This window comes from Yersinia frederiksenii ATCC 33641, from assembly GCF_000754805.1.
GTDB classification, from domain to species: Bacteria; Pseudomonadota; Gammaproteobacteria; order Enterobacterales; family Enterobacteriaceae; genus Yersinia; species Yersinia frederiksenii.
Genome location: NZ_KN150731.1, coordinates 1,771,230 through 1,828,900 on the forward strand (window position 1 = coordinate 1,771,230; position 57,671 = coordinate 1,828,900).

A 57,671-nucleotide genomic window follows, 5' to 3' on the forward strand; every position below is an offset into this window, starting at 1 on the left:
ATCTGGCCTACCATTTTCCCCAAGACCCAGTTTTGACGAGCTGGGTTAAAGTGACAGTGACAGAGATTCCTACCGGGTATAAATATGATCAGATTGCAGCAGCACGCATTAACTCATCGGTTTATCTGCCATTAGTGGTGTTTGGCTTTGACCAAAAACAAGCAGTGGCTTACCAAAGCCCGGAATATAAGCAGACAACATTAAAGGGCGTGATCTCTTTTAGTGATCAAACGGAATTGGTTGATACTGGGGTAGGAATTGATTCTAACGGTAAGCTCTGGGTATGGGGATATCGTGATCACGGGTTACAAGGCAATGGAGCAAACGGTATTTCAGGTAATGCGGATACAGCCAAACCGGCAATGGTGATTATCCCACCAGGAGAGCCGAACTCTTTATTACGTATCAGTAAAATTGCCGGCGGTATTTATCATCTGGTTGCTTTAGATGAAAATGGAGATGTTTGGAGCTGGGGGCAAGACCTCTATGGTGAGGCTGGCTCGACGGTGTGTAATGGTAGCAAGGTGCTATATAACCCGACCCCCTGCAAAGTATTGAGCGGTGTGGTTGATATCGCTGCTGGTGAATACACCACGTTGATGCAAAAAGCCGATGGCACTTTATGGTTTCTTGGCGAGTGCCGTTACAACCAGTGCGGTAATAATCGTTATGCGACAACCGCGCCGGAAGCGGATTTAACTCGAGTAACGCCGACCCAAATTGTCTTAGGAGGAGAAAAAGTCACATTAATGGGGGCGGCTTATGAAGGCAGCTTTGCTGTTACCGTTAATGACAGTAACGAATATTCAGTTTGGGGCTTTGGTGATAATGAAGGTTGTGGTTTGGGTTTTACTCAATATGTGCACGGCGGAACGGGCCCGATAGCCACACGTAATGATGTTCGGGGCGGCCAGTCACAATGCCATTATGGCTATCAGGATTATAAAGGTTTATCCGCCTTACCGCGGAAGATCAGCGGCCTGAAAAATTATGCCGATAAAATAGTCTATATTTCTGGGGGCAATGGCTGGGGCACGGCATTGCTGGACGATGGTGCGGTGATTGGCTGGGGCACTCATTTCCACTTAGGGCAGAATTACCCCAGTTATCAATATGAATCAGCAGCATTGACCAATTTGGAAGTTTCATCACCGATTGTCATTATGCAAAACGTGAAAACGTTACAGTCCCGCTATATTGGGAGCGCAGCTCTGACACAAGATAATCGCCTGTACACTTGGGGCGGTCATGAATTGTATCAAGTCTATGGTTCCGGTGTGAGCTTCCGTGCCGCTGATGTTAAAGAGTTTGCTGTGGGCAAAGAACATATGTTCTACACCAATATGGATGGACAAACTTTTGGTGTGGGTTATCTAGGTGCCAGTGGTGATAAATTCCTGCTAGGGAACTTTACTAAGTACTTATCCCATCCACTGAATGGTGTGAATTATGGTTTGGGTGATGTTTATACGGTTAACTGGCCGGGAATAGAATTGGATTTTACTAAGTATGGCATTGATCTTGGTAGCAGTGGTTATCCTGAGCCTACGCCGGATTAGCTATATTGCCAATGTTTACCCGTAGCGGGAAATAGGCTATTACTGTTCATCCTAATGGTACAGACGTCACACGAAAATGAATATTGAGAAGCTGGAAAAACATCCTCATCTAGTCCCTGAAATTGCCGAAATGCTGCAAGCACAATGGTCTGATTTGACCCGCTGGTCTTCCGCCAGCGAAATTGCCGAACGATTAGCACGGCGCAATTCTGGGCTGAATAAAGAATTTACATTATTAATATTGGCTGATGATGGACGAGTTTCCGGGACTGTCAGTGTCATGTTATATGAACTGAATGATATTCAGGAACGCCAGTATTGGTTAGGTGAAGTGTTCACGCCACTCGCCTATCGTGGACGGGGTATTGCCACCCAATTGATCAAGGCAGGCATTGAGCAGTGTCGGCAATTTGGTATTAGCCATCTTTATCTCTATACCCCAGACCAGCAAGCCCTCTATCGTAAATTGGGATGGCACGAGATCGAGCAGAGGCAGGTGTCTGGTGAACAGGTTTCGGTGATGCAATTGACCCTGCACCCTTGACGCCGCAATGTTGTTGGAATAGCCACATATTTGCATTGCGAATATGTGGCTGATGAAATTAACGTGGAGTGATGGTGACAGTATTGCCATGAGTTGCAATTGTGACTCGTTGACCGGCATGGAATTGTGTCACCCCTTGGGCTTGAACAACCAGGAAAGTCGTGCCGTTATCTCGGCGAACTTCTAATTCAACACCACTACTGCGGTTCAGCATACTTTGAACTTGTTGGCCTACAACACCACCAGCAACCGCACCTGCAGCAGTACCAAGACGACGACCGGTACCGCCACCGATAGTATTACCCAGGAAGCCACCCACTACAGCGCCGCCGACTGTACCAGCAATGTTATTTCCATCACCACCCTGAATAGTCACAGGACGTACAGAAACCAGAGTGCCGTAAGTTACTGTTTGGGCTTGCCCGGCTTGAGAACTGCTGAAAGTATCGCCCGAAAGGGTATTATTATTAGCGCAGCCACTGAGTGTGGCAACGGCGATAGCAACAACAATGAATGGTTTGATCATAAGAAACCCCTTTTAGCGCATAACCGGTTGAATATTGACCGGTAAATTTATCATAGCACGACTCATTTACTAGTAAATTGATTCATATATAAAATATGCAATTAACTACGCTATCACGGCCATTTGGCCCATTGCGAAGGGGTGTAGCGGTCACTAAACCCCTCGCGTTGGTGCATGCATTATACTGTTAAAGCTCAAATTTTAACCAAGAATACCCTTGGTGAGGGACGCCAAGACTCGATATTATCCTGAGCAGATCTATTTTGTAACAATCATATCCAGCATCAAAAATAGCAAAATAGTACGTTGAAATATCCAATTGTTAATAAAATCACTCACAATCTGAGAGCTGGAAATTCATATTTTTTACCCGGAATAAATTAAAAGCTAATCACGTTTTGTGATTTATCTATTTCAAATAGAACCTGTTTTATTTTTTATCAAATGATAATGGAAGATTGAATGATTAATCGACTCAGGGAGCAAGAGAGGTAAGTGTTAAAATAATCAGTTTTAGTAAATTATTGACATAATTGGGAATTTTTCATGCTTGCTTTTCTGCCGATTTTTATCGATCATTGAGAGGTTCAGAAAGGACACTCTACATCAGTATTGGCGCGGGTCAGAAGAGTTTTTTAAATTGCAATTTCCCCATGTTTTCAATGCTAAATTATGCTTTTCTTATCAATTAGATTTACTTAATTGGGCTAAGAGACTCATTTCATCTTTAAGCCAGATAGAACTTTCATTTTCAGTTAAATAACTAAAGTAAGTAATATGTAATTAAAGTTATATCATTAATTGGCTGTGCTCGGTTAATGATATTCAATTCCATTTGTATCCTCTGCATTACGACTTGACAGATTTTCTATCTTCTGGCAAATGAAATGTTTTGCTGAAACGGTTTTAGTTCACAGATATTTCCCTCGTATTAACTCAATCAATTATCCATTGATAAAGATCAACTTAATTTAATTTCAAAGGTTACAAACTATTAACACAAAATCATGTTTTATCTAAGGGTATACCCGTCATCTTTCAAGTCGCAGGTGCGCTTGCTGTTTTCCTGAATCTTGGAATTTAGTGGGTATAAGTAGAATAATAAAAAATAGGGGAAAAAACATGCTTTCCCAGCATGGCGTTAACCGTCGTGATTTTATGAAACTTTGTGCAGCATTAGCTGCCACCATGGGTCTTAGCAGCAAGGCTGCCGCTGAAATCGCGAGTACAGTGAGTTCACCCCAACGTCCGCCGGTCATCTGGATTGGTGCGCAGGAGTGTACCGGTTGTACCGAATCACTGTTACGTTCAACTCATCCAACCATTGAGAATCTGCTGCTGAGTGTTATCTCAATGGAGTACCATGAAGTTCTATCTGCCGCATTTGGTGACCAAGCGGAAGAGAACAAGCACCACGCAATTGAAAAGTACAAAGGGAAATATGTACTGGTGGTGGATGGTTCTATCCCACTGAAAGACGGTGGGATTTACTGCATGGTTGCCGGTAAACCTATTGTTGAGCATATCCGTGAAGCTGCAGAGCATGCCGCAGCCATTATTGCTATTGGTTCGTGTTCTGCCTGGGGTGGCGTGCCTGCCACTGGCGGTAACCCGACAGGCGCGGTTAGTTTGCAAGAGGTGCTGCCGGGCAAAACCGTTATTAATATTCCTGGCTGCCCGCCTAATCCGCACAACTTTCTGGCGACAGTGGCCCATATCATTACCTTCCAGCGACCACCCGCGCTGGATGCTAAAAATCGCCCAACCTTTGCCTATGGCCGCCTGATCCACGAAAACTGCGAGCGGCGTCCGCACTTTGATGCTGGCCGCTTTGCCCGTCAATTTGGTGATGAAGGTCACCGGCAAGGTTGGTGTCTTTATCATTTAGGCTGTAAAGGGCCGGAAACCTATGGCAACTGCCCAACATTGGAGTTCTGCGATGTAGGGGGAGGGATCTGGCCAGTCGGTATTGGGCATCCTTGCTACGGTTGTAATGAGGAAGGTGTTGGTTTCACCAAGGGGATTGCGCAATTATCCAGTGTTGAACATCCGACACCGCGTGCCGAGCTACCTCTGATCCATAACCCGGAAGGTGGCAAGGTTTCGACCACCGCCACGGCGTTACTTGGCGGGGTTGTGGGATTGGTTGCCGGTGTTAGTCTGATGACGGTGCGTGAACTGGGGCGGCAACAGAAACAGCGCCGCAAAGATGACGATCACTCATCGCGGGAGGAGTAGCCGTGAATCGACGTCACTTTTTCAAATTAGCCTCTGGCGGTGTGCTGTTGGCGGGGTTGTCGCCCAGCACTAAAGCTGAGGTACAAAATCGGCCACCGATCCCCGGTTCGTTGGGGATGTTGTATGACTCCACATTATGTGTTGGCTGCCAAGCTTGTGTGAGCAAATGTCAGCAGATCAATCATAGTGAAATATACGCCAGTGGCGAGGCCGTCTGGTCAGAGAACGACAAACTCAGCCCCTTTACCAACAATATTATTCAGGTATGGACTAGCGGCACGGGGGTGAATAAAGATCAATTGGAAGATGGCTATGCCTATATCAAAAAGCAGTGCATGCACTGCGTTGATCCCAATTGTGTCTCCGTCTGCCCAGTGAGTGCCCTGCGTAAAGATGCCAAAACCGGCATTGTTCATTATGACCCCGATGTCTGTACCGGTTGCCGTTATTGCATGGTCGGTTGTCCGTTCAATGTGCCGAAATATGATTACGACAACCCCTTTGGCAAGATTCATAAATGTGAATTATGCAACCAGAAAGGGGTCGAGCGTTTGGATAAAGGCGGGTTACCCGGCTGTGTTGAAGTCTGTCCAACCGGCGCGGTGATATTTGGTACTCGCGAGGAACTGCTGTCAGAAGCTCAACGGCGGTTGACTCTGACACCGGGCGAAAACTACCGTTTCCCACGCCAAACTCTCAGTGCCAACGACACCTACGAGCATCCGGTTCCTCACTATGATAAGCACGTTTATGGTGAGAAAGAAGGCGGCGGTACCCAGGTTCTGGTACTGGCGGGCATTCCGGCCGAGAAGCTTGATTTACCACCATTGGCAGAATTGGCGACGGGCGCGCGCTCTGAGCATGTCCAGCACACACTGTACAAAGGCATGATTCTGCCGCTGGCAGTATTGGCCGGGGTGACTGCATTGGTGCACAGAAATACGCGTGCTGAGCGCAAAGACGCTGATCATGATGAAGATAAAAAGCATCATGACGAGTCGGACAGGCAGGATAAAAAGGAAGGTCCAGATGACGATGCATAAATCCAGCCCACTGGGTGGGCGGCTGGTCAGTTGGCCAGTCATGCTGTTAGCGCCTTTTGTCGTGTTATGTGCGCTATTGATTGTCAAACGTTTAGTGCTGGGGCTGGGGTCGGTCAGTGATTTAAATGGCGGCTTCCCGTGGGGCATCTGGATTGCCTTTGACTTGCTGGTTGGTACCGGTTTGGCTTGCGGTGGCTGGGCATTGGCTTGGGCGGTTTATGTGTTTAACCGTGGGGAATATCACCCACTGGTACGCCCAGCCCTGCTCGCCAGTTTGTTTGGTTATGCCCTCGGTGGCCTATCAATAACCATCGACGTAGGTCGTTACTGGAATCTGCCTTACTTCTTTATCCCTGGGCACTTCAACGTTAACTCGGTACTGTTCGAAACCGCGGTCTGTATGACGATTTACATCGGTATTATGGCGGTGGAATTTGCCCCAGCACTGTTTGAACGCCTGGGCTGGAAAGTGTCGCTTAAACGCCTCAACAAAGTGATGTTTTTTGTCATTGCATTGGGCGCATTGCTGCCAACCATGCACCAATCCTCAATGGGGTCGTTGATGATTGCCGCTGGTGCCAAGATCCATCCACTGTGGCAAAGCTATGAAATGTTGCCGCTGTTCTCCTTGCTGACGGCGGCTATTCTCGGCTTCTCCATTGTCATTTTCGAAGGCTCCTTGGTTCAGGCCGGATTGCGTGGGCGAGGGGCTAACGAAGCGCCGCTATTCGCGCGATTGACCACCATCATTGATGTATTCCTGCTGCTGTTTATTGCGCTGCGCCTTGGTGAAGTGATCGTGCGCCATAAAACTGACTATTTGTGGTTGTTTGACCGCTATTCCATTGCTTTCTGGGCTGAAATTATCCTGATGGCCTTGCCGTTGCTGATTTTCCGCATTCCGAAAGCCAGACAAGATAGCCGGCTACTGTTTATTGGTGCGCTCTGCATGATTGGTGGCGGAGCCTTATGGCGGCTGAATTACTCGCTACTGGCCTTCAATCCCGGCGGCGGCTACAACTATTTCCCAACCACCAGTGAAATCCTGATCTCTATCGGCTTTGTCGCCATTGAGGTCTGTGCCTACATTTTATTGATTCGACTGTTGCCGGTGCTTCCTGCTCACGGGCAGTTACATAAGAATAATCAGACAGAGGTAAAGCATGAGCCAACGCATCACCATTGATCCCGTCACCCGAATTGAGGGACACCTGCGGATCGACTGCGAAATTGAGGACGGCAAAGTTATTAAGGCTTGGTCCTCCGGCACCATGTGGCGTGGCATGGAAGAAATTCTACAAGGTAATGATCCGCGCGATGCCTGGATGATTGTGCAACGCATTTGCGGCGTCTGCACCACCATCCACGCCATTGCTTCGGTGCGCGCAGTAGAAAATTCCTTAGGAATGGAAGTGCCGGTCAATGCTCAGCATATCCGCAACCTGATTCTGGCCGCACACAGCATTCATGACCATATCGTCCACTTCTATCAACTGTCGGCGTTAGACTGGGTGGATATCACCTCGGCGCTGCAAGCTTCCCCACGCAAAGCAGCAGAGATGCTAAGAGGGTTGTCCAGTTGGTCGCTTAATAGTGAGCAAGAGTTTGCCCGCGTACAGCAGAAAATCAAGGATTTGGTCGCCAGCGGCCAGTTAGGTATTTTTGCCAACGGTTATTGGGGCCATCCAGCAATGGCATTGCCGCCGGAAGTGAATCTGATTGCCGTGGCGCATTACCTGCAAGCGCTGGAGTGTCAACGCGATGCCAACCGCATTGTGGCGGTACTGGGCGGCAAAACGCCGCATATTCAGAATCTGGCGGTAGGCGGGGTTGCCAACCCGATTAATCTGGATATGCCGAGTGTGCTGAATCTGGAACGCCTGATGCTGGTGAAATCCTTTATCGATCGCTTGGGTAGCTTTATCGAGCAAGTCTACAAGGTGGATACCGCCGTGATCGCCGCCCATTATCCGGACTGGCTCAATCTGGGCAAAGGGGCTGATTACTACCTGAGCGTGCCGGAGCTGCCAATCGATCGCAAAGGGGAAACCTTCCTGCTGCCAGGCGGTTATCTGGAAAATGGCACCTTCCGCCCGATTGTTAATCACAACGATCCTTACTTGATCAAAGGGATTGCTGAGAGCGGCAAACATGCCTGGTACAAGGACGATGAGCCGCTGGCACCTTGGGAAGGGAAAACCAACCCGAATTACACCGGCTGGCAGGAAGATGGCAAATATTCTTGGGTAAAAGCGCCGACATTTTATGGCAAAACCGTGGAAGTCGGGCCGCTGGCCTGGTTGATGTGTGGTATCGCGGCAGACCATGGGCCAACCAAGCAGCACTTTAATGACATCGGCGCGGCTTACCACACATTAAGTGGGCAGAGCATTCGCGCTGAACAATTGCCATCAACACTGGGCCGCATTATTGGTCGTGCGGTGCATTGTTGTGTACTGCATGAAACATTGGCCCAGCAATGGACGGCACTGGTCACCAATATTGGTACTGGTGATGTTGAAACCTTTATCAAGCCTGACATTCCTCTGACGGGTGAAATCCGTGGCGTGGGCTTTGAAGAAGCACCGCGCGGCATGCTGTCGCACTGGGTGGTTATCAAGGATGGCAAAATCGCCAATTATCAGGCGGTAGTGCCATCAACCTGGAATGCCGGACCGCGTAACTATAACGACGAACCGGGACCTTACGAGCAAGCACTAGTGGGGACACCGGTTGCCGACCCTGCCAAACCACTGGAGGTGGTGCGGACCATTCACTCATTCGACCCGTGCATGTCCTGTGCTGTACATATTGTTGATACAACGGGCAACGAAGTGACCAAAGTCAAGGTGCTGTGATGGGGATTTTGGTATTAGGTATAGGTAACTTATTACTCAGTGATGAGGCTGTCGGAGTGCGAATTGTCGAAGCGCTGGAACAGCGCTTTCACATTCCACCGGGAGTGGAAGTGCTGGATGGCGGCACTGCCGGTTTGGAGTTGATGGAAGCGATGGCAAATCGCGAGCATCTGATTGTTGCTGATGCGGTATTGACCGGGCAGTCACCGGGTAGTGTGGTGGTGCTGCGGGATAAAGAGATTCCGGCAATGTTTAGTCGCAAAGTATCACCGCATCAGTTGGGGCTCTGCGATGTGTTGATGGCGCTGCAATTGACCGACGAATTCCCGCGCCAGCTCACTTTAGTGGGTGTGGTGCCCGAATCGCTGGCACCAAAGATTGGCCTGACGCAGACGGTCACACAAGCCATCGAACCGGCGCTGGAACAGATTGTCGCGGCACTCCACGCCAGCGGAGTCACGCTCAAAGCACGGGAAGAAAGCCATGTCTGATGTCATTGCCGGCCACACACAAAATCCGGCAGAATTGTTGGAACAGGTGTTTAGCCAGATAGCAGCCGATGAAATGTGCAAATTGCCATTTTACCGCGACCACATTCCACTACGGGCCTGTGGATTTCAGCTATTTGAGCAGCAGTGGATTGGCGCGTTATTGACTCCATGGATGCTGAGTCTGGTGGTATTACCGGGGCCACAGCAAAGCTGGCAACGTCGTACCGTAGGAGAGCGCCTGATGCTGGCGCTACCTTGCGGTACCATCGGTTTTACCGTTAGCGAGATTGCTGGTTGCGGCCAGTATCTGAGCCGCTCGCTGATGTCGCCATTGGATACTGCGCTCGGTGCAGAACAGGCAGTGCAACTGGCAGAACAGAGCGCGCGCATGGCGCTCTCACTGCCGGTGGTGGATGCTGATGCTCCCGCTAATCCACGGCGACGAGCCTTATTTAGTAAGGTTACTCAAATGACGAATCCGCATGCATGAAATCAGTTTATGCCTCAGCACATTGGAGCTGATTGAGAAACAGGCACAATTGCACGGCGCCAAACGGATAACGGCAGTATGGCTGGAAATTGGTGCGCTATCTTGTATTGAAGAGAGCGCTTTGCGTTTTAGTTTTGATGCCGCCAGCCGCCAAACACTGGCAGAGGGGTGCCAATTGCACCTTAGCTACCAGCCAGCCAAAGCCTGGTGCTGGGAGTGCTGCACCAGTGTTGCTATTGAACGGCATGATGCCGGGTGCCCGCATTGCGGCAGCCATGCTCTGCAAGTAGAGAGTGGCAGCAATTTGCAGGTAAAACAGATAGAAGTGGAATAATTCTGAAGGAGTGAATTCCTATGTGTACGACTTGTGGTTGCGCCAGCGGCGAGAGAAAGATCGAGGGCGACGACAATCATCATCATGATGAGCACCACCACCATGATCATCACGACCACCATCATCAGCACGATGTCGGCCACCACGATCATCATCATGATCATCACGACAGCGCTGCCCAGCCGCAAAAAATTCAGCATAAACATAAAAATAAATATGTCGCTAAAGGCACGCAGCCAGTCATTGTTCACCACCACTATTATTACCATCAAGGTGATGTTCATCATCATTATCATGGCAAAGCGCCGGAACCGATGGCGGGTACCGAACCTGAGGATACCGACGCCCCGGCAGCAGAGCCTTTTGCTCCACAAGTTCATGCCGATAAACTTGGGCTGCATTATGGTCAGGGTGAGGCCGGTAGCCATGCGCCGGGCATGGGGCAGCGCCGTTTATTGCAAATTGAGCAAGATGTACTGAGCAAGAATAATCATTTAGCCAGCCATAACCGTGAGCATTTTGTCGAACAACATATTTTGGCGCTGAATTTGGTTTCTAGCCCCGGTTCCGGCAAAACCACTTTGTTGACCACGACCTTGCAGTCGCTGGCCGGGCAAGTGCCTTGTGCGGTGATTGAAGGTGATCAGCAAACCACCCATGATGCCGAGCGCATTCGCGCAACCGGCGTACCAGCGATTCAGGTTAACACTGGCAAAGGCTGTCATCTGGATGCGCAGATGGTGCATGATGCTGCGCACCGTCTGGGGCTCGCCAATGATAGCCTGTTGTTTATCGAAAACGTCGGTAACTTGGTCTGCCCGGCCAGCTTTGATCTGGGTGAACGCCACAAAGTAGCAGTACTCTCGGTCACTGAGGGTGAAGATAAACCGTTGAAATATCCTCATATGTTCGCTGCATCCACCCTGATGATTATCAATAAAATCGATCTGTTGCCGTATCTGGATTTTGATATTGAGCAGTGCATCAATTATGCCCGTCAGGTGAACCCCGATATTCAGGTTATTGCTCTTTCAGCCAGTAGCGGCGAGGGAGTGGACTTGTGGCTGGAATGGCTGGAGGCGCAGCGATGTGCTTAGGCGTACCCGGTAAGATTGTGGCGGTAGGTGAAGATATCCACCAATTGGCATGGGTGGAAGTGAACGGCGTGAAACGCGAAATCAATATTGCGCTAGTGTGCGATGAAAGTCCGGCGGCCTTGTTGGGCCAATGGGTTTTGGTGCATGTCGGGTTTGCCATGAGTCTGCTTGATGAAGAAGAAGCTCAGCAAACACTGGCGGCGTTAGCGCATATGCAAGCTGTTGGGCTGGATCTGGATGATGTCGCAAGTGGGGCCAGCGATGCGCTACGTTGATGAGTTTCGTGATCCAGCATTAGTGGCAGCATTGCTGGGCCGTATTGAAAACTTACTGCCACAGATCCCGAATCAGCAGCGTTTGCCGCTGCAGATCATGGAGGTGTGCGGTGGTCATACTCATGCGATCTTTAAATTTGGTCTTGATCAACTGCTACCTGATGGGCTGGAGTTTGTTCATGGGCCGGGCTGCCCGGTCTGTGTACTGCCGATGGGGCGTATCGACAGTTGTTTGGAGATTGCTGCTCATCCGGAGGTGATTTTCTGCACTTACGGCGATGCCATGCGAGTGCCGGGCCGCAATGGTTCAATGCTGGATGCCAAGCGGCGCGGAGCAGATATTAGAGTGGTTTACTCACCACTGGATGCCCTGACGCTGGCACAGAATAACCCTTCCCGCGAGGTGGTATTTTTCGGACTGGGTTTTGAAACGACCATGCCCGCCAGTGCCTTAACGCTACAACAAGCCAAGCGGCTTGGGCTGACCAATTTTAGTCTGTTCTGCCAGCACATTACTATTATTCCGACTTTGCGCAGCCTGCTACAGCAGCCAGATGTGCGGATCGACGGTTTTCTGGCTCCTGGCCATGTCAGCATGGTGATCGGCACCACGCCATACCACTTTATCTGTGACCAATTTAATAAGCCGCTGGTGGTCACCGGCTTTGAGCCACTGGATATTTTACAAGGGCTGGTGATGTTGCTGGAGCAGATGGTCAGTGGGCGCTGTGCCGTGGAAAACCAGTATCGGCGCATCGTGCCCGACAGTGGCAACCTATTAGCACAGCAAGCACTGGATGAAGTGTTTATAGTTAAAGCTAGCAGCGAGTGGCGTGGGTTGGGCGAAATTGCCGATTCCGGTGTGCAACTTAGCCCGGCATATCAGGCTTTTGATGCTGAACTACGTTTCAAGCCACAGCAGCAAAGAGTGGCAGATGATCCACGATCCCGCTGTGGTGATGTGCTGACTGGGCGCTGTAAGCCGAGCCAATGCCCACTATTCGGTGGCGAGTGCACGCCAGATAATGCATTTGGGGCGCTGATGGTTTCCTCTGAGGGAGCTTGCTCCGCTTACTACCAATATAAATAAATCAGGCAAGAATAAATGAATAACCAAGAGATCACCCTGGCCCACGGCAGTGGTGGGCGGGCCATGCAAAGCTTGATTGAATCACTGTTTTTGGCGGCATTTTCTAACCCCGCGCTGAATGAGCGGGAGGATCAGGCGCGTATTGCGTTGGCGGATCTTACTGCACTCGGTGATCGGTTGGCAGTATCGACAGACAGCTATGTTATCGATCCAATCTTTTTCCCCGGTGGCGATATTGGCAAATTGGCAGTGTGCGGCACGGCCAATGATGTGGCGGTCAGTGGTGCGATACCGCGCTATCTTTCGTGCGGCTTTATTCTGGAAGAAGGTCTGCCGATCGCCTCACTTGAACGTATTGTGCAGTCGATGGCAGCTACCGCGCAGCAGGCAGGTATGCAGATAGTCACTGGCGATACTAAAGTGGTTCAGCGTGGTGCGGCGGATAAGATTTTTATTAATACCACCGGTATTGGGGTGATCCCGGCAGATATCCAGTGGGGAACGGCGATGATCCGTGCCGGTGATCGGATCATTGTCAGTGGCACTTTGGGGGATCATGGCGCGACTATCCTGAATCTGCGTGAAGGTTTGGGATTGGAGGCTGAGCTAAGCAGTGATTGTGCACTGCTGGCACCACTGATTGCACCACTGCGCCACATTGCGGGGGTGCGGGCGTTACGTGATGCCACGCGGGGCGGAGTCACTGCTATCCTGCATGAGTTCGCTGCCGCCAGTGGGTGTGGCATGGAAATCAATGAAACCGATTTACCGTTGAAACCGGCGGTACGCGGGATTTGCGAATTACTGGGATTGGATGCGCTCAACTTTGCCAACGAAGGTAAGCTAGTACTGGTGGTTTCCCCTGAGGCACAACAGGCCGTTTTGGCTGAGTTGCATCGTCATCCATTAGGTCAGGACGCCGCTGTTATCGGGCAGGTCACCGAGAGCAAGCAAGTGCGTTTATGTGGCGCATTTGGTGTTTCACGTCGGCTGGATTTACCACTGGATGAGCCATTACCGCGAATTTGCTAATCCCCCTGCGTCCTTGACACCGCAGTGGTGTTTACTTGCTCACGCCCATGACTTTGGGATGGATAACACTGCTGCTGTACTTAAGACTTGGGGCTAGGAGTTTTTTGTGGATGAAAACGGTCTTCGCCTGCGGGTAAAGGGCAAGGTACAAGGGGTCGGTTTTCGCCCCTATATCTGGCAACTTGCCCATCGTTTTGGTCTGTGTGGTGATGTCAGTAACGACAGTGCAGGAGTGACCATTCATTTGTGGCAATCGCCAGCAGTGGCTGGTTTTCTCCAGGCATTGCCGCTAGATTGCCCACCGCTGGCACAGATTGATAGTATCGTCAGCGCGCCTTATCACTGGGCGCAACCGCCGCTGGGTTTTGTGATTCATCATAGTGGCGCCGGGCAGATGGACACCCAAATCGTGCCCGATGCCGCAACCTGCAATGCTTGCCTGCATGAAATGAATGACCCCGCCAACCGCCGCTATCGTTACCCTTTTATCAACTGCACCCACTGTGGCCCGCGTTTTACCATTATCCGCCGCATGCCCTATGACCGGCCCTATACCGCCATGGGCAAGTTTCCGCTGTGTGCGGCCTGTCAGGCCGAATATGATCACCCGGCTGACCGCCGTTTTCACGCTCAACCCAATGCTTGCGCGCATTGTGGTCCACAATTGTGGCTCAGTGATGCAAACGGCCAGACAGTGGCTCAGGACTTTGCAGCAGTGCAGCAGGCGGCCATGGCGCTATTGGCCGGAGAGATTGTTGCTGTCAAAGGTGTGGGAGGCTTTCATCTAGCGGTCGATGCCACCAATAGTACCGCAGTAGCCCGCTTACGTGCGCGTAAGCACCGGCCTTCCAAGCCGCTGGCGGTTATGTTGCCGGATGCCAGTTGGCTGAAAACCTGTGTGCAGAGCACCGATAATGACGCCTTGCTCCGATTATTACGCAGCCCGGCGGCCCCGATAGTTTTAGTCGCTAAGCAACCGAACAGCCCACTGAGTGCCGCAGTTGCGCCAAAGTTACCGGAAATTGGCGTGATGTTGCCTGCTAATCCGCTGCAACATTTGTTGTTGCAACAAGTCGCGCGCCCACTGGTCATGACCTCCGGCAATGGTAGCGGCAAACCCCCAGCACTTAGTAATGAGCAAGCTCTGAGTGCTCTAACTGATATAGCCGACCATTGGCTATTGCACGATAGGGACATTGTGCAGCGGGCTGATGATTCTCTGGTGCGTTTCACTGACAGTGGCGCTGAAATGCTGCGCCGAGCCAGAGGTTATGTGCCTGATGCTTTCGAGTTACCACCGGGGTTTAGCCAGCAACCGGCAATTCTTGCGCTGGGGGCTGACATGAAAAATACCTTTTGTCTGTTGCGTGACAGCAATGCGGTGCTGAGCCAGCACTTAGGGGATCTGGCTGATAACGATATTGCACAGCAACAGCAGCAGTTATTAGCGCTATTTTGCGATATTTATCATTTCACACCACAGACGGTGGTAGTGGATGCGCACCCCGGTTATGTCAGCCATCAGTTTGGCAAAGCTTGGGCCGCTCAACAGAATATTCCTTGCGTGGAGGTGCTGCATCATCACGCCCATCTGGCGGCTTGTCTGGCAGAACATGGCTGGCCGCGTGAGGGCGGCGCAGTGATTGGGCTAGCGCTGGATGGGTTGGGATACGGTGCAGAGGGTCAGCTGTGGGGAGGCGAATGCTTACGTGTAGATTATGTGAATTGTGAACATATTGGTGGCTTGCCAGCAGTGGCATTACCCGGCGGGGATTTAGCTTCTCGTCAACCATGGCGCAATTTTCTGGCGCAGTTACAGCGCTTTGTTCCGCGAGGGCACAACTTACCTGAAGCCGCTGCCATTCCGCAACCGCAAGGCGAGATCCTCGCGCGTGCCATTGTGCGTGGCATCAATGCGCCACTGGCTTCATCGACGGGGCGACTATTTGATGCGGTAGCGGCAGCGCTCAATATCGTGCCGCATACCATCAGTTGGGAGGGTGAGGCAGCTTGCCAGTTGGAGGCGTTGGCATGGCAAAGTACCAGAACTGTTCCTCCCGTTACGCTACCGTTGCATGGTAATCAACTAGATTTAGCCACATTCTGGCAGCAGTGGCTGGCGTATGATGCTGAACCCGCAGAGCGGGCTTATGCTTTCCATTTCGCGCTGGCACACGGCTTTGCCACGTTAGCCCGTCAAGCGGCACACGACTTTGGCATGGATACCATTGCCTTTTCCGGGGGGGTGTTGCATAACCAACTGCTGCGTGAGTTACTGTGCGATCAATTGCATGACTTCCGGCTATTGATGCCACAGCGCCTTCCGGCGGGTGATGGTGGTCTAGCGCTGGGGCAGGCACTGATTGCGGCAGCTCGTGGGATAACATAAGGTTGCTTATCATCTCTGTTTTATTGATCGGTGGGAGATCACATGCATACCCTTCACCCAGACCATCCGAGTACACCAGATTTATTCCCTGATGCATTGGCCGCAGTTTGTTTACAGCAATTTTATACCACGCCGCCGCTGGTTCACTGCTTAACTAATGACGTCGTACAGTCCTTCACCGCCAATGTATTACTGGCGCTGGGAGCTTTCCCTGCGATGGTCGTGGAACCTGAAGAGGCAGCGCAATTTAGCGCCATGGCTGACAGTTTGCTGATCAATATTGGCACCTTGCATCGAACACAAGCGGAATCCATGTTGGCGGCAATTGCTGCGGCTAACCAAGCGGCCACTCCTTGGGTACTTGACCCGGTTGCCGTCGGTGGGCTGACGTATCGCACCGATTTTTCCCGCCATTTATTGACGCTTAAACCGGCCGCTATACGCGGTAATGCATCGGAGATTATGGCGCTGAGTGGTATGGCAACGATGGGCCGAGGTGTCGATAGCCTTGATACATCATTGGCCGCACTGCCTGCAGCTCGTCAATTAGCACAGCAGGTTAAGACGGTGGTTGCGGTGACGGGTGAGGTGGATTACATCACTGATGGTCTGCGTGATTTCGCCGTGCCCGGTGGTGACCCACTGATGACGCGGGTGGTTGGCACCGGTTGTGCGCTGTCTGCGGTTGTGGCGGCGTTCTGTGCACTTGAAGGGGATCGTTTACATCATGTCGCGACAGCTTGCCGAATTATGTCGCAGGTGGGCGGAGTGGTCTCACAGCAAGTTGCCGGGCCGGGAAGTTTTATTCCGGCTTTTCTTGATGGCCTTTATCAATTGAAAACTATTGGTATTTAGTTTCGCCCTGATTTAATTAAGTTCCCGCTCAGACTTTACACTCAAATTAAAATTAATTAATAGCCTCTACGGAGGCTTAAATTATATCCAGCAAATAATTTGCCATAGCTTAGAATTTAGATGGTGAGCATTCACATTGTTTTGTCTTCCCGGTCTTTTTCAGCATTCCTGTTTTTTAGTTCTCTAATAAACATATAGGAAAATACAATGGCTATATTAAAAGGTTATAAAATAGCGGCGCTGTTTGCCGTCGGGATATTAGTGGCAGGATGCGCCTCGAAGGTCACAACCAGTGCACAATTCTCTGGTTTTCTAGCTGACTACAGTAAATTACAAGAAACAGAATCAGCCAGCGGTCAGAAAATCCTGCGTTGGGTTTCACCTGATTTTAATATGTCCAAATATACTGGCGTTTATTATACGCCGCTGGTCTTTTACCCTCGTTCAACACCGACTCAGCGAGTAAGCCAGAAAACATTAGATAACATCTTGGACTATGCTAATAAACGACTCAAAGAGGCTGTTAGCCGTCAATTACCGTTAGCCAGTTCACCGAAAAAACCAAATACATTAATTGTCCGTGCGGCAATTACCGCAGTGGCAGCTGAAGATAAAGATATTCAAGTGTATGAAATGATACCAATATCTGCAGTGATTGCCGGAACAATGGCAGTAACCGGTAATCGAACCCAAAATACGGCACTCTTCTTGGAAGTACAGGTTATTGACTCCAATACGGGTAAACCTGTGATAGTGGTAGTGCGTAAAGCCTACGGTAAGACGGTCAATAACAGTAGTACAGAGATTACCGCAGATGATGTGAAGAGCACGATAGATAATTTGGTTTACGACGTAGTTAATTTTAGGGCAAGCAGCCACTGAAACCCTTAAAGCTCTTAACCGCTCAGCCTCTGGTCGTGTTTGACTCAGAGGCTGAATACCACTCTATTCGCCATAATGTGCATTACGGATAAGTACAGATAAATCATTTAATTTCATTGGTTTGCCTAACAAGTAACCTTGTACTTCATCACACATTAGGGTTTGCAGATACTCAAGCTGCTCTGCGGTTTCTACCCCTTCTGCGGTCACGGTCATCGACAGAGCATGGCCGAGGTTAATGATGCCCTCAACAATTGACTGCCCCTCATGTGATTGCGCCAGTTCATCAATAAAACTCTTATCAATCTTTAGCCCATCGAACGGGAAGCGGCGCAGATAATTAAGTGATGAATATCCAGTACCAAAATCGTCCATCGATAAACGCACTCCGAGGGTTTTCAATGCCATCATGGTTTTAAATGCCCCGTCAGCATCTTCAATCATTATTCGCTCGGTTATCTCTAGCTCTAGTCGATGGCTGGGGAGCCCTGTCAGTAGCAGAACTTGTCGTACTCGCTCGATCAGGCGCTGGCTTCTGAATTCAATGGCAGAAATATTGACCGAAATAATCAGCGATGGAGGCCATGTGGATGCATCTTGGCAGGCCTGCAACATGGTCCAATCGCTAATGGCGGTGATAAGCCCGGTTTCTTCTGCCAGAGCAATAAACTGATCCGGCATTAACAACCCCAACACCGGATGATTCCAGCGAACTAAAGCTTCAGCTCCGGTGAGTTGTGTCCCTTCAATACGATAGCGCGGTTGATAATAAAGGCTGAATTCATTGTGTTTGACCGCCTGACGTAAGAATCGCTCCAGTTCGCTGCGTTGCATCAGGCGTTCATTCATTTCACTGGAGTAGAAGCTCCACTGGTTACGGCCGCTATTTTTAGCTTCATACATGGCGATATCAGCGAACCGCAACAGCTCCTCGGCATGCATTGAGTCCTGTGGTGCCAAAGCAATACCGATGCTGGCGCCGATATAAATATCTTGGCCATTGATGACATAAGGGCTTTCGATACGGGCGATAACACGGGCGCAGAGCTGCTCAATTTCTTTGATTGAAGCCAGGCCGGTAATAATCAGAATAAATTCATCGCCCCCCTGGCGGGCCACTAAGTCTTGATCACGCAAACAGCTTCTTAGGCGCTCAGATACCTGATGCAGCACCAGATCACCGGTAACGTGACCATAGGTATCATTGACTGGCTTGAATTTGTCCAAATCGACATTGAGGATCACCAGCGGGTGTGGCGCGGCGGCCAGGTTTCGCAGTTTATTTTCCAGAAACTCTTTCATTCGCAGACGGTTGGGTAAGCCGGTTAGCGCATCGTGCAGAGAAAGGTGTTGAATACGCTCCTGCGCCTCTATCTCTCGGGTGATATCTGAAGCTGTGCCACGAAAACCGATAGTGTTGGTATCTTTGATAATAGGTTTGGCATAAATCCGACAAATGCGTTTATCGCCCTTGGCAGAGAAATAAGTACATTGCAGTTCATTACGAGACTCAGTCAGATGTGTGTATTGCAGCCAGGAGCGCAGCGGAATAATGTCACAATTTAACAGTGAATCAAGATTACGGCCTAACCAGTGCTCCACACTTAGACCGGTAATAGTTAAAAATCGCTGTGACAGATAGGTAATTCGCAAGTCAGCATCGGTTTCCCATAACCAGTCGGTTGCGGCCTCTGCAACATGACGAAAACGCTCTTCGCTGGCAATTAAGGCGGCTTTGTTTTCATCAGCAATTCGCGCCTCTGACATGGCACGTCGTAGAACCAACCAGCCACTTAATCCAAGAATCAGGGCAACCAGCGCCAGTAATGGGAGCAATATATTGAGCAACTGCCCTCCCGGCATATTCTGGTTCCAGTGCAAAGTCAGGCTACTGTTATCATTGGAAGCTAACACCACAGAAGGGCTGGAAGAGAAATCTTTTTTGTCACGAGGGGTGCGTAATTGATGAATGCCGAAATCTTCACCCAAAGCATTAAGCTCGGCTTGTGTCAGAGAATTAACGAATACCAAAACAGAAGGTGCACCTGGCTCCAGCTTAACTCGTGGATCGCTGCCAGGAGTTAATGCTGCTGCAGCAATAATCACCGGCTGCCCTGCCACTTCAATTGTTTCCGTCGCAATATAATCTGTTGCTGTTCGCGCTCGGGCAGTGTCAATTAACGGTGTAATGCTTGCATTGAGCCAATCCGGTAATGTCGTATGTGCCAATTGCCCATTAATAACGGAATAACGGGTTTTTCCCTGACCATCAATGACGAATACGCCTTCATAATTAAAGTCATTATAAAGTGATGGCCCCAGATTTTGACTGATAAACGCCCATTCAGGGTCTACTTTTACATGCAAATGCTCATAGGCATCGCCCCAAAAAGCATTATCTTTTATTCTGGCCTTGATCTCATTTTGGCGCATCTCCCATGCTTTATTGACTAAAAAGCGGCTTTGAGATATCGCTTGTTCATTTAATTGTGAGGCAATGTAGATAATGCCCACCGCAGCAATAATGATAGTCGCCCCAACGAGCAGGGCCATGGCCTGTAAAGTCTGTTTCGCAAAGAAAACATTTTCCCCTCTTGCCCGTGATTCTTGCGGGGTGGAGTTTGTCATAGTGAATTCCCTTAGCACTTACAAAGTTCGGGCTGATACTAAGTATTAGAGAAAAACCTGTTTAATCAGCAGGAAGTGAAGACTCTGAGGCAATCTAAACTAACATAACTCCGCCTAATTATAATTTTAGCTTAGAGTAATTTAATGCTTTTCCGCTGTTTTTTCGTTGAATATAAAAGAATAGGAATAAATTTAACCAATGCCTACTCTGTTATGACCAATATGTGACGAGCCTATTCTTGTGATAAAACTGAAATAAGGAGTTAACTAGGGAAATGATAGCAGGGAATGATAGTCAGCCATGACTCTGATGGAGCAAGGTAGGCGGGAGTGTTAGATAATCAATGGCATCTATGGGCGGTTTACCACACTCCCTCTAATTTCTCAGCCAAACTGAGAGTCTGTATTGAATTCTATTCCAGTGCCTTTCAGCGAGTCTCCTTTTAAATAAACTTAGCGTACAGACATCAGACTGTAATAGGAATTTTTGTCGCAAGACGTTAAAGTGACATCAAAATATGACTAATCCCGCTAAGCTTTATTGATGCCCTACCCAGATTCATGACCCGCCGAGAGTAAGGAAAAAATAACCATGCCTAAACTGAAATTGGTTCGCTACTGGATGCCCCCTAATGTGTCGCGAACCTTAAGTACTCGGCTATATTCTCTGACTGCATATGCCTTTGTCCTGCTATTGGGGATAGGGATACATAGCTCTATAGCAGCTACACCACTGCCTGCGGTGATAGTGGCGGTGGTGACCTCGGCGACACCTGATAGTGCGTTGCAATATCTAGGGCGGGTGGAAGCTATTCAGGCGGTGGATGTCACAACCCGAACAGAAGGATTTATTGCCGCCAGACTGTTTACTGAAGGGCAGATGGTCACGCAGGGGGAGTTGCTGTATGAAATTGACCCCGCGTTACATCAGGCGTCAGTGACTCAGGCGCAGGCACAATTAGACAGTGCAACCGCCAGTGCTAATCATGCGCAGGTGACGCTCACTCGTTTACAGCGCTTAGGCAATAACCGCTCGGTTAGTCAGGCGGAAGTCGATGAAGCGCAGGCACAGCGAGATATCAGCCGTGCGGCGGTGGCTCAGGCACAAGCAAACCTGCAAATTCAGCAATTGCAACTCAGTTTCACCCGCATCATCGCACCAATAACCGGCCAAATTGGCCACAGCCGCTTTAATGTCGGTAGCTTGATCAACCCCGCCAGTGGTCCACTGGTCAGTATTGTGCAGCTCGATCCTATCCGCGTGGCAATTGCAGTTAATGAACGTGATTACATTACGGCCACCTATCAGTTGTCGGCAACGGGTTCATCAGCGACAAATTCTGCCACCGCAGAGGGCAGTGCATCGCCATTTGGACATTTTACGCCACGCATTCAACTGGCGAATGGTAAGCAATATCCGGAAAGCGGCGTTTTTGAATCTGTTGATAATCAAATCGATAAACAGACCGGCACTGTAACTATTCGCACCCGTTTTGCTAATCCACAGCATCTGTTACTACCCGGTGGGGTGGTCAACGTGTCGCTGGCGGCAGAAACCGCCAAAGCAGTGACCGCCATACCTATCGCGGCGTTACAACAGAATAAGCAGGGCCATTTTGTGCTGGTGGTGACGGATAAGGATCAGGTTGAAGTGCGGCCAGTGACTCTGGGTGAGCAATTTGAACAGCAATATGAAGTGAAAGATGGGCTGAAGGTCGGCGAGCGCGTCATTGTGTCGGGGCTGCAACATGTCCAGCCAGGAATGACGGTCAGCGCCAGTGTTGCCACGCCGCTGACTGCAAACTAAGGGGAAGGCCTGATGCTGCATTTCTTTATCCGTCGTCCCAAGTTTGCCATTGTCATTGCACTGGTGATCACCATCGTTGGTTGGGTCTCACTGCATGTTATTCCTGTGGAGCAATATCCTGATATCACGCCGCCAGTGGTCTCTGTCAGTGCGGTTTATCCCGGTGCCAGTGCCCGCGATGTGGCGCAAGCCATTGCCTCGCCGCTAGAGGCACAGGTGAATGGCGTCAGTAATATGTTGTATATGGAATCCACCAGTGGCAATAACGGCAGCTATCAGCTGAGTATTACTTTTGCCAGTGGCACAGATCCAGATATGGCCGCTGTTGAGGTGCAAAACCGGATTTCTCAGGTGAGTGCTCAACTGCCGGCTGAAGTGAATGAAAATGGTATTTCAGTCCGTAAACGGGCATCTAACTTGCTACTGGGAGTGAGTGTTTTTTCACCGAAGCAGACTCATAACGCTCTGTTTGTCAGTAACTACACAAGCATTCAGTTGCGTGATGCTATTGCGCGTATCAATGGTGTTGGTGATGTGCAGGTGTTTGGTGCGCGTGATTACAGCATGCGGGTGTGGCTGAATCCACAACGTATGGAGTCACTGAATGTCAGCGTGCAAGACATTGTTACTGCATTACAGCAGCAGAACGTGCAAGCCGCTGCCGGGCAGATTGGTTCGTCACCGTCGACGCTTGATCAACAACAAACCCTGACGATCAGTGGGCAGGGGCGGCTTTCCGACCCACAACAGTTCGCCAATGTCATTATTCGCAGCAATCCGCAGGGCGGGATGATTCGGCTGGGTGATGTTGCTCGCGTGGCGCTAGGGGCACAGAACTATCAGGTCAGTGCGGCACAAAACCAGACTGAATCTGCATTTTTAGTGGTTTATCCGGTACCCGGTGCTAATGCATTAAATGTGGCGAATGGGGTGCGGGATGAAATGGCCCGACTATCGGCCTCTTTTCCATCGGATCTGACTTATGAGATAAACTACGACTCGACTTTGCCGGTAACCGCTACGCTGCATGAGATCGCAATCTCCCTGACATTGACCCTGATTGTGGTGTTGGCGGTGGTATATCTGTTTTTACAAAGTATGCGGGCGACCTTTATTGTCGCGCTCACCATTCCTGTGTCGCTGCTTGGTACCTTTGCAGTGCTCTATGTCTTTGGTTATTCAGCCAATACCCTCAGTTTATTCGCCATTATTTTGGCGCTGACGATCGTGGTGGATGATGCGATTGTGGTGGTAGAGAACGTTGAGCGCTTATTATCGAATGACCCAAGCTTAACCCCTGCACAAGCCACCGGGCAGGCGATGAGTCAGATTGCCGGGCCCATTATTGCCACGACACTGGTATTGATGGCGGTATTTGTGCCGATCGCTATTTTGCCGGGCATTGTGGGCGAGCTGTATCGGCAATTTGCCGTCACACTGTCGGCGGCGGTCATTCTATCCAGTATTAATGCGCTGACCCTGAGTCCGGCGCTGTGTGCGGTGTTGCTTAAGCGGCGCACGTTATCGAATACCGGCGTATTTGGTGGTATCAACCGTGGTTTGGATCGCGCGCGTGATGGATATGTCGGATTAACCAGCCGTATTAGCAGCCGCGCGGTATTTAGCATTGCGGCGCTATTGCTGGTGGGGCTGGCAACCTGGTGGGGTTATACCCGCCTGCCGACTTCATTTTTGCCGGAGGAAGATCAGGGTTATTTCTTTGTCAGTTTACAACTGCCGGATGGCGCGTCTCTGAATCGTACTCAGACAGTCATGGACCAGATGTATCAGCAGGTGACTGCTAATGACGCCGTTGAGGACGTGATAAAAATCACTGGCTTTAGTTTACTCAGTGGCAATAACTCACCCAATGCCGGTTTTGCCATTGTGATGCTCAAACCTTGGGGGCAGCGTCCTCATATTAATCAGGTGCTAGCCAGCATTCAGGCCAATTTGGCGGCTATTCCCTCGGCGATGATTATGGCGGTAAACCCGCCAGCGATTGCCGGTTTGGGCAGTGCTTCTGGTTTTGATTTGCGAATTCAGGCCCTGTTGGGGCAATCACCGCAGGAACTGGCGCAGGTCAGTCAGGGGATTATTTTTGCCGCTAATCAGGACCCTAAACTCAGCCGAGTATTTACCACTTTCAGTGCCTCAGTACCTGAAGTTAATCTGAGTATTGACCGGGATCGCGCCGCATTGTTACAGGTGCCGGTCAGCCGTATTTTCCAGACCTTACAAACCTCACTTGGTGGGATGAATGCCGGTGATTTCACCTTGAATAACCGTATGTTCCGGGTGCAATTGCAGAATGATATGGATTTCCGACAACGCACCGCACAGATAAATAGTCTGAATGTACGTAGCGATAATGGGGCATTGGTCAGCTTGGCAAACCTTGTCATATTAACGCCATCGGTTGGCGCTCCTTTTATCAGTAATTTCAACCAGTTCCCTTCAGTCGCTATTAGTGGCTCAGCGGCTGATGGGGCCAGTTCTGGTCAGGCAATGACAGCGATGGAGGCACTATTGGCGCAGAATTTACCGCAAGGTTATAGCTATAGCTGGAGTGGCATGTCATGGCAGGAGCAGCAAACGGGCGGGCAGGTGGTGCTTATTTATCTGGCGGCACTGGTATTTGCCTATCTGTTCTTGGTGGCCCAGTATGAAAGCTGGAGCATCCCGCTGGTGGTTATTCTTTCGGTGGTATTTGCTGTGGGCGGTGCAGTGGCCGGGCTATCAGCCATGGGCTTTGCCAACGATGTTTATGCGCAAATCGGGTTGGTGTTGCTGATAGGGTTGGCGGCCAAAAATGCGATATTAATCGTCGAGTTTTCCAAAGCTCGACGAGAAGAGGGGGCCAGTATTGCACAAGCGGCACAAGACGGGGCCAAACAGCGTTTTCGCGCGGTCATGATGACGGCGATTTCATTCATTCTCGGCGTGATGCCGCTGGTCTTTGCCAGCGGTGCCGGGGCGATGAGCCGCCAGATTATTGGTATCACGGTATTTGGCGGCATGCTCATGGCCACTGCCGTGGGGATTTTGTTTATTCCAGCACTCTATTTGCATGTTCAGCGGTTGCGAGAATGGACAAAAACGCGCAAACATCCAGCGGATGAAGGATCGCAGGAGTAAACATCGGCTGACTTATCTGTCACCTCGCAATGGGGTGACAGAGTGCTACATCTTCGTGCATTTGCCTCTAAAAAGTGCGCGCAACCAGTGCTTTTCTCTCACTCTGTCACCCTTTCTCATTACATAAAGTGCGGGCATTGCTGTTAATCTGCAGGCCCCCGTAATGTGGTACAAACCTTGCTTTAGCCGTAGACCGTACTATTACTGGCAAATGGCAGGGATAAAGTATGTCACAGGTGAAACAGGCTCCGGAGTTAAAACGTACATTAGGTAGTTTTCAGTTATGGGGTATTGCCGTCGGGTTGGTTATTTCCGGCGAGTATTTTGGCTGGAGTTACGGCTGGGCGCAGGCGGGGACACTGGGGTTCCTGTTTACGGCATTAGGTGTGGCGGCCATGTACACGGCGTTTATTTTTAGTTTTACCGAGTTAACCACTTCTATTCCCCATGCCGGGGGGCCATTTGCTTATGCCCACCGTGCTTTTGGCCCTACTGGCGGATTTATTGCTGGCCTGGCAACATTAATTGAGTTTGTATTTGCACCACCGGCAATTGCGATGGCAATTGGTGCCTATATCAATGTGCAGTTTCCGGCAATTGACCCTAAATGGGTTGCTGTTGGCGCTTATCTGGTGTTTATGTCACTGAATATTTTGGGTGTCAGCATCGCGGCAACATTTGAATTATTAGTGACGATATTGGCGATTTTTGAATTATTGGTCTTTATGGGTGTGGTGGCACCCGGCTTTGAAGCCAGTAACTTTGTTAAAGGTGGTTGGGCAGGCGCAGATACTTTCAGTCTGAGCTCAATGTCAGGTATTTTTGCCGCCATTCCCTTTGCTATTTGGTTTTTCCTAGCCATTGAAGGGGCTTCAATGGCAGCTGAAGAAGCCAAAGACCCACAACGCACCATCCCGCGCGCTTTTATCTGCGGCATTCTGACATTAGTGGTGTTGGCTCTGGGTGTGATGGTATTTGCCGGTGGAGTCGGTGACTGGACGAAATTATCCAATATTAATGACCCACTGCCACAAGCCATGAAAATTATTGTCGGCAGTGATAGTGGCTGGTTGCATATGTTGGTCTGGCTTGGGTTATTTGGCCTGATTGCTTCTTTCCACGGCATTATCATGGGATATTCACGCCAAATTTTTGCGCTGGCCCGTGCTGGGTATTTACCTAAACCTTTGGCGAAAGTTAACCGGCGTTTTCGTACCCCGCATCTGGCGATTCTGGCCGGTGGTGTCGTAGGGATTGCGGCCATTTTCTCTGACTCGCTCATCGTGATTGGTGGTATGCCACTGACGGCAAATATCGTCACTATGTCAGTGTTTGGTGCCATTGTGATGTATATCATCTCGATGTTGTCGCTATTTAAACTAAGACAAACCGAGCCACGATTGACTCGCCCGTTCTCGGCCCCTCTCTATCCCTTTGCTCCAGCACTGGCATTAGTTCTTGCCGTGGTCTGCTTGGTGGCGATGATCTATTACAACCCGCTATTGGCGCTGATATTCGCTGGAATGATGTCGGTCGGTTATATTTACTTCCGTCTGACCCATCGTTCGCGCGCAGCAGCGGCATTCGACCCACAGCTTAGTGGTGCTGAATGATATTGCATGATATTCAGGCTGCTTCGGCGGCCTGCTGAACTAAGGGACGCGTTATGTACCAGACAACGTTGAGTCATCGTCGCTATCACTTTGGTGATTTACGCGATTTAATGGCGAAAGCTTCACCCGCGCGCTCGGGAGATTATCTGGCGGGCGTCGCGGCAGAAAGTGCTGAAGAGCGCATGGCTGCTCGCATGACACTGGCCGATTTGCCGTTAAAAACCTTTTTACAGCAAATGCTAATCCCCTATGAGCAGGATGAAGTCACGCGGTTGATTATTGACACGCACTCCCCGCAGGCATTTTTCCCAATAGCGCACCTGACTGTCGGCGATTTTCGTGATTGGCTGCTTAGCGAGCAAACAGACAGTGTAATTCTGGCGCAAGTGAGTGCGGGCATCACCCCGGAAATGGCGGCGGCGGTGAGCAAAATTATGCGCAATCAGGATTTGATTCTGGTGGCGAAGAAATGCAGTGTTATTACCCGATTCCGCAACACTATTGGCCTTCCCGGTCATTTAAGTGTGCGGTTGCAACCGAATCACCCCACGGACAGTTTACAGGGGATTGCGGCCAGTATGCTCGATGGCCTACTGTATGGCAGCGGCGATGCAGTGATTGGCATCAATCCGGCCAGTGACAGTTTGCCGCTGTTAGAAAAGCTCAATTACATGCTGGACGATGTCATCAACCGCTTTGAGATCCCAACCCAATCTTGCGTGCTAACCCATGTTACTAACACCCTGAAATTGATTGAACGCGGCGCGCCGGTTGATCTGGTCTTTCAATCCATTGCTGGCAGCGAAGCCGCCAATGCCGGTTTTGGCATCAATCTCGCTTTAATAGAAGAAGCCCAGCTTGCGGCCTTGAGTCTCAAACGCGGCACGCTGGGCGATAATGTAATGTATTTCGAAACCGGGCAAGGCAGTTGTCTCTCTGGTAATGCCCATTTTGGTGTAGATCAGCAAACCTGCGAAGCCCGTGCCTATGCCATTGCTCGCCGCTTCTCGCCATTATTGACCAATACCGTGGTGGGTTTTATCGGGCCAGAATATCTCTATGACGGGAAACAGATTATCCGTGCCGGTTTAGAGGACCACTTTTGCGGCAAACTACTGGGTGTTCCGCTAGGTTGTGATGTCTGCTACACCAACCACGCTGAAGCGGATCAGGATGATATGGATACCTTACTGACTCTGCTGGGAACGGCGGGTTTGACCTTTATGATGGGAATTCCAGGTGCAGATGACATTATGCTGAATTATCAAAGCACATCGTTTCATGATGCTTTGTATATTCGTCAACTGCTCGGCTTGAAACATGCCCCTGAGTTTGGTTTGTGGCTCGAGAAAATGAATATTATAGATGCCAGTGGGCGCTTACGTGATACCGCGATGAATCATCCATTATTGGCCCAATTACCACAGTTGGAGGTATCTCAATGAGTGCTGATAATGACCTGTTACATCCGAATCCGTGGGAGGTTTTACGGCAGTTTACCGCGGCCCGTATTGCCCTTGGCCGTACTGGGGCCAGTTTGCCGACTAGCGAATTATTAAAGTTTGGTTTAGCCCATGCGCAAGCACGCGACGCGGTACATCAGCCCTTTATCAGTGAAGATCTTGCCAGTCAGTTGGCTGATTTAGGATTAACCTCCGTCACGGTGAATAGTGCAGCGCCGGAGCGTTCCACTTATTTACGCCGTCCGGATCTGGGACGGAAATTGTCGCCACAAAGCCGCGAGCAACTGTGCGCATGGCCTGATAAGCAAGCTGACGTTTTGTTGGTGATTGGTGATGGCTTATCGTCCAAAGCTGTGCATCGTCAGGCGATTCCTCTGGTTGCGGTCTTACTGCCATATTTACAGACGTTAGGTTTATCACTTGCTCCCGTGGTATTGGCTCATCAGTCCAGAGTGGCGTTGGGTGATGATGCTGGGGAATGCTTGCAAGCCAAGGCGGTGGTCATTTTGATTGGTGAAAGGCCGGGGCTCTCTTCTCCTGATAGCTTAGGGATTTATATGACTTGGGGGCCAAATACCCGGCGCTTGGAGTCTGAGCGCAACTGTATTTCTAATATCCGACCAGAAGGGCTGGATTATCCTCAGGCGGCTTTTAAGCTGGCATGGCTTTTAGAGCAATCTTTCCAGCGCGGTTTATCTGGGGTACAGCTCAAGGATGAGAGTGATAACCCGGCCTTGCATGGGCGTGTTAGCCCAGCTTACATCACTGAAATAGATAACAGCATATCGCGCTGATTATCCTTATCTATATGGCGGTTAAAACTACCGCCGCCATCCTTTTAACCTGTTCAAACATGCATTCTTGATAATATTACGTTAATATATCTAATGATTGCAGGCTGAGCCAACCTACACATCCCTCGTTTTACAACTATTCTTATAAATATCTCACGAAATTTGAATTTCTAACGGTATTACTGCGCGTCATCATTTTCATGCTTTATGCAGTGGAGCTATTAAGAACGTAAGGAAGAAAAAATGGGACTACGAAGAAAGAACGTTAAACCTATGCAAATCAATGATATTACGATAATTGATGATACAAAACTGAAGAAGGCTATCACCGCCGCAGCGTTAGGTAACGCCATGGAGTGGTTCGATTTTGGTGTCTATGGTTTTGTCGCATTTGCACTGGGTCAGGTCTTTTTCCCCGGTGCCGATCCCGGCATTCAGATGATCGCCGCATTGGCGACCTTTTCCGTTCCTTTTCTGGTTCGGCCTCTGGGTGGCTTATTCTTTGGGGCATTGGGTGATAAATATGGCCGACAGAAAGTCCTATCCGTCACCATTATTATCATGTCAGTCAGTACCTTCTGTATTGGCTTGATTCCTTCTTATGCCTCGATTGGTATATGGGCCCCCATATTGCTGTTATTAGCAAAATTGGCGCAGGGCTTCTCTGTCGGGGGTGAATATACCGGTGCGGCAATTTTTGTTGCTGAGTATTCACCGGATAGAAAACGTGGTTTCCTTGGCAGTTGGTTAGATTTTGGTTCCATTGCCGGTTTTGTGCTTGGCGCTGGGGTGGTGGTGCTGATTTCCAGTATTGTGGGCGAGGCCAGCTTCCTTGAGTGGGGGTGGCGCATTCCATTCTTTGTTGCCGCCCCACTGGGCTTAATCGGGATTTATCTGCGTCATGCACTTGAAGAGACCCCTACTTTTCAACAGCATGTGGATAAGATGGATAGTGAGTCGCGCCATAGCATTGCTCAGCCGCCCAAGGTCTCTTTCCGTGAAATAATCACCAAGCAGTGGAAGAACCTGACTATCTGTGTCGGCATGGTGATAGCCACTAACGTCACTTATTACATGCTGCTGACGTACATGCCAAGCTATCTGTCACATAGCTTGCATTATTCTGAAGATCACGGTGTATTAATCATTATTGCTATCATGCTGGGTATGTTATTTGTCCAGCCTGTCATGGGGTTAATGAGCGACAGATTTGGCCGTAAACCTTTTGTTATTTGCGGCAGTATCGGGCTGTTTATGCTTGCCATTCCTAGCTTCATCCTGATTAACAGCGGCATTATTGGTTTGATATTTTGTGGTTTATTGATCCTGGCGATTTTACTTAACTGTTTTACTGGCGTGGCGGCGTCAATATTACCGGCGATGTTCCCAACTCATATTCGCTACAGCGCGCTAGCAATTGCTTTTAATATCTCAGTACTGATTGCGGGCCTGACACCAACGGCGGCCGCATGGCTGGTAGAGACTACCCAAAATCTATTTATGCCCGCTTATTATTTGATGGTCGTGGCAGTTATTGGCCTGGTGACGGGTGTATTTATGAAAGAAACAGCCAATAAACCACTGAAAGGGGCAACGCCTGCCGCTTCAGACCGGGCTGAAGCCAAAGAGATATTGCAGGAGCACCATGACAATATTGAGCAGAATATTGAGGATATCGATCAGCAAATTGCTGAGCTGGAGAAAAAGAGAAAGAACTTGATTGCGCAGCACCCTGATATTAATTAAGGCGCATGGTGGGCTATATCACGGTTTGAATTTGATTTAGATCAAGAAAAACCAAATATATACAATGGTTTACCTTTCTATTCAAATCTCTCTTTGACCCTCCCCCAAGGGGAGGGTTTACATTTACCCTTCTTCTTTGGCATTGCTGCCAACCGGCCACCCAATGACCTTGGGTAAAGATTTTTTGACAGGGAAACCATGACCGTGAAAAAGACATTTGCTTCAACTGCCCGACTGGCTATTGTTGCTCTAGCCGCAGTCACTTTCAGCCATTTTGCCTTGGCACAATCCACTGCCACTGCAGAAACCGAGTTTTTGACTCAGCATGGTTTAGTTGGAAAAACCACTGAGCAGATGATCGAGACCATTGATCAGGACAAACAACCGCGCCCTTTGCCATATTCAGCTTCAGTCACCGGGAGTGAATTAACATTATCTGATGGGCAGCAACAATATTCTTTCCCATTGGGTGATAAGTTTTATCTCTCTTTCGCCCCTTATATAAACCAAACTCACCCCTGCTTTAATCACAGTTTATCGGGTTGCCGCGGCGAGCTGGCAAATACGACATTCGATGTAAAGATTACCGATAAAACCGGTAAAGTTATCATGCAAGATAAACTAACCAGCTACCAAAATGGTTTTGTCGGTGTTTGGTTACCACGTAATACAGAAGGGACGATTGAAGTCAGTTACCAAGGTCTTAAAGCGGTATCACCTTTTGCTACCCAGACAGAAAGTCAAACCTGCATGACGACATTGCAACTGAAAAAATAAGCCGTAGAATTTGTGTTAACTTGAGTGGGGATTGTACATAAATAGCAGGGGTTAGCAGTGGCCAGAGAAAAAATTGTTATCGTCATTGATATGCAAAATGGTGTTTTTGCTCATCCCCGCTTTGATCGTGAAGGTCGAGTCGCGCGTATTAATCAGCTGATAGACCATGCTGATCAGGTTATTTTCATTCAACATATTGAAGGTGAAATGACCGAAGGGAGTGAGCTGTGGCAAATATTGCCAGAGCTGCACCAGCCAGAAAGTGCAATTTCAGTCAATAAAACTGCCTGTGACTCGTTTTATCGCACGTCACTCGATAATGTCATTGCCGAATTGGGAACAACCCAACTGACTATCTGTGGCTGTGCCACTGATTATTGCGTTGATACCACTATCAAAATTGCTGCCAGCAAAGGTTATACCCTAACCATAGCAGCAGATGCTCATACCACAGCGAATCGGCAGCATGTCACCGCTGAGCAGCTCATCGCACAACATAATGAAGTTTGGTCAGAACTGACCATTCCGGGTAATAGCATCACCGTCAAATCGACACAGCAAATTCTTGCTGATTGGGCGGCTTAACTCCGGATGAGACTGCTTGTTTCTGCGCGGCTCAAAATCTAATGCGATATTGTATAAAGCCAGGGCGCTCTGCCAGTTTATTATAGAGCGCCTGTGCTTGCGTATTACTCTCATGCGTCAACCAATGCACACGACTTGCGCCTGCTTCTCTTGCTTGCTGTTCAACCGATGCTATCAGTAACCGAGCGACCCCTTTGCCACGTGCTGAAGGTGAGGTAAAGAGATCTTGTAGATAACAATAGGGGCCGATGGTCCAAGTGCTACGATGGAAAAGATAGTGCACAATTCCCACCAGGCTACTGTTATCGAAAGCACCCAAAACATACATTGGCTCAGCGGGATCATTCAGACGTTGCCAAGTTATATCGACAATAGCAGGGTCAAGTGTTGTTTCGTAGAACGTGAGATATTCTTGCCAAAGTGGCTCCCAGATTGCCCGCTCTGTGTTTGAGAGTGTACGTACAGATAACGAGGTATTCTGATTCAATATTTTGCGCCTTTAAAAGATGAGTGGGAAAATGTAAACAATGTACTGGGTTAAGTCTACAGGCCTGCCAACTTAGTAAAAATAGCTAATATCATTCATTTCTCTTATTACTTACTTGTGTAAGTTTTATCTATTAATATATAAACATAAAAAATTAATTCTACAACTATCGAGTATAAACGTAGTATTTTATATAAAGATAACAGAACTATTTTCTGTAAATAAACTAAGAAAGACTAACCTTAAATGTAGGAATATTCCTTTTCTTTGTTGGCTGATCTTTTTTTGATCGACACCAATAAAGTATATGCATCTAAAATATACAAATTGATCACTATTTTGTATTTTAAAATGCGTTATTTTGATTTTAAATGCCATTATTTAATTTTTTGTGGTTTATTATATCGAATAAAGCAAAATCAACACTATATCTCACAATGAGATAAATCTTGTTCTACTTTTTAAACATCAGTATAAATAAGATAATATAGATAAAGTGGTTGGTATAAGATTTATTTTATTCTTTATATTTTTTGATAAAAATGAGGCTTTCGGGGGCTATTGCAAACCTAATGAAACGCCATTTGAAAATGATAATTACTTACTTATTAAATCGTTATGTTACGGCAATTGTCTGTCATCTGATGGATACAGTCTAATTATCATTGATACATTCTCAATAAAACTCTGATCTTTTTAAGGCTTTTAAGGATAGATATGAATACAATTTTTAAAGTTATTTGGAATGTATCTTTAAATATATGGGTTGCAGTAGGTGAGTTAGCTAAAGGAAAACAAAAATCAAAAACAATCCGCCAGCCTTTGACGACCCAAACATCTAATAATGCCTTAACTCAATGTATTACTACAAAAATAGGTGTTTTAGCAGCTGCTGTCATGGGGGTTTTTGGTATGCAGCCTGCATGGGCTATTACGTCAGCTGAATGTACTGCCATGGGGGCAAGCTGTGTTGCTGTTAGTACTGTTGCGGCTTTCAACTCTGCACTCACGAGTGGAACAGCAACCACTATCTTGCTACTGAATGACATTACGATGAACAGTAACGTTGCAGTTAATCAGGCAACCAGCAACCGAAAAGATATTGTTATAGATGGTGGTGGGTACTCACTATCAACGGGTATTTACTCATTCACTTTCACCAATCAATCTAATGTTGCTTGGGGGGGAGCTGGTTCGTTTACACTATCTAATATGGCAGCATTAAACTCCACAACGGCACTGGGTTATACCGTTGCCAATATGGATGTTAACAGTGCCATTAATATTGTGTTCAATGACATTAATAGTGTGACCGACAGTATGCTGGCGGTATTGGGGGTCATGGGTGATGGCAGTCAGGCAAACCTGAACAGCCAATTGGTATTTGGCAATATTACTAATCCTATCTCTTTAACTTTTGGTACCAATCATCAATTAGCCCAAGCCAATAACGTAAAATTCACTGGGAATTTTATCTTACAAGCCACCACGGGATTATACCCTGCAGTATTTTGGACTAATGCCACGAATGCCGTCAGTACCATTGAGTTCACTAGCACTGCTGATGTTTCTATCACCAGTCCACGTTTAACCAATGGATATACTGGCCGTAATAATGGTTTTTACATGTATACCCTGGATGATGGGGCTAAATTCACTTTAAATTCTGACCAATATGTATTTGATACCGCAAATAATGGACTGAAAATTGGTAGTTATGACGCTACCACTGGTTTCGGTTCCGGTGCAGTAATCAAACTTGCGGCACAGAATCTAGGTGCAATTCCGACGGGCAATGGCATTAGTAATACCGGTGGTGGTAATACCGGAGGGATGGCAAATGGTGCCGTGGGAGCTGTCGACGTTATCTACAACTTGGCGACAGGTTCGGTAATCAATGTCTCTGCCGCTGGTAGCAACGGCATTTTGGCCACCAAAACGGGAGCGGCCAACAATAGTGGGATTTATATTAGCTCTGGTGCCACAATTAATGCTGGAACTGCGGGTATTTCTGCCTCTCATGCGGGAACCGGAAATATTATTCTGGAAAACAAAGCCACAGGGACCATTACTGCCGCCACAGGAATATCTGCAACAAATAGCGGCTCTACCAGTATTGCTATTACGAATAGCGGAATCATTAACAGCACCACGGCAGGGATGGCTGTTTCCTCTACCCCAGCGCAAACCGTCAATGTTAATAATACTGGCGGGACAATTAATGCTACTGCCGGAACGGGCGTTAATGTTCTAACCAATGCGTTGTTAAATATGGTGGGGGGAACCATCACGGCAACTGGCACAGCAAGTGGACTTACTTTTGCTGGAACCACTAATAGCCATGTATTGACTGATTTGATCCTTAATCTTAATGGCACTGGCTCTGCTTTTGTAAAAGCGGCGGGGGTAAACCTTGCATTAAACCATATCACTTTCAACACCGTTGCGGGCACAGTGTTAAATAGTTTGGCGGGTTTGACCTTCGCAGATAGTGCGAATGGCCGTAACCTAATTAATGTGACAGGAGCGGGGACAGGAATAAGTTCAAGCGGTGGGGTTGATCTTAGCAATGCTTATCTGAATATCAATATTAGCAACAGCGCAGGTACTGGGTTGCAAGTGTCTGATGGGGCAGTTAACACCACCACGATTGGTGCGAATACCCAGATAACGGCCCCTGGTGCTACGGCGATTAACTTCTCGGGCACTACAGCAAAGACCTTGAATAACAACGGTATTATTGATGGTTCAGTGACATTTTCTGGAACGGCCGCTCATACAATCAATAATAATGGGCAATTGACGGGCGCATTAACAACGGGGTCTGGTAATGACACCTTAGTTCTGGGCAGTACTTCGCAAAGCAGTGGGGCGATTAACCTGGGTGACGGCGATAATAATGTCACCATCGAGAATGGCGCACAGGTATCATCCATTACGACCGGATCCGGTAATGATACTTTTACCATTAACGATATGACTCAGGGGAGTACCTATTTAGGCTCCTTGAATGCGGGTACTGGCTCAAATACCCTGAACTTCAATACATCCACTGACTTACTTGCGAGCACTACATCATTACAGGGTTTTAGCAGTATCAATCTGGCTGATAGCCAAATTACATTATCTGCTGGCAGCAATGTGGGCAGCGGTATTATTAATATCGACAGTAATAGTGAACTGCTTTTTGGTAATACATTCAATGGGGTTTTGAATGCATCATTGGGCCATGTCATAGCAGGAGATGGATCTGCCATTATTAATAATGGTGCGAATGTCACCTTAAATCAGGCGAATACTTTTGCTGGAAATTGGCAAATTAATCAAGGCGGGGCGCTTACTGCCAACAACAGTAACCAGTTGGGGACAACGACCATTGCGCTGAATGGTACGTTGAATTTGAATGGTGCAGTGACTTCTAACAATGCTCTGACTGGAACAGGACTATTAAATATTGATACTGCTAATAACACCTTCAATTTTGGTGTTAATACCGGAGCAGCATTTGCCGGTACGGTTGATATGAAAAATAGTATTTTCGCCCTGAGTGGTAATAATACCAGTGCATTAGGCCAAGCCTCACTGATTGCCTCTACTGGTGCTGCGATAACCGTTGACAGTGGTAATCAGACACTGGGTAATTTTACCCTTAACGGCGCGACAACAACCTTTACCTCTGGCAGTTCAATCACCACTGACACTCTGGCAGTCACAGGCGACAGCATCATCCAAGCTGACACAACCCTCACCACTGGCGGCAACCTACTCGATCAAGATACCGGTAATTCAGCTCAATTAATCAACAGTAGCAATACATTATCCGAATCAGAACTGGCGCTTCTGACCTTACAGGACAGTTTAGGTAATAGCCTTGGTAGTGATGCTTCAATTAATGTTATTCAAGGTGTTAATACGGTAGCGCAAGCTATCTATGACTATGCCTTATCGGGGGTTGGTGGTGGCTTGAGTATGACCTCTGTATTGACTCGGTTGGCATTAGTTTCGGGTCAAACATTAACCCTGACTTCTCAAGGGGCATTAGATACCAATAAATTGCTGACCGCTCAACTCACTGGCAGTGGTAATTTAGCTATTGGTACCGATAATAGTGAAATGACACTCACCAATATCGCCAATGATTACACCGGCACTACCTCAGTCAATGGCGGTATTTTAAATCTGGGTAGCAATAATGCGCTGGGGCAGACGTCGGCACTTAATACTGCGACAGGCGCCAGCACCAATATCAACGGCCACAGCCAGACAGTCGGCACGCTGACCAATGCCGGGACGGTGACGTTGGGCAGTGGCGGTAGCCTGAACAGCGGTGTGCTGACCAACAGCAATATCCTGAACTTGGCGGGCGGCACACTGAACCTGAGTGCCGGTGGGAGCTCGACGGCCAGTGGTGGCCTGACCGGTAACGGTACGTTGAATATCACTGGCGGCGACCTGGCTATCAGTGCCGCCAACAGCGGCCTGGCCGGGCAGACCGGGATTGCCAGTGGCGCGTCGGTGACCCTGAGCAGCAGCGGTACACTGGGCAGCAGCGGCATTAATGTGCTGGGCGACCTGAACCTCAACGGGGCCAATGCGGTCCTGGCGAATGTGCTCAGTGGCAGTGGCGATATCAATACCAATGCGGCGGTGACACTGACCGGCACGAACAGCTTTACGGGTGAACACCATATTGGTGCTGCGGGGGCACTGACGGTGACTCAGGCCGGTAATCTGGGGGCTGCGACGGCGACCGTCGGGCTGGATACGGCGACCTCGCATCTGGTACTGGACGGGGTCAGCGGCGCGCTTGCCAACACCCTCAGTGGCGTGACTGGCGCAACGGTGGATGTCACCAATGGTGCGAACACTTCCCTGACCGCCGATAACAGCAACTTCCTCGGCCAGTATGCCCTGGCGGGGGACAGCACGTTGTCGGTGGGGTCAACCAGCCATCTGGGGGCCAATGCCTCGGTGACACTGGCGGGTGCGCAAGATAAGTTGGCCTTGAGCGGTTTTAACGGCACCTTCGGCAATACGGTCACCGGCAGCGGTGTGGTGCAGGTGACCGGCGGTTCAGACGCCACCCTGACCGGCACGAATGGGATTAATGATGCAGTCAGCCTGGATATTACCGATGCAATCCTGAATCTGGAGGATATTGCGCAGTTCAATCATGCACTGACGGGTAATGGCACCCTGAATGTGGCCCGCAACCTTGCCAGCACCGCTTTTAATTTTGGCTCGGCGGTTGGCGGGGCATTCAGCGGTATTGTGAACCTGACAAATTCTACCTTTGCATTAACCGCGGATAATGCGGCGGCACTGGCGAGTGCCACGCTGAAACTGTCAGCCAATAACGTCACGACGGTGGGCACCACCGACCGCACAATTCAGGGACTGGATCTGAGTGGCGGCACCCTGATTTTTGACGGGGCAGCACCACAGTCTCAGGCTACGGGTGTTGTGAGCGTCACGGATCTGGCGCTGAACAGCGGCACTATTAGCGTGACCGGAACGGACTCCTGGAACAATGATACACCGGTGGTGGCACCGAACCTGTCTATCCTGGCGCAAGATCGGGGTGACATCATGCTGGCATTGATTAATGCCGGTACGGTCACCGGAGATGCCGGTGCCTTGAACCTGATGATTAACGGCACGTCAGTGAACTCCGGTTCGCAGGCGGTACTGTCGACAGTCACTCAGGGGGGTGTGACCGTCGCCAATGCCACTCATAACTACGGCCTGACCAGCAGCGACGGCAACGGCGGCACGGGTCTGTATGTCAATTACAGCCTGAGTGCGCTGGAGTTGTTAACTGACGGCAGTAACGCCCTGTTGCTGGCCACGGAGAGTGGGGCCACCGCTAATCGTGAACTGAATGCCCGCTTATCCGGTATCGGTGGTGTGCAGGTGGACGCCATTAATGGAGCGCTGACACTGGCGAATGGCAATAACAGTTACAGCGGGACAACCACGGTCAATGCCGGAACGCTGATACTGGGGGCTGATGGCGCTTTCGGGCAGACCTCATTATTGAATGTGCTCAGCGGGGCCAGCACCAATATCAACGGCCACAGCCAGACAGTCGGCGCGCTGACCAATGCCGGGACGGTGACGTTGGGCAGTGGCGGTAGCTTGAACAGCGGTGTGCTGACCAACAGCAATATCCTGAACTTGGCGGGCGGCACACTGAACCTGAGTGCCGGTGGGAGCTCGACGGCCAGTGGTGGCCTGACCGGTAACGGTACATTGAATATCACTGGCGGTGACCTGGCTATCAGTGCCGCCAACAGCGGCCTGGCCGGGCAGACCGGGATTGCCAGCGGCGCGTCGGTGACCCTGAGCAGCAGTGGCACACTGGGCAGCAGCGGCATTAATGTGCTGGGCGACCTGAACCTCAACGGGGCCAATGCGGTACTGGCGAATGTGCTCAGTGGCAGTGGCGATATCAATACCAATGCGGCGGTGACACTGACCGGCACGAACAGCTTTACGGGTGAACACCATATTGGTGCCGCGGGGGCACTGACGGTGACTCAGGCCGGTAATTTGGGGGCTGCGACGGCGACCGTCGGGCTGGATACGGCGACCTCGCATCTGGTACTGGATGGGGTCAGCGGCGCGCTTGCCAACACCCTCAGTGGCGTGACTGGTGCAACGGTGGATGTCACCAATGGTGCGAACACTTCCCTGACCGCCGATAACAGCAACTTCCTCGGCCAGTATGCCCTGGCGGGGGACAGCACGTTGTCGGTGGGGTCAACCAGCCATCTGGGGGCCAATGCCTCGGTGACACTGGCGGGTGCGCAAGATAAGTTGGCCTTGAGCGGTTTTAACGGCACCTTCGGCAATACGGTCACCGGCAGCGGTGTGGTGCAGGTGACCGGCGGTTCAGACGCCACCCTGACCGGCACGAATGGGATTAATGATGCAGTCAGCCTGGATATTACCGATGCAATCCTGAATCTGGAGGATATTGCGCAGTTCAATCATGCACTGACGGGTAATGGCACCCTGAATGTGGCCCGCAACCTTGCCAGCACCGCTTTTAATTTTGGCTCGGCGGTCGGCGGGGCATTCAGCGGTATTGTGAACCTGACAAATACAACATTCGATCTTGATGGGATAAATACATCAACTTTGACGAATGCGACATTGAAATTATCCAGTGGCAACCAGACTTCTGTGGCGGATGGTGTGCAGAACATTGGGGCATTAGCCATGAACGGCGGTGCACTGTTGTTTAATAATATTATTGATAACTCAGGTGTTTTCAGTTCAGCAGGGACTATTGTCGCGAACAGTATCGACACCACTGGCGGCGGTATTGTTAAAGTTAACTTACCCGCAAATGTAATGCCAAGTCTTGATGGTTTACCGGTGATGCAACTGGACGAGGGGGAGATAATTGTTACGTTGGCTAGCGGCACAGCGACTGGTAGCGGGAGTGAATTGACGTTAACTGATGAGAATGGTGATCCGATAAGTTCTGTTGTCTATCAGAATATTTATAACACCGGGGGCAGTTCCGCAGCCGCGATAGGTTCATTTAATTATGGCCTGACGACGGGCAACAATTATGACGGCTTGTATGTCAATTATGGCTTGAAAGCATTACAGCTACTGAGCACGGGTAATGATGCATTGATTCTGACGGCGACACTGGCGAATAACGGTCAGCAGTCGAATGATCTTTCGGTTCAAGTTAGCGGCAGTGGTGATCTGGCATTTGTTTCTGCAAATGACGGCAGTACAGCATCACTATCGAATTCATCCAACAGTTACACTGGGGCCACTTGGGTACGCTCTGGTAATTTACGGCTCGATGCAGATTCTGCGCTGGGGCAAACGTCGTTGTTGGCAATGAGCAATGCTACCCATGTTGACCTTAATGGGACGCAGCAGGTGGTGGGGCAATTAGCCACAGAAACTGGCAGCACCCTGAACTTTAATGATGGAAAATTAACCGTAACTGGCGGTGGCCAGGTTGATGGCGCACTGAGCGGTAGCGGCGAGTTATCCCTGACGGCTGGTTTGCTGAGTATCACGCAAGGTAATACCAGCTTTACTGGCAGTACAGATATTGTGAGCGGCGCAACAGCACATTTGTATCAGGTTCAAGGTCTGGGAAGCGGTGCCATTAACAATAACGGCATGCTTAATTTGGATAATACCAGCGGTGTGCTGGTGAACATGTTGACCGGCAGCAGCGGTAACGTCCAACTAACTAACAGTGCCAATGTTCAATTGGCGGGTAACAATAGCGGTTATTCAGGTTTATTCAGCACGGATACCGGCACTGTTCTGACGGCAAATAATGCGCAGAATCTTGGTAATAGCAGCATTGCCAACAGTGGCGAATTGATTCTGGACACGGATTCAGCCTGGAATCTCACTAACAGCATTACAGGCAGCGGTACCCTAGTTAAACGTGGCAGCGGCACGCTTAATATTGAAAGTAATACTGTCAGTGCGAGTTTGACTACCATCGAAAATGGATTACTGCAATTGGGTAGTGCTGCAGCGATGGTAACACTGTCGGTGGATGAGTCTCCATTGGCTCGCTCGTTGGTGATGTCGGTCGCGTCCAATCTTGCCAATCTGACCAGTGATGTACTGATTACGGCGACCGGATCTTTAGGTGGCTACGGGCAAGTTACTGGGAATGTTGAGAACAGTGGCCGCCTCATTATGCCTAATGCCTTAACCGGTGGCGATTTCGGAACTTTCACTATTGATGGTAACTATACCGGCAATAATGGCACTGTTGTCTTTAATACCGTGCTATCAGGGGATTCATCACTGACCGATCGCTTGTTGATTACCGGTAATACCGCCGGGCAAAGTTATGTCACGGTGAATAATATTGGCGGTACCGGCGCTCGAACTTCCGATGGTATCAAAATTATTGATGTTGGAGGCGATTCGGCTGGGCAGTTTACGCTTAATGGCCGTGCTGTTGCCGGAGCATATGAGTACTTCCTGTATCAAGGCAGTCTCAGCACGCCAACCGATGGTGACTGGTATTTACGTACTCAAGCCGATGAGCGCCGCCCAGAACCTGCAAGCTATACTGCGAACTTGGCTGCCGCCAATAGCATGTTTGTGACCACCTTGGCGGATCGTGCCGGTGAAACACTCTATACCGATGTGTTTACCGGTGAAGAGAAGACCACCAGCTTGTGGCTACGTAATGAAGGCAGTCATAACCGCTCTCGTGATGATAGTGGTGAATTGAAAACACAAGATAACCGCTATGTCATGCAGTTGGGGGGCGATGTGGCACAGTGGAGCCGAAACTCACAAGATCTATGGCGCGTGGGGGTGATGGCGGGCTATGCCAATAGTAGCAGCTCTTCTGTCGCGCAGGTAACCGGCTATCGATCCAATGGTTCGGTAGATGGCTACAGTGTGGGTATGTATGGCACATGGTTTGCCGATAGTCAGCAAAATGCAGGGGCGTATGTTGATACCTGGCTGCAATACAGCTGGTTTAACAATCAGGTTGATGGGCAGGACCTTACCACTGAGAAATATGATTCGAAAGGATTTAGTGCTGCTATAGAAAGTGGTTATGCTTTCAAAGTGGGAGAAAGTGCTGACAGCAATTACTTTATTCAGCCAAAGGCTCAGATAGTTTGGATGGGCGTGAAAGCAGATACTCATACAGAATCAAATGGCACAGTGGTGTCTGGCGAAGGTAATAACAATATTCAAACTCGCTTGGGTGTGAAAGCCTTTATCAGTCCAATTCAATCTGCTGAGAAAGCGAAAGTGCCTGCATTTAAGCCTTATGTTGAAGCCAATTGGATCCACAACACGAAAGATTTCGCTACCAGCTTAGATGGGATAACCGTAAAACAAGCAGGAGCGGCCAATATTGCTGAGCTGAAATTGGGTGTTGAGGGCCAGATAAATAACAAGCTGAACCTTTGGGGAAATGTGGGACAGCAAGTGGGTAATAATGGCTACAGTGATAGCAGTGTCACGTTAGGTATTAAATATAATTTCTAACTGAAATTAATGTTGATCAGTAAGTCACGGCACATATTCTATGAGTATGTGCCGTTTTTTATGGCTAAAGCAGCATCGACAAATATAAATAATCATGTTGCTTGTAGAGTGTGACTTTGGTTTTATATTTCGAATTTATTATTTTGGCGGTTTATAAAGCTTATTGTTTATTGTTTTACGATGCTAAATTCATAAGTGGATTTTATTTTAAGCATTTAATATCGTATAAAATTAGATATGCAATGAAATTAAATTGACGCTTTCTGTTTTTTGTTATAAAAAAATTGAACATAAAAATATTATATTATTCATTAAGTTAGTGAAGTCTTTTTTGTTTTCCGGGTTTATGTGTTGTTCACCCCGTTAGTTATTTTTCCCCACGGCATATCACCACTCTATCTATCGCGACAGGAAGTCACGTGTATTTTCTGTCCGTTTTGGCTATGGCCTCTTTAAAGGGAAAGGACAGGATATGTCAGCAGTTGAACCGCAGGAAAACCGGCAAACCGGGATACTAAATACCATTGAGCGCATTGGTAATGCGATGCCCGATATCACCATGCTTTTTATCTATGCATTGGGAGTGTGCTGGGCGCTCTCCTTTGCATTGTCATTTATCAATTTTGATTATTATCACCCACTGACTGGTGACCAAATCAAAGTGACCAATATGTTGGCGCCGGTTGAACTGGTGACCTTTATTACCACCATGGTCAAAAACTTTATTAACTTCCCACCACTGGCAATCACTATTGTCGCTACTCTGGGGATTGGGATTGCTGAAGGCAGTGGCTTTATTCAGGTGATGCTGAAAAAGATGCTGAATGTTACGCCACAACGCATTCTGACACCCGCAGTTATCTTTATCGGCGTGGTGAGCCATGTTGCCTCTGATTCGGCTTACGTCATCTTAATGCCAGTGTCGGCCATGATGTTTTATGCTAGCGGCCGCCATCCACTCGCCGGTATTGCTGCCGCATTTGCCGGTTTGGCCGGTGGATTCTCTGCCAGCTACACGCCGTCGATTATCGACCCTATCATGCAGGGATTCACTCAAGGCGCGGCACATATTATTGACCCAAGTTATAACGTCAATGTGCTGTGTAACTACTTCCTCAGTTTTGGCAGCACCTTTGCAGTTATTCTGGTGTGCTGGTTTATTACCGAGAAAATCGTTGAGCCGCGCTTGGTTAAATCGATGCCATTGAATAACGATCTCAGTGTGCTTCACAACAGTGATGAGCTACAAAAAGTAACGCCGCAGGAGAGTAAAGCTTTCAGAAAGGCCGGTTTAACCATGCTATTGATGCTGATTGGTCTGGCGGCGGCGCTGTATCCGGAAAGCTCATTACTGCGTTCGCCAGAGGGCAGTCTGACTCGCCCTGATGCACCCATTATGCAGGCGATTGTGCCGCTGCTGTTCTTTATGTTTGCCATTCCCGGCCTGATTTATGGTTTCAGTTCTGGCACCTTCAAAAGCACCAAAGACATTACTAGCAGCATGGAAAACATTACCAAGTCATTGGTCTCGTTTTTAGTGTTCAGCTTCTTCTGTGCCCAGTTCTTATATTCATTTAGCCATTCGAATATTGGTACTTTGCTGGCAATTTCAGGAGCTGATTTCTTGCGGACGCTGGCGATGCCAGCAGGCTTCACTATTATGGGGGTGATTTTGCTGTCCTGTGCGCTGGACATCATTATTACTTCGGCCTCGTCGAAATGGTCGATTTTGGCACCGGTATTGGTCCCGATGCTGATGGCCGTCGGGATTTCGCCGGAGCTGACTCAAGCCAGTTTCCGAGTCAGTTCCACGGTAAATATCTCAACGCCGATGTTTGCTTTTTATCCATTGATCATCATGTATTGCCGCCAGTATTGCTCTAAAACTGGGGTCGGAACACTTTGTGCGATGATGCTGCCTTATACCCTTGGGCTGACCATTGTGCTGACTTTGATGCTGTATTTGTTCTGGGGATTAGGTATTCCGCTAGGGTTCCAGAGTGGGTATACCTATCCGGCGGGTAATTAATAGCTTTGATATTTGGCGCTGTAGTGGCGTTTGCCATCGGGCTACAACGCTGATGACTTTGAGGATGGTTTCTAAAAAGAATGCATAAGGAATAAAAAATGACACTCGCACTCTCAGAACAACTGACGCAACGTTTTTTCCGCTATTTGGCGGTGAGTAGCCAGAGCGACGCGGCCTCGACAACCCTGCCGAGTACCGCAGGGCAGCATAAAATGGCGCAAATGCTAGCCGAAGATCTGCGGCAGTTGGGGCTGGAAGATATCGTCATTGATCAACATGCGACGGTCACTGCACGTAAACCTGGCAACCAACCTACAGCGCCACGCATTGGTTTTATTACACACATTGATACTGTTGATGTTGGTTTGTCGCCAGATATCCACCCGCAGCGGCTACGTTTTACTGGGGAAGATTTGTGCCTGAATGCGCAACAGGGTATTTATCTGCGCACCGCGGAACACCCGGAAATCCTGCGTTATCAAGGTGAAGAGATTATTTTCAGTGACGGAACTAGTGTGTTGGGGGCCGATAATAAAGCGGCGGTGACGGTGGTGATGACGTTACTGGAAAACCTCAGTGCGGATGATCAACACGGCGATATCCTGGTGGCGTTTGTACCGGATGAGGAGATTGGCCTGCGTGGTGCCAAGGCACTGGATCTCGCGCGCTTTGATGTCGATTTTGCTTACACTATCGATTGCTGCGAACTGGGTGAAGTGGTGTATGAGAACTTCAATGCGGCTTCGGCTGAGATTGATATTATTGGCGTGACGGCGCATCCCATGTCTGCCAAAAATGTGCTGATCAACCCCATACGTGTTGCTTATGACATTATCAGCGAGTTTGACCCGCAGCAGACACCAGAGCACACCGAAGGGCGGGAGGGTTATGTCTGGTTCACCGACATAGTGGCTAATCCCAACCATGCCAAGCTTAACATTGCGATTCGTGATTTTGATAATGTTTCATTTGCAGCCCGTAAAGCCTCAATTGGTGAGGCGGTAGCCAAGATCTCGGCACAATACCCACGAGCGAAAATAACCTATTCAGTGACGGATGTTTACAGCAATATCAGTAACTCGATTGGTGAAGATAAGCGAGCCATTGAGTTGATTTTCTCTTCGATGGCGCAGTTGGGTATTGAACCTAAAGTGATTCCAATGCGGGGCGGTACGGATGGTGCGGCGTTATCCACTCAGGGCTTGCTGACACCGAATTACTTCACGGGCGCGCATAACTTCCATTCACCATTTGAATTCTTGCCTATTAGCTCCTTTGTAAAATCGTATGAGTTGACGCGGGCTATCTGTTTGTCAGCGGCGAAATAAACGATCAGGGGAGGGCATTGCGCTCTCCCCATTTCAACTTAATCCATTGCTTCTTCCTGCACTTCCAACACATGATAAGCAGTTGAACAGAATAGTGAATTCAAGCGTTTCATATCGCCCAATAGCCCCATATGTAGACTGCTGGTTTCAATACTCTGGACGTTTTGCTGGTGTAAGCGTTCGACGTGAGCATGAGAGTAGCGGCGGTTCAGTAAACGGAAACGATGCTTGGCACGGCGTAGGCGCTTGGCGTTATTGATATCACGGGATAAAAATACCGACATCCCTAAATCCAGATTGGTCACAAGCCGGGCATGCAGGGTATTTAGTTCCTCAAATCCTTCGGCTGAAAATGGCTTGCGTGCATTGAGTGACTTAGCGGCGACATCCGACGTCATGCGGCCAATAATATCGCCCGCCTGCTGGAGGTTAACGGCAGTATCAATAATCTCCGCCCAGCGCCGCGAGTCAATTTCCCCCAATTCATCTTGCTGAATTTGTGCTAAATACAGCTTGATGGCGCTGTACAGCATGTCGACTTCGTCTTCCAGCAAGCTGACTTCATGTTTTTGCTGCTTATTACCCTCCAACACTTCTTTAAAGCGCAATAGCATTTGTTCCAGCACATCCCCCATGCGTAAGGTTTCCCGCACGGCATTAGCTAATGCCAGTGATGGGGTATCGATCGCCGTAATATCAAGATAGCGCGGCGCGGCGGGAGGGACGACACTATGATCATCACTGACTAACCGGCTACAGATTCGTGCCATTACTTCAACCAATGGCAGCATCAGCAAACAGCGCAGTAGGTTATAGAAAACATGGAAGTAAATGACCACTTCGGCTGCCGGTAAGTTATGCCCGAACAGCCACTTCCCTAATACGTTGATCCAGGGAACAACCAAAATGCAGCCGATAACTTTAAACAGCAAGCTCCCCAGTACCACTTGTCGGGAAACGGCATTTTGCCCACGACTGCTGATCAGCGCCAGCAAGCCGCTGCCCAGATTTGAGCCAATAACGATACAGAGGGCGATATTCAGTGGGACTAAACCGGTGGCGGCCAGTGTGGCTGTCAGTAACACCGCAGCCAAACTGGAATAGCTGATCATGGCGAACAGTGCGCCAATCAACAGTGCCAGAATAGTATCCCCGGTTAGAGACGAGAAAATAGCCTGGACGGCAGTGGCCTGAGTGATAGGCCCGGCGGCAGTCACAATTAATTGCAGTGCCAGAATAATCAGCCCAAGGCCGATGCACACCCGACCCATTTGCCCGATACGCGCTTTGCGCTGCCCGAGAAAGACAATCACCCCGCCGAGAATCAATAGTGGTGACAACCAGGAGAGATCAAAGGTGAGCACCCGCGCCATCAGCGCCGTCCCAACATCAGCCCCAAGCATAATCACCAGTGCCGGTGACAAGGAGATCAACCCCTGTGATACAAACGAGATAACCAGCAGTGCCGTGGCATTACTGCTTTGCACCAGTGCAGTCACACCAATCCCGGCGACAAAAGCGGTTGGTTTTTTCTGGATACTGGCACTCAGCACCCGACGCAAATCAGCACCATAAACCCGCATGATACCTGTGCGGACGATGTGTGTTCCCCACACCAGTAGGGCTACGGAAGAAAGCAGATGAAGCAGTGTCAGCATATGAGTTTGGCGATCTCCTTATTATTCAAAGGTACAGTGTCGGAGGTTGCCCACCGACCTGAACCGGGAAATCTAGTGGGTATAATGACTCAACGATTGATAGATGGTATCCAAGAGTTTTTTATTATCAACTGTTTGCAGTATATTTACCGGTTTCCCCTGTGGTGCAGGTATACCAACATCTAAACGTAGATTCTCTGGGCTAAAACGCAAGGTCATTCCGCGGGTCAATGCCCCTTCGAGTGCGACATCAATATAGTCGCGGGTAGTGGTCACGATACTTTTATCAAGCAACCAGGCTACCACCAGTGCATCATGAACCCAACAGCCGGGCAGTTGGCGGGTTTGCATTGAGTAACTGATCCACGGGCGGAGAGTGTCGACCAGATAACGGCTCAGTGGTGAGCCAATCAGTGCCATCTTATCTAAATCCTGATGCACCATTTGCGTCTGGGTTGTGACATCTAAAGGTGCCAGTGTAATGTTGGCTCCACTGGTTAGCACCACATGCGCCGCTTCGGGATCGATCCCAAAATTGGTGTCTTTAAGATAGCCATCGACATTAAATACGCCACCCATGATAGCAATTTCTGCCACAGATGACGCTAGCTGTGGGTAAAGTTGCATAGCATGAGCAATATTGGTCAGTGGACCAATCGCCACCAAGGTTATCTCTCCGGGGTTATTACAGATTAATTCACCCATAGCATGGGCCGCTAATGGCGCGCTGGAGGCGACGATTTGTGGTGGTGGAGTGTGTTGCCAAAGTGCAGTTAATCCGCTTCTGGCGGCGCTGTTATCCAATTTATCGCGCCAAAGCGCGGCCGGTTCAACCAAAGCCTGTGACGCACCCCGCACGATAGGGATGGTCAATCCCAGACGGGTGACCAAATCATGGGCAACAGAGAATCCGACTTCGCTTGGGGTATTGCCCGCCACGATAGTGATGAGTTCTAACTCAATTTCCGGTGCGGCGATGGCCAGTGCTAATGCAAGGCCATCATCGACATTGGCGCCGGGTACGCCATTTCCTGGGTCACAATCAATAATTAAACGCATATTTTTTATCTTTTTATAATGAAAAATCTCTTTTACTGCTGGAGCAGCCGCAGGACTCACCGAGCTGTAACGAAAAATCGAATTCGCGAATAGTTGGAGCACCCGTCCAGTTTTTCAGCATCTCAATGGCGTTTTTTGCCATTAAATCGACAGGTTGGCGCACGGTCGTCAGTGACGGTACGTTATATTCGGATTCAATTGTGCCGTTAAAACAGATCAGTGCTAAGTCCTTTGGCGCCGTCAGGTTGTACTCAGCCATTGCCCGCAAACAACCAAACGCCTGTAATTCATTGGTGGCAAATAATGCCTGTGGCAGTGGCCCGGTTAGCATTTGTTGCGCTGCCTGATATCCTCCAGGGCGGGTATAGGTGGTCGAGAAAATCCACTCATTACGCACTGCCAAGCCAGCTTGTTGCAACGCATCGCGCCAACCATTCACCCTGTCTTGAGTATTAAGCATATCCAGTGGGCCGCAAATAATGGCAATTTCACGATAGCCATGCTCAATCAGATGCTGAGTGGCTTGAAATGCCGCTGCGCGCTCATCCACACGAATGGCACAAATTTGTTGGGTAGGATCGACTCTATCCAGCATGACAAATGGTGTCCCGGTAGCCTGAATTAAGTCAATATAAGGATGGCGGTCGACACTGGTATACAGCAAGCCATCAACCTGACGATGCAGTAAATTATTGATAAGTTCGAGTTCACGCTGACGAGAATCACCGGCATCACCCAGTAACAAGACTTGCCCGTTGGCAAAGGCTTCACGTTGCAGGGCATGAGCCATTGAAGAAATGAATGGGTTGGAGATATTGGGTACGACCAAACCATAAGTTTTAGTCGTACCGCATGCTAATGCTCTGGCAATCTCATTGGGCCGATAACCGGTTTTCTTGATGGCATCAAGCACCCGCTGTTTAGTGGCCTCAGCCACCGGACGCGGCCCATTATTGATGACGTAGCTTACCACCGCCACCGAAGTACCTGCTTCTCGCGCAACATCCGAACGCGTAATACGATGAGATTGAAGCTTTACCAAAGTTACCTACTTTTCTTTATTAAATCGCATCTTCTGGCAAGTTAAGGTCACGTCCGCGTGTCTCAGGAGCAAAGAATGTTGTGACAAAGCCAATCCCGGCCATCACAGCAAAGTAGAGGGCTATTGGCCACCAGTGGCCAGTCAATGTCAGCATTGCTGCGGCGACCAGTGGTGCAGTACCGCCAGACAAAATTGACCCCAACTCTTTTGCTACCGCCATCTTGGTATAACGGTTAGTCACACCAAACAGCTCGACACCCCATGCAGCTTGCACGCCGAAGATCCCCAGTGATGCCAGACCCATGCCGACAATTATAGTACCCATTACAATAATAGGTTCGCGGGTTTCTAGCAGCATAAATGCAGGGAAAGCATAGATAATTAGCAGCAAACAGAACCAGCGATAGGTAATCCGGCGGCCAAAGCGGTCTGATAGATATCCCGCTAATGGAATAATCAGGAAGCCCAAGCAAGAGGCGATAAACACCGCCATGGTTGGTACCGATTTATCGACCATCAGCACTTTGGCAACATAGCCGATCATAAAGCCCTGAGCCAGATAAGATGGGCCGTTCTCACCGATACGTAAACCCACCATAATCCAGAATGATTTGCTGCGCTGCCAGAAAGTGCGGTTATCCACTTCAACCATATGCTCGCGACCGAGAGCCAGAGCTTCCTGGCGCTGTTGCTCCAGCACTAATTTTTGGCGCTCAAATACTGGGCTTTCACGCATATGACGGCGAATAAACAGTGCGGCCCCGGCGATTAAAATGCTGGAAAGGAACGGAATACGCCAGCCCCAATCAAGTAGAGTTTGTTTATCCATTTGCAGCACCAACAACCATACCAGTGCAGCCAATAACGTCCCGCTGTTAGAACCCAACGCAATAATTGAGGAGACCAGACCACGCCTTTTCGCTGGGGCATATTCTCCTAGCATGACCGCGCCACCTGATAACTCAGCGCCCGCTCCCAGCCCTTGCATAAAGCGCAAGAATGCTAAGGAAGCCGGTGCCCACAAGCCGATTGAAGCATAGCTTGGGATCAGGCCAATCATGGTCGTGGATGCGCCCATCAAAGTGATGGTGGTAATCATCACCACTTTACGGCCCTTACGGTCACCTAATCGACCAAACAAGAGTGCACCAATAGGGCGAGCAATAAAGCCGACAGAGTAAGTGGCAAAACTAGATAATAATGCGATCGCCGGTGTTGCTTCAGGGAAGAAGACATCACCAAATATTATGCCAGCCGCTAAACCATAGAGTGCGAAGTCTGCATACTCCATGGCGGTGCCAAGCCAGCACGAAAAGGTTGCGCGCCAAAAATCTTTACGGCCTTCGGGCGTAGCCAAACGCTCTTCTGCAGCCATGCTCTCTGATGGATCATTGTCTGCCGTCGAGCTATTTAGTGAAGTCATTAAAAAAGTTCCCCTGGTGTTGAAGCATCATATTCACGCATCAATATGTTCACAGATTAATATCTGTCTATTTATTCGCCTTTCACCCGATTGCTAGAATATTCAACCAAAGGGTACTGAGCAGTAACACATTAGCCACTTTAATCTTGTTGCCTGCTCTTAGTGTATCTACCCGCGTAGATAGATCAAATTAATTATTATATCTTTAGGGCTTGTTCACGAAATCGTCATATAACTGTCTGGTATTTGCACGAAATATGCGGGCATACAGAGTAAAACCCGCAAAATGTCAGTTGATAACAGGGGAAGGAGTAAGACTATTTTTGGCTGTAATAAAGATCCAGGATAAAGATAATGGGCTTATCCGGCGACTCGTAGCCAGGCAAATAATACGGCTACTATTATCACAATAATGGCGGTTGCGATGACTAGCCGCTCAGCAAATAAACGTCGCATTGGTATTCTCCTTAGGCAAAACTATAGCGCTCAGAATGATACTTCGACATCGGAACCCCGATCTCAGCCAGCGCTTTTTCAATAGCGTCCATCATGATATTCGGGCCACAGATAAAATACTCATGATCTGCATAGGATGGCGGTAAGTAACGCTCGAAGATCTCAGCATTAATGAACCCTTTCTCGCCAGTCCAGTCAGGTGATGGATTGGATAATACGTGCACCACTTTCAAATTCAGCCGTGACTGCAAGGCTTCTAATTCCTCACGAAACGTAATTGATTCCCAGTCTTTACTGCCATAAAGCAGCAGAGCGGGGCGCTGGTCGCCGCTGTCTGCGAGCGTACGCAACATACTCATCATCGGGGTTATTCCAACCCCTCCGGCGACTAAAACATGCATATCTGCCGGATTACCCAAGGTGAACGCGCCATAAGGGCCATCCAGATAGACTCGTTGACCGACCGGTATTTTAGCAATATTACGGGTGAAATCGCCCAAGTTGCGGATCGACATTTCGACGCGTCCATCACTTACTGCCGCACTGGATGAGAAGGAAAAAGGATGCCCGGTGATGTTAAATGGGCTGCCCCAAACGGTTAGCCAGCCAAATTGACCCGGAGTAAAACGAAAGCCTGCATGGCCCTCAGGTGCCATAACCAGTGTGGTGGTGTCTCCGCGTTCTTGACGCACCTCGACCACTCGATAGGGGCGGCGCAGTATAAATAGCGGTTTGACGATTCGAACATACAGCAGCAGCCCAAACCAAAAAAGAATCAGACCAATCCACAGCGTTTTTTTCAACGGATCGTCGAGATAAAAGCCCCAACCGACCATATGTGCGATCCCGGCGATTACCGCAATCACTGCTAGAATAATGTGAGATAGGTGCCAGATTTCATAGCGAATTTTCAATTGTACTCGCCACAATGCGGTAATAACCAAAGCAATCAGGGCATAGGTTGAGAGTGCCGCAAAACGGGCGCGCCATGGGGCTTCAAAGGAGTTGAGTAGAGCCAGTAACTCTGGGCGGATAACAAACAGAATGATTGGATGCGCGATAACCAGCCCAACGGCAATAAGAGAAATGCGGCGATGGAAGTGATAAATAATATCTTCCCCCCACGGCTCGGTGACATAGCGAAAGCGCGCTGTCAGACCAAACTGTAGCCCCATGATTGCTAATCCTGCATAACCGAGGGCAATGGAAAGCTCTGTCCAGAAATCTCGGGCGGGGGGCAATGTACCAGTCAATAATGCCAACAACGGGGCTAAAATAAAAAACAGGTATACCGCAATCCAAACAGTACTACGCCAAGCATAAGTCGACATATTTGCACGCCAAAATAATGAATTACATACCTGTCAGTATACTAAGTGAAAGAAAGGATAACCATTTTTTAACATTGGCCTAATAATTTCTGCTATAGCCTCCATATAGAGATGATTATTGGGTTAAATTAGATTAATTACCAGATAATCGAGTGTATAATTTAGCTTTTACGGGATAAATATGAAGAAGAAAACTAGTTGATAATAATGACTTCGGTCAAATTTTCCATTTTTTTAAGCTCATTTTCAGCAATTCCAGCACCAGTAATAAAGTCATCAATGTTGGACTAGTCGCAGAATTGGAATAAACCGGAGCTACTAAATTTGGTGCTATCACTCATCTCGTCAGTGATAGCCTGGTACAATGCGGCTGGAAAAAATAAAAAGTATTTTTTTTAATGTGCTACTTATCATGGCGCCGTTTTTAGAATTATCTGGATATCAGCACGTCAGCAATAGTATAAGTAGCCTAATGTGTTATCGCTACTATTATAAAGAGAATATCCACTATGTATCCTTCCCGCAGATTCTGCTGCTTGCTTTATCTTACTATTACTCTCTTTCCTATCAATAGTTTTGCCGGGTCTGCTCGTGATTATCTGAATGCACCCGTTGATTCATGGCTTGGGTTTTATAATGCGGGTTATTCCTCTTCGGTGACGCCAGAAGATGGTATGGATATTACGTCTGATGTTCGAGCAAATGTATTATCTCAATCTTTTATGCTGACTCGTACCATGGATTATTGGGGGAGAACCGGGGGCCTTTCGTTGGTACTGCCTTACCGTTATGTTGAAACCCATTCCGGAGACTTCCGCGCTTCTACTCGTGGTGTCTCTGATATTGGCATGCTGTGGCAAATCAATTTGTTTGGCGGACCGGCATTGAGTCGCGAGCAATTCCGCGCCTTTATTCCCGAAACTTTCTCCAGTTTTCATTTTTATCTTGGTACTCCACTGGGGGAATATGATGCACATTCCGCTTTAAATCCCAGTGCGAATCGATGGGTATTTTCGCCCACAGTGAACTATAGCTATACACCGGACCAAGGCTGGACGTGGCTTGAGACCTATATCACGACCACGGTATTTACCGACAATGATAATTATCAGGTTGGTGGTGCCTCTAAACTTAGTCAAGACCCTCTGGTGGTTATTGAAGGCCACGCCAGCCGCAACATTACGCCGCAAATATGGGTGTCTTTTGATAGTTATTACAATGTTGGTGGTGAGACACGCATTGATGATGTTGCTCAAGATAATGCGGCGAATACCTTAAGGCTGGGAACCGGGATTGGCATAAGGGCCTGGAGCGGCGGTGACATTATTGTGAATTATGAACGTGTTGTTGCAAAACCATCGCAGCAGCCTGAGTCCCAAACAATCAGGATGACGTTACGTCAGTTTTGGTAACGAAAGTTGGTTTGATACTGATTAACCACACTATTTTAGTGGAATATTGCGGTATTTAATTAATGGCAATGAAAAATATCGAGGAATTAATTAAAATCAGAATTTGAATTCAAAAGTGAAATAATGTTCATCTAGTGTTTGTCTTAGGTGAAATATTTAATTCCGGATTATTTTTTAATTAGTAATATTATAGGGTTAGTCTCTTTTATTTGCCTTTTCATGAGATTAATCTTGCCTTTTTATAAGTGAGATAGGATAAATAGTAAGAATACTCTCAGTAAAAATTTAACTCTTAAAATAATGTAAGTGTGACTTTGAACGCTATATTCAGTGATGGAATAATAAGTATATTAACTTAGTTTATATATTCATTAAGAAAATCAATAACTGGTATGTGTTATTTTCAATGTGAGGAGTGCAGATATGGAAAGACGTACATTCTTGAAAGGCGCTGCAGCGTTAGGGCTGGCAGCAGGGACATCCAGCGCGGGAGCCGTAGCAGCATCAGGTCATGCAGCAACAGGAGAACATGCATTACCCGATAAAATCGCCGCTGCTTTAGCTCGTTTTCGTGAAACTATTCCCGCCAATTTTGACCGAACTTATGTTGAGAATGCCGTCGTTCCTTTCTTCCTCACTAGTTTCTATGAGGGTGAAAGGCCGATGTTACCGATGATCGACCTGAATTTTACCAAAGAGAATGCGCTGCCTTATGATCTTTGGGGCTTGATTTATAAAGACTGGAAGCCCACGCCCTCTGAAGGTGTCACGGTTTTCCTACAGGGCCTGGAAGAGCGTGGTGAGAATAACCTCCGCAAACGTATCTATTTCTCTGCTGTAACTCCTGATCTGTATCGGCCAATGTATGGTGATAAAGTCGTCGCATTTTTCGACCAATTAATGGAACCTCAGTTCGCCAATAAACCCTTCATGCGGCACTACTTAGATTACTATTTTGATATTTATTGGGATTTGCATTTAGGTGTTAAAGGCGATGCTATTCCGAAACAGGTCAGAGAAATTGGTGAGTCGTTCAATACAGTATTAGCCTACCGTGACCCACTGCAGCCGATTGTTTATGAAAACTATATGACAGTACGTAAACAACTCGATTTTCTTAAACAATGGATTGATGAACGTGTCGATGACATCAACAATGGGCGCACGGCTAATCCTGAAAAAACCATGGCTTGGTATTGGTTGAAGAATGCCGGTAACGGTGAACACTTTAGTAAGAAAGATATTGTGTTTGAATGCTTCCACAATTTTGTTGCTTTCAGTCAGTGGGGAAATACCTTATTCGGTATCATGTCCCGTTTGAGTGAAAATGAAGGCGACCCGGCTGTCCGTGAAGCATTTAAAAAGACCATGAGTAGTGATTTTGATAATGCTAATGGCGCACCTTATACGCCGCTAGAGTTATTTGTCATGGAATTATTCCGCACTATCTCACCTAATGGCGGCAGTATTTCTGCGGTGGAAGATGCTCGTACTTCGGCCTATGGTGAGTCACCGCATAAGCGTTTTGGTTTGCCTTTTGAACGTCACAGCTACATTAGTACCCCTCATACCAGTACCAGTTTCAGCCCGGTCCATTGGAAAGACCCTAAAGAATTCGATCCGAACCGTTATCGTGATGTGCCAACCAGCGCTGAGATAACTGAAGAGAAATGCAAACAGATTGGTCTGGCTCGCTGCCCATTTGATATCACCTCGCTGGAGGTGAAAGATGGTCGTAATGTGGCCGTAACTAACAGCGGTTTCGGTACCGTGTTCGGCGTGGTGGATGGTAAAGCAAAACCGGTATGTGATTACGCAGGCTTTGCCCCCTTCGGATTCAGCTATCGCCGATGCCCTGGTGAGCAACTGACGATTCAGGTGTTCGAAGATTTTCTGCGTAAAGTATGGCGCGACAAAATTGTGTTCAATAAATTGCAATTGGCTAAGCCAGGTAGGGTACCTATTGGCCCGAATGCTGTTATTGATGACGATATTGGTTTTAGCCGTTAAACGTCATATCTTTTTAAGCCCGCATTTGCGGGCTTTTTTATAAGGTTAGTGACTGCTGCCAGTGATGCAAAGAACTCACCGCCACGGCAATGTAGCTGCATTTTGCGCCCTAGTTGATAGTGACCTGCATTATTTCCTACAGCCTGTAAGAAAAATCACAATTTCTCCATATTATGGCGATAATTCTATTCACTCCGCTAAAATGAAATTTATCTTATAAAATACAAATAGTTAAATTTTATCGTTCAAGGTATTAAGCCTTTAAGCTGTTACCCATCCTACAGATTAGTCAGAAGGTCGCTGATGTAATCTGTTCATCGCAAGCATAGATCGGTATTATCCATCACCAGTAATGCAAATCATTAGCGTTAGCACTCAAGGATATTTACATCCCTACTTTTCAGGAGAGAAAATGCGATTACGTTTAGCTTTATTTTCATCATTACTGGCAGCCGCCGCTGTCATTACTGGATGTGATGATTCATCTACAACCTCAGAAGAAACATCAAGAATAAGTATTGAACATGCGCAGGGGACCACTCAGGTTCCACTTAATCCGCAAAAAGTTATCATATTGAACCCATCAGTACTGGATACGGCTGATGCTCTGCAGATTAAAATTGCCGGAGTCCCACAGACCAGCACCCATCTTCCCGAATTTTTATCCAAATACAGTGGCTCAGAGTATCTGAATGCTGGCACCTTATTTGAACCAGACTATGAGGCATTGAGTCAGGCTAAACCTGACCTGATCATCGCCGGTGGCCGTGCTCAAGATGCTTATGACAAACTTAGCGCCATTGCGCCAACTATCTCTCTTGATATCGATACTCAGCATTTCACACAAAGTCTGACTCATCGCACTGAGCAACTGGCATCGATATTTGGTAAAGAAGAACAGGCGAAAACTCTGCTGGATAATTTCACTTCTCAGATAAATGCCATAAAGCAAAAATCAGCCAATGCGGGCTCAGCGATGGTATTGATGGTCAGTGGTGGAAAAATGTCGGCTTATACCCCTGGCTCTCGCTTTGGTTTTATTTTTGACGAGTTAGGATTTACGCCAGCGGCGACTTTCACTGAGACTGGTCGTCATGGAAATGTGGTCACCTCTGAATTTATCCTTAATGCTAATCCTGAGTGGCTATTTGTTCTGGACCGCGAT

Annotated in this window: 38 protein-coding genes (2 of these 38 cut by a window edge); 30 read left to right on the top strand and 8 right to left on the bottom strand. The window is 48.6% G+C overall.

Translation table 11 applies throughout. The features are described from left to right. Nucleotides 1-1,559, top strand: the 3' portion of a protein-coding gene (locus DJ58_RS13775) for an RCC1 domain-containing protein (protein WP_004711893.1). 241 nt of this gene lie to the left of the window's left edge; only the last 1,559 of its 1,800 coding nucleotides appear in the window; its start codon lies beyond the left edge, outside the window; the stop codon is at nt 1,557-1,559. 76 nt (nt 1,560-1,635) lie between these two features. Continuing rightward, a complete protein-coding gene (locus DJ58_RS13770) occupies nt 1,636-2,103 on the top strand; it encodes a GNAT family N-acetyltransferase (protein WP_004711891.1) in 468 nt (155 codons plus the stop codon). 58 nt (nt 2,104-2,161) lie between these two features. On the opposite strand, the gene DJ58_RS13765 is transcribed toward DJ58_RS13770, so the two are convergent. Then, nucleotides 2,162-2,629 (bottom strand): outer membrane lipoprotein, encoded by a 468-nt coding sequence (locus tag DJ58_RS13765; RefSeq protein WP_004711890.1) that lies wholly within the window; start codon nt 2,627-2,629, stop codon nt 2,162-2,164. Between the two features lie 1,122 nt (nt 2,630-3,751). On the opposite strand from DJ58_RS13765, the gene hybO reads away from it, so the two are divergent. The 14 genes from hybO to DJ58_RS13695 all read left to right on the top strand — a co-directional run bounded on the left by hybO (nt 3,752) and on the right by DJ58_RS13695 (nt 17,703). Next, on the top strand, nt 3,752-4,867 hold the full coding sequence (gene hybO, locus DJ58_RS13760; RefSeq protein WP_004711888.1) for a hydrogenase 2 small subunit: 1,116 nt from the start codon (nt 3,752-3,754) through the stop codon (nt 4,865-4,867). 2 nt (nt 4,868-4,869) lie between these two features. Beyond that, the gene (gene hybA / locus DJ58_RS13755) at nt 4,870-5,910 is read left to right on the top strand and encodes a hydrogenase 2 operon protein HybA (protein WP_004711886.1); all 1,041 of its coding nucleotides are present in this window, start codon (nt 4,870-4,872) and stop codon (nt 5,908-5,910) included. Next, nucleotides 5,897-7,096, top strand: coding sequence for a Ni/Fe-hydrogenase cytochrome b subunit (hybB, locus tag DJ58_RS13750; RefSeq protein WP_032911784.1), 1,200 nt, complete (start codon nt 5,897-5,899; stop codon nt 7,094-7,096). The genes hybA and hybB overlap by 14 nt, the downstream gene beginning before the upstream one ends. Next, complete coding sequence (gene hybC, locus DJ58_RS13745; RefSeq protein ID WP_032911782.1) at nt 7,074-8,768, top strand: hydrogenase 2 large subunit; 1,695 nt, start codon at nt 7,074-7,076, stop codon at nt 8,766-8,768. The genes hybB and hybC overlap by 23 nt, the downstream gene beginning before the upstream one ends. After that, nucleotides 8,768-9,259, top strand: coding sequence for a HyaD/HybD family hydrogenase maturation endopeptidase (locus tag DJ58_RS13740; RefSeq protein ID WP_032911781.1), 492 nt, complete (start codon nt 8,768-8,770; stop codon nt 9,257-9,259). The genes hybC and DJ58_RS13740 overlap by 1 nt, the downstream gene beginning before the upstream one ends. Then, complete coding sequence (hybE, locus tag DJ58_RS13735) at nt 9,252-9,749, top strand: hydrogenase-2 assembly chaperone (protein WP_032911779.1); 498 nt, start codon at nt 9,252-9,254, stop codon at nt 9,747-9,749. Before DJ58_RS13740 ends, hybE begins: the two co-directional genes overlap by 8 nt. Next, entirely contained in the window at nt 9,742-10,083 is a 342-nt protein-coding gene (gene hypA / locus DJ58_RS13730; RefSeq protein WP_032911777.1) for a hydrogenase maturation nickel metallochaperone HypA, read from the top strand. The genes hybE and hypA overlap by 8 nt, the downstream gene beginning before the upstream one ends. 20 nt (nt 10,084-10,103) lie before the next feature. Then, entirely contained in the window at nt 10,104-11,180 is a 1,077-nt protein-coding gene (gene hypB / locus DJ58_RS13725; RefSeq protein WP_004711877.1) for a hydrogenase nickel incorporation protein HypB, read from the top strand. Then, nucleotides 11,171-11,455: a hydrogenase maturation factor HybG gene (hybG, locus tag DJ58_RS13720; RefSeq protein ID WP_032911776.1), complete on the top strand. Its 285-nt coding sequence runs from the start codon at nt 11,171-11,173 to the stop codon at nt 11,453-11,455. Before hypB ends, hybG begins: the two co-directional genes overlap by 10 nt. Beyond that, on the top strand, nt 11,442-12,545 hold the full coding sequence (gene hypD, locus DJ58_RS13715) for a hydrogenase formation protein HypD (RefSeq protein ID WP_032911774.1): 1,104 nt from the start codon (nt 11,442-11,444) through the stop codon (nt 12,543-12,545). The genes hybG and hypD overlap by 14 nt, the downstream gene beginning before the upstream one ends. A 15-nt stretch (nt 12,546-12,560) precedes the next feature. Further along, entirely contained in the window at nt 12,561-13,577 is a 1,017-nt protein-coding gene (gene hypE / locus DJ58_RS13710; protein WP_004711871.1) for a hydrogenase expression/formation protein HypE, read from the top strand. Nucleotides 13,578-13,683: 106 nt separating this feature from the next. Then, complete coding sequence (gene hypF / locus DJ58_RS13705; RefSeq protein ID WP_004711868.1) at nt 13,684-15,966, top strand: carbamoyltransferase HypF; 2,283 nt, start codon at nt 13,684-13,686, stop codon at nt 15,964-15,966. Nucleotides 15,967-16,008: 42 nt separating this feature from the next. Further along, entirely contained in the window at nt 16,009-16,821 is an 813-nt protein-coding gene (gene thiM / locus DJ58_RS13700) for a hydroxyethylthiazole kinase (RefSeq protein ID WP_004711867.1), read from the top strand. A gap of 207 nt (nt 16,822-17,028) precedes the next feature. Then, nucleotides 17,029-17,703, top strand: coding sequence for a DUF3313 domain-containing protein (locus tag DJ58_RS13695; RefSeq protein WP_004711865.1), 675 nt, complete (start codon nt 17,029-17,031; stop codon nt 17,701-17,703). Between the two features lie 63 nt (nt 17,704-17,766). Here DJ58_RS13695 and DJ58_RS13690 read toward each other — a convergent pair whose 3' ends face one another. After that, nucleotides 17,767-20,331, bottom strand: a complete 2,565-nt coding sequence (locus tag DJ58_RS13690) for a bifunctional diguanylate cyclase/phosphodiesterase (protein ID WP_004711864.1) — start codon at nt 20,329-20,331, stop codon at nt 17,767-17,769. Between the two features lie 622 nt (nt 20,332-20,953). On the opposite strand from DJ58_RS13690, the gene DJ58_RS13685 reads away from it, so the two are divergent. From DJ58_RS13685 to DJ58_RS13650, 8 genes are all read left to right on the top strand, one after another. Then, nucleotides 20,954-22,138: an efflux RND transporter periplasmic adaptor subunit gene (locus DJ58_RS13685; protein ID WP_086019118.1), complete on the top strand. Its 1,185-nt coding sequence runs from the start codon at nt 20,954-20,956 to the stop codon at nt 22,136-22,138. Nucleotides 22,139-22,150: 12 nt separating this feature from the next. Beyond that, nucleotides 22,151-25,276, top strand: a complete 3,126-nt coding sequence (locus DJ58_RS13680) for an efflux RND transporter permease subunit (protein ID WP_032913222.1) — start codon at nt 22,151-22,153, stop codon at nt 25,274-25,276. 227 nt (nt 25,277-25,503) lie between these two features. Next, nucleotides 25,504-26,889, top strand: a complete 1,386-nt coding sequence (eat, locus tag DJ58_RS13675; protein ID WP_004712671.1) for an ethanolamine permease — start codon at nt 25,504-25,506, stop codon at nt 26,887-26,889. A gap of 53 nt (nt 26,890-26,942) precedes the next feature. Beyond that, a complete protein-coding gene (locus DJ58_RS13670; RefSeq protein WP_004712670.1) occupies nt 26,943-28,334 on the top strand; it encodes an ethanolamine ammonia-lyase subunit EutB in 1,392 nt (463 codons plus the stop codon). Beyond that, entirely contained in the window at nt 28,331-29,146 is an 816-nt protein-coding gene (gene eutC / locus DJ58_RS13665) for an ethanolamine ammonia-lyase subunit EutC (protein WP_032912231.1), read from the top strand. Before DJ58_RS13670 ends, eutC begins: the two co-directional genes overlap by 4 nt. A gap of 243 nt (nt 29,147-29,389) precedes the next feature. Next, entirely contained in the window at nt 29,390-30,892 is a 1,503-nt protein-coding gene (gene proP / locus DJ58_RS13660; RefSeq protein WP_032912230.1) for a glycine betaine/L-proline transporter ProP, read from the top strand. 204 nt (nt 30,893-31,096) lie between these two features. Continuing rightward, nucleotides 31,097-31,669, top strand: a complete 573-nt coding sequence (cueP, locus tag DJ58_RS13655; RefSeq protein WP_032912233.1) for a copper-binding periplasmic metallochaperone CueP — start codon at nt 31,097-31,099, stop codon at nt 31,667-31,669. 57 nt (nt 31,670-31,726) lie between these two features. Beyond that, nucleotides 31,727-32,254 carry an isochorismatase family protein gene (locus DJ58_RS13650; RefSeq protein ID WP_004712666.1) on the top strand — a complete coding sequence of 176 codons (528 nt, stop codon included), beginning with the start codon at nt 31,727-31,729 and terminating at the stop codon, nt 32,252-32,254. 31 nt (nt 32,255-32,285) lie between these two features. Here the strand turns inward: DJ58_RS13650 and DJ58_RS13645 are convergent, their stop codons facing one another. Next, nucleotides 32,286-32,741 (bottom strand): GNAT family N-acetyltransferase, encoded by a 456-nt coding sequence (locus DJ58_RS13645; RefSeq protein ID WP_004712665.1) that lies wholly within the window; start codon nt 32,739-32,741, stop codon nt 32,286-32,288. 717 nt (nt 32,742-33,458) lie between these two features. On the opposite strand from DJ58_RS13645, the gene DJ58_RS13640 reads away from it, so the two are divergent. From DJ58_RS13640 to pepT, 3 genes are all read left to right on the top strand, one after another. Further along, entirely contained in the window at nt 33,459-42,758 is a 9,300-nt protein-coding gene (locus tag DJ58_RS13640; RefSeq protein ID WP_032913224.1) for an autotransporter outer membrane beta-barrel domain-containing protein, read from the top strand. 472 nt (nt 42,759-43,230) lie between these two features. Continuing rightward, nucleotides 43,231-44,787 (top strand): AbgT family transporter, encoded by a 1,557-nt coding sequence (locus DJ58_RS13635; RefSeq protein ID WP_004711853.1) that lies wholly within the window; start codon nt 43,231-43,233, stop codon nt 44,785-44,787. Between the two features lie 98 nt (nt 44,788-44,885). Further along, nucleotides 44,886-46,115 carry a peptidase T gene (gene pepT, locus DJ58_RS13630; RefSeq protein WP_004711851.1) on the top strand — a complete coding sequence of 410 codons (1,230 nt, stop codon included), beginning with the start codon at nt 44,886-44,888 and terminating at the stop codon, nt 46,113-46,115. Between the two features lie 38 nt (nt 46,116-46,153). Here the strand turns inward: pepT and DJ58_RS13625 are convergent, their stop codons facing one another. From DJ58_RS13625 to DJ58_RS13605, 5 genes are all read right to left on the bottom strand, one after another. Beyond that, the gene (locus DJ58_RS13625; protein ID WP_004711850.1) at nt 46,154-47,773 is read right to left on the bottom strand and encodes a Na/Pi cotransporter family protein; all 1,620 of its coding nucleotides are present in this window, start codon (nt 47,771-47,773) and stop codon (nt 46,154-46,156) included. Nucleotides 47,774-47,845: 72 nt separating this feature from the next. Beyond that, a complete protein-coding gene (locus tag DJ58_RS13620) occupies nt 47,846-48,832 on the bottom strand; it encodes a nucleoside hydrolase (RefSeq protein ID WP_004711849.1) in 987 nt (328 codons plus the stop codon). Between the two features lie 13 nt (nt 48,833-48,845). Beyond that, the gene (locus tag DJ58_RS13615) at nt 48,846-49,850 is read right to left on the bottom strand and encodes a LacI family DNA-binding transcriptional regulator (protein ID WP_071985052.1); all 1,005 of its coding nucleotides are present in this window, start codon (nt 49,848-49,850) and stop codon (nt 48,846-48,848) included. A gap of 43 nt (nt 49,851-49,893) precedes the next feature. Then, nucleotides 49,894-51,297 (bottom strand): MFS transporter, encoded by a 1,404-nt coding sequence (locus tag DJ58_RS13610; protein WP_032911758.1) that lies wholly within the window; start codon nt 51,295-51,297, stop codon nt 49,894-49,896. Nucleotides 51,298-51,764: 467 nt separating this feature from the next. Continuing rightward, nucleotides 51,765-53,084 carry a ferredoxin reductase family protein gene (locus DJ58_RS13605; RefSeq protein WP_004711843.1) on the bottom strand — a complete coding sequence of 440 codons (1,320 nt, stop codon included), beginning with the start codon at nt 53,082-53,084 and terminating at the stop codon, nt 51,765-51,767. A 509-nt stretch (nt 53,085-53,593) separates the two neighbouring features. On the opposite strand from DJ58_RS13605, the gene DJ58_RS13600 reads away from it, so the two are divergent. The 3 genes from DJ58_RS13600 to DJ58_RS13590 form a co-directional block, all read left to right on the top strand. Beyond that, the gene (locus DJ58_RS13600; protein WP_032911757.1) at nt 53,594-54,496 is read left to right on the top strand and encodes a transporter; all 903 of its coding nucleotides are present in this window, start codon (nt 53,594-53,596) and stop codon (nt 54,494-54,496) included. 423 nt (nt 54,497-54,919) lie between these two features. Continuing rightward, nucleotides 54,920-56,506 carry a twin-arginine translocation signal domain-containing protein gene (locus DJ58_RS13595; RefSeq protein WP_004711839.1) on the top strand — a complete coding sequence of 529 codons (1,587 nt, stop codon included), beginning with the start codon at nt 54,920-54,922 and terminating at the stop codon, nt 56,504-56,506. A gap of 412 nt (nt 56,507-56,918) precedes the next feature. Continuing rightward, nucleotides 56,919-57,671, top strand: the 5' portion of a protein-coding gene (locus tag DJ58_RS13590; protein WP_004711837.1) for a siderophore ABC transporter substrate-binding protein. Its footprint extends 201 nt past the window's final position; only the first 753 of its 954 coding nucleotides appear in the window; it begins with the start codon at nt 56,919-56,921; the stop codon falls past the right edge of the window.

What these genes read in the sequence shown, in the direction of transcription:
- DJ58_RS13770 (WP_004711891.1), top strand. Translation starts at nt 1,636, where the DNA reads ATGAATATTGAGAAGCTGGAAAAACATCCTCATCTAGTCCCTGAAATT.
- DJ58_RS13765 (WP_004711890.1), bottom strand. Translation starts at nt 2,629, where the DNA reads ATGATCAAACCATTCATTGTTGTTGCTATCGCCGTTGCCACACTCAGT.
- hybO (WP_004711888.1), top strand. Translation starts at nt 3,752, where the DNA reads ATGCTTTCCCAGCATGGCGTTAACCGTCGTGATTTTATGAAACTTTGT.
- hybB (WP_032911784.1), top strand. Translation starts at nt 5,897, where the DNA reads ATGACGATGCATAAATCCAGCCCACTGGGTGGGCGGCTGGTCAGTTGG.
- hybC (WP_032911782.1), top strand. Translation starts at nt 7,074, where the DNA reads ATGAGCCAACGCATCACCATTGATCCCGTCACCCGAATTGAGGGACAC.
- DJ58_RS13740 (WP_032911781.1), top strand. Translation starts at nt 8,768, where the DNA reads ATGGGGATTTTGGTATTAGGTATAGGTAACTTATTACTCAGTGATGAG.
- hybE (WP_032911779.1), top strand. Translation starts at nt 9,252, where the DNA reads ATGTCTGATGTCATTGCCGGCCACACACAAAATCCGGCAGAATTGTTG.
- hypA (WP_032911777.1), top strand. Translation starts at nt 9,742, where the DNA reads ATGCATGAAATCAGTTTATGCCTCAGCACATTGGAGCTGATTGAGAAA.
- hypB (WP_004711877.1), top strand. Translation starts at nt 10,104, where the DNA reads ATGTGTACGACTTGTGGTTGCGCCAGCGGCGAGAGAAAGATCGAGGGC.
- hybG (WP_032911776.1), top strand. Translation starts at nt 11,171, where the DNA reads ATGTGCTTAGGCGTACCCGGTAAGATTGTGGCGGTAGGTGAAGATATC.
- hypD (WP_032911774.1), top strand. Translation starts at nt 11,442, where the DNA reads ATGCGCTACGTTGATGAGTTTCGTGATCCAGCATTAGTGGCAGCATTG.
- hypE (WP_004711871.1), top strand. Translation starts at nt 12,561, where the DNA reads ATGAATAACCAAGAGATCACCCTGGCCCACGGCAGTGGTGGGCGGGCC.
- thiM (WP_004711867.1), top strand. Translation starts at nt 16,009, where the DNA reads ATGCATACCCTTCACCCAGACCATCCGAGTACACCAGATTTATTCCCT.
- DJ58_RS13695 (WP_004711865.1), top strand. Translation starts at nt 17,029, where the DNA reads ATGGCTATATTAAAAGGTTATAAAATAGCGGCGCTGTTTGCCGTCGGG.
- DJ58_RS13690 (WP_004711864.1), bottom strand. Translation starts at nt 20,331, where the DNA reads ATGACAAACTCCACCCCGCAAGAATCACGGGCAAGAGGGGAAAATGTT.
- DJ58_RS13685 (WP_086019118.1), top strand. Translation starts at nt 20,954, where the DNA reads ATGCCCCCTAATGTGTCGCGAACCTTAAGTACTCGGCTATATTCTCTG.
- DJ58_RS13680 (WP_032913222.1), top strand. Translation starts at nt 22,151, where the DNA reads ATGCTGCATTTCTTTATCCGTCGTCCCAAGTTTGCCATTGTCATTGCA.
- eat (WP_004712671.1), top strand. Translation starts at nt 25,504, where the DNA reads ATGTCACAGGTGAAACAGGCTCCGGAGTTAAAACGTACATTAGGTAGT.
- DJ58_RS13670 (WP_004712670.1), top strand. Translation starts at nt 26,943, where the DNA reads ATGTACCAGACAACGTTGAGTCATCGTCGCTATCACTTTGGTGATTTA.
- eutC (WP_032912231.1), top strand. Translation starts at nt 28,331, where the DNA reads ATGAGTGCTGATAATGACCTGTTACATCCGAATCCGTGGGAGGTTTTA.
- proP (WP_032912230.1), top strand. Translation starts at nt 29,390, where the DNA reads ATGGGACTACGAAGAAAGAACGTTAAACCTATGCAAATCAATGATATT.
- DJ58_RS13640 (WP_032913224.1), top strand. Translation starts at nt 33,459, where the DNA reads ATGAATACAATTTTTAAAGTTATTTGGAATGTATCTTTAAATATATGG.
- DJ58_RS13635 (WP_004711853.1), top strand. Translation starts at nt 43,231, where the DNA reads ATGTCAGCAGTTGAACCGCAGGAAAACCGGCAAACCGGGATACTAAAT.
- pepT (WP_004711851.1), top strand. Translation starts at nt 44,886, where the DNA reads ATGACACTCGCACTCTCAGAACAACTGACGCAACGTTTTTTCCGCTAT.
- DJ58_RS13625 (WP_004711850.1), bottom strand. Translation starts at nt 47,773, where the DNA reads ATGCTGACACTGCTTCATCTGCTTTCTTCCGTAGCCCTACTGGTGTGG.
- DJ58_RS13620 (WP_004711849.1), bottom strand. Translation starts at nt 48,832, where the DNA reads ATGCGTTTAATTATTGATTGTGACCCAGGAAATGGCGTACCCGGCGCC.
- DJ58_RS13610 (WP_032911758.1), bottom strand. Translation starts at nt 51,297, where the DNA reads ATGACTTCACTAAATAGCTCGACGGCAGACAATGATCCATCAGAGAGC.
- DJ58_RS13605 (WP_004711843.1), bottom strand. Translation starts at nt 53,084, where the DNA reads ATGTCGACTTATGCTTGGCGTAGTACTGTTTGGATTGCGGTATACCTG.
- DJ58_RS13600 (WP_032911757.1), top strand. Translation starts at nt 53,594, where the DNA reads ATGTATCCTTCCCGCAGATTCTGCTGCTTGCTTTATCTTACTATTACT.
- DJ58_RS13595 (WP_004711839.1), top strand. Translation starts at nt 54,920, where the DNA reads ATGGAAAGACGTACATTCTTGAAAGGCGCTGCAGCGTTAGGGCTGGCA.